Raw genomic sequence first — 57,671 nt, forward strand, 5'->3', positions numbered from 1 at the left:
CACCGACACAAGGCTCCCCGTCGAAGTCAAACAGCAAAACGCCTTCGTCAGAGCTTTTACAAGGTAATCCTGAACGAACTGATCGCATAAAACCATTTGGGTTTTATGACGAAACACGACAATATCCGTTCAGGACTCCCTGACCACTCAGCAAGGATCAGTGATGGGTAGACTGACCTTGTGGCGCAATATTCCCGCATTCGTGGCAGCTACTTGCCTGCTTTGTTCTCCCGTACACGCGCGAAACATCCATGACTGCGTCACCATGAGCGAGGTCCTCCCCTTCCTTAATCCGGCTGGCGCTCCCGTTATTCATGTCCAAATCAACGGCCATGATGTCGGCTCTTTCTTCTCGACATTCACAACGCGGACCAGCGTCTGGGATGCAAAAGGGTTTGATTTTTACCGTCTTGATCCCATCAGAACCATGTCGGTCACTGGAACGGGCGGAAACTATTCCACCACGATCGAAAGCCTCCAGATCGGTCAATCCGTGCTCAAAGACATGACAGCCCTGCTAGTCAATGAGCGGCCCCCAAAAACGCCGGATGGCCTCCTTCTGATGATGGATCTCGGATGGGACATTCTTGGACAATACCATCTGCTTATCGACAGATATTCGCAGAAAATCGGCATTTTTACATACGATACCGCTGCGGATTGCCCTGATATCGGAACCCTTCTGAAAAATACCGGGCCAGTCATTCCTCTGACATCTCTTGATGATGAATCCCCGCAACTCAATCAGGTGACGGCTCTGCTGGATGGTCATAAGGTGGACATGCAGATCAATACCAGCGCCAACCGCTCCATTATCCAGCAATGGGTAGCGCGGAAGATGGGGATTTCACGCCACATCCTCAAACAAGACGACGAAATCCGGGTCGGCGCTGGCGACGTCCTGCTGGGGCACAGGCATCATTTCAGCACGCTGCAAATCGGCTCACACACGCTGCATGACATCACGCTGGATGTCGTCCCCGATGCAGAGTTCAATATTCTTGGGATGGACGTCCTCAAGCACTTCAACGTCCTGATCAATCCCATGGCCGGTAAACTCTGGCTGGAGGACTACGTTCCGCCGCCCGGCCATGTGGAGGAAAAGGCCCTCCCTTGGTCGCCGACCCATGACCGGCTCAGTATCACCCATGCCAGCGAGGAAAGGCAGACCCCACCTCTCCCCGCCGGAAAGCCCTGAGGGTCAGGCTTCTGCCGAACCGCCGTCCACGTCAAACGTCACACCCTGCGCCAGCGGCAGGGTGCGCCCATAATTGATGGCGTTGGTCTGGCGACGCATATAGGCCTTCCATGAATCCGAACCGGACTCACGGCCACCGCCGGTCTCCTTTTCACCGCCGAACGCCCCGCCAATTTCTGCACCGGACGGCCCCATATTCACGTTCGCAATGCCACAATCCGCCCCCCGCGCAGAGAGGAACTGCTCCACTTCCCGGATATCGGTCGCAAAGATCGAAGACGACAGCCCCTGCACCACGTCGTTCTGAAGCGCAATCGCCTCATCCAGCGTGTCGTATTTCATCACATACAGGATCGGCGCGAACGTCTCTTCCAGAACCGGCCCCACCTGAGACGGCATTTCGACCAGTGCCGGGCGCGCATAAAATGATGCCTCCCCGTTCACATCGACGCGGGTTCCGCCATGAACCGTACCGCCCGCATCCGCCGCAGCCTTGAGACTGTCCTGCATCATTCCAAAGGACGCCGCGTCAATCAGAGGGCCGACAAGCGCCGCTCCTTCGATCGGATTACCAACCGAAATGCTTCTGTAGACATTCACCAGTTTGGGCACGAGCGCGTCATAGACGCTGGAATGGACGAACAGACGCCGCAATGTCGTGCAGCGCTGCCCGGCAGTTCCCATCGCGCCGAACGCAACAGCCCGCAGCGTCAGATCCAGATCGGCCGAAGGCGTGACAATGGACGCATTGTTGCCGCCGAGCTCCAAAATGGAACGACCGAAACGACGTGCCACACGCTCACCCACGTCGCGTCCCATTCGGGTCGAACCGGTTGCGGAAATGACCGGTACGCGGCGGTCTTCCACCATCAGTTCGCCAATATCGCGTCCGCCAACCAGCAATGTGCTGAGTGCGGCTGGCGCATCGTTTCCAAAGCGTGCTGCTGCCTTCAGGAACAAAGCCTGCGTGGCGAGCGCGGTCAGCGGCGTCTTTTCCGAAGGCTTCCAGATCACGCTGTCACCGCAGACCAGCGCCAGAGCGGCATTCCACGACCAGACTGCGACCGGGAAGTTGAACGCCGAGATAATGCCAACCGGCCCAACGGGATGCCACTGTTCCGTCAGGCGATGGTCCGGTCGTTCGGAGGGGATCGTCAAACCGTAAAGCTGGCGGGACAGACCGACTGCGAAATCGCAGATGTCGATCATTTCCTGCACTTCGCCCAGACCTTCGGACGGGACTTTCCCGACTTCCAGCGTCACCAACCGACCGAGCGCGTCCTTGTTCGCCCGCAATTCCTCGCCCAGCAGGCGGACCAGTTCGCCACGACGCGGTGCCGGAACCCTGCGCCAGACCTTGAACGCCTCTGCTGCCCGGCCGATCGTCGCTTTCGCATCGTCCGCGCTGATTTCCACAACTTCAGCAATCCGCTCGCCCGTCAGCGGCGATGTGACGGCCAGAGTGCCGCCCGAGTAGAGATCAGCCGACACGCCAAGGCTGTCGAGCAGCATTGTGACTTCGGAGCGGAGAGAGGCAGCCATTGTTCTTCCTGTCTGGGTTGCATAGCAGTGATCCCATTCACAAACCGTTACGACCCCGACGTCAAGATGATCCCGAAGACAGCCTCATGGGACAGCCGCATATTTTCCGCTCTGGGTCAGAACGCAGAAAACCTGTAGGATCATCTCAGGCACAGCCTTGCCGTCACTCTACTCAAGCCGCAACGGCTACGGTGATAACGGTGCAATCAGAAACACCCCCTCTGAAGGCAGAACCCATGCAGAATTTTGAGTTCTACAATCCCACACGCATCATTTTTGGCGAGAACACGATCCCGAAGCTGGCAGATCAGATCCCGGCCGACGCCCGCGTCTTGATCCTGTTTGGCGGTGCAAGTGCGGAGCGCAACGGCACACTTCCGGCCGTACGCGAGGCGCTGGATGGCCGCTTCACCCGGGAATTCGGTGGCATCGAAGCCAATCCGACCTTCGAAACTCTGATGAAAGCGGTCGAGCTGATCCGGAACGAGAAACTGGACTTCCTGCTGGCCGTAGGCGGCGGCTCCGTCATTGACGGCACCAAGTTCGTGGCCGCAGCCGTGGATTTCGAAGGTGATCCGTGGAGCATCCTGACGACGCATGGCGCGAACGTCAAAGCTGCGATGCCGCTGGGAACGGTCCTGACACTGCCTGCGACCGGTTCGGAAATGAACAGCTTCAGCGTCATCACCCGGCATGCCACGCGCGAGAAACTGGCTTTCGGCAGCCCACACGTCTTTCCGCGCTTTTCGGTTCTGGACCCGACCCGCACCTATTCCCTGCCCGTCCGGCAGATTGCAAATGGCGTTGTGGATTCCTTCGTCCACATCATGGAACAGTATCTGACCTATCCGGCGGACGGTCTGGCTCAGGACCGCTTTGCCGAGGGGCTTCTGCTCAGCCTGATCGAAATCGGGCCGAAAGTCGTTGCAGAACCCGAAAATTACACGCTCCGCGCCAATTTCATGTGGATCGCAACACTGGCGCTCAACGGCATCATCGGCGTCGGTATGCCGCAGGACTGGTCCACGCACAGCATCGGCCACGAACTGACGGCGCGTTACGATATCGACCATGCCCGGACGCTGGCCATCGTTCTGCCGTCCATGCTGCGTGTCCGCAAAGACGCCAAGCGCGGCAAACTCCTGCAATATGCGGCTCGTGTCTGGAACCTGCATGAAGGCACGGAAGACGAGCGGATCGAAGCCGCCATCGTACAGACGGAGAAATTCTTCGAAAGTCTCGACATTCCGACCCACCTCTCCGCTTACGAAATCGGCGAAGAGGGCATTGATCCACTGGTCGCACAGCTCGATGCCCATGGCATGACTGCACTAGGGGAACAGTCTGAAGTCACTCTGGATGTCAGCCGACGGGTGCTTGAGCTGAGCCTGTAAGGCAGGGGGCGGCTCAGGCCGCCCCTCCTTTCAAAACGCCGTCCCGATCACGTCTTTCAGATGCTGGTGATAGGCCGCGAGCGTCGCATCCACATTTGGTGCCTTCATCACATCCGTCGCCAGAAACGTCGGAAGCGCGGACATTCCCAGAAATTCATGAGCCTTGTGAAACGGGAAATAAACCCCGTCCACGCCGCGTCCTTCGAAGAACTGAACCGGGTCCGTAAACGCGTCTTCTGGAGCGTTCCATGTGGCTGACAGCATGTAATGCTTGCCCTGTACCAGACCACCTGAGCCATATTTACGCTCCGGATGCGCACGGCTGCGACCATCATTGGCATACAGCTTCCCATGACCAGCCGTCATGATTTCGTCCATGTATTTCTTGACGATCCAGGGCACGCCCATCCACCAGCCGGGGCACTGATAGATAATCAGATCAGCCCACAAGAAGTTCCCGACTTCCTGCTCCACATCGTATCCGTCATCGATTTTTGTCTGGCGGATTTCGTGCCCGCTTTTGGACAGGATGTCGGCGGCAAAGGCCTGAAGCGTATCGTTCAGACGACCGTGAGAATGAGCGAAGACCTTGCCGCCATTCAGAAGAAGAATTTTTGTCATGATTGCATATCCATTATTGCCCCAGATCGGAGCTGTCGGGCCATCATGAACTCCTGAACCCCACTTGATAATCGCCACGATCTCCACAAAATCTGTGAAGCAGTTTCACAGGTCGGGTAGAAAATGGATAACCGTTTTGGCGAGATGAAAGTCTTCCTTCTGATTGTGGAGAGCGGTAGTTTTTCCGAAGCGGCCCGCCGCTCCATGATGACGCCATCCACAATCAGCAAGCTGATCGGGCGCGTGGAGAACCGCCTCGGGGTTAAGCTCGTGGATCGCTCGACCCGAAAACTTTCCATCACGCCCGAGGGTCTTACCTATTACGAACGGGCTCAGGCTTTGATTGCCGAGCTTGAAGATATGGAAGGGTGTTTATCCAGAAAAACCGTCCAGTTGACAGGGATCATACGGATCAGCGCGTCCGTAGCGTTCGGGGCTTTAGTACTGGAACCAGTGTTGCCAGAATTCTGGGCAACATATCCGGATATCGTCGTGGATCTGTCACTGTCTGACGAGATGGCAGACCTGTATCTGGACCGGACGGATGTTGCGTTTCGAGTAGGAAAACTTCAGGATTCCAGCCTGATGGCCCGACATCTGGGAACCGTACCGCGGCTGATCGTCGGTGCGCCGGAGTATCTGGAACGCTTCGGACGGCCTGAGAGCGTGGACGATCTGGAGCGTCATCGGTGTCTGGGTTTTAATTTCCAGCGCGCGGCTCCGGTCTGGCCATTGCAGGAGCGCGGACGGGTCGTCGATCGGATTATTCGAGGGCCGCTGCTCGCCAATAATGGTGAGACTGTCCGACGCGCGGCGATCCGGGGCGCTGGGCTGGCACGGCTGGCGGAATATCATGTGCGCGACGACCTGAACACAGGGAGACTGGTGGAGGTTCTGGCAGATCGTGGTACGCGGGACGAAGAAGCCATCCACGCGCTTTATCAGGGCGGAAAACAGATCCCGCAGCGCATCCGGGCTTTTCTGGACTTTGTGGTTCCACGTCTTCAGATAAAACTCAAACCGGCAATATCTTGTGAAAATCCATGAAGCAAATTCTAGGATCATGGTTCAGACAGGCGTGATGGCGCACTTCTGAAACGGACGAGTTCGCGCCGGATAACCTGAAACACCGTATCACGCAGCCAGCGATGAACGCCATCTGAGTCCACGCGCGGATGCCAGGCCTGAAAAGACGTGACGGGAGGAAGATCGAACGGGAAGTCGAAAGCCTCAAGCTGGATCTTTGAAAGTGGAAGACGGTCGATCACGATATCGGGCAACGGAAGGATCATATCCGTCTCCCGCATGGTCTCGATCATGGAATGGTAAGTCGGCACGACCATGGCGATGGGCCGGGTCAGACCGTAACGCTCTTGAAGAACAGTATCTATCGGGCCGTAAAGGCGACCTTTCCGCGAGACGCTGATGTGATCATATTCCACCAGCGTTTGTGGTGTGATGCCTTGCGCAAAAATAGGGTGCCCTTCGCGCACCATGGCACGAAACGACGTCAGGAAGAGGGTCTGACGCATGATTTCAGGGCGCAGATCGTCCGTAGCGCCAACATAGAGATCAATCTGGCTGCTGCGCAGGGCCTCACTGGCTGGCTCCTCCGTTTCGGGAGCGAACACAACGCTGCAATTTGGACATTCCTGCTTGAGGGCCATCAGGATGACATGCCCGAACGCACTGACGACAAGATCATTGGCGCGGATCGTAAAGCGGGGCGAGAGATGGCGCAGATTGAGCGTTTCGCTGTCATTCACCAGCGCATCGGCCTCGCGCACGATATTCTGGACCCGATCGCGAATGCGGCTGGCGAAGGCTGTGGCCATCATTCGGCGCCCGGACAGAACCAGAATAGGATCTCCGAACACTGTGCGTAGTGTTGCGAGATGGCGGCTCATGGCGGCATCGCTCACTTTCAGCCGGCGCGCTGCCTGCGAGACGCTTTCTTCTTCCACAAGAACCTGAAGATAGCGCAGCAGATCGAGATCGTAGCGTCTGTGACTGTCAGCTCGTTTGGCCATCGCTCTCTCCGTTTCCTAAGGCTTTCCAGTATATTTTCGTGTTTTTAGCCTGAAATGGAAGGGTTTTTCATAACCCTTCCAAAAAGTGGAAACGTCACCTGCTGCAAACGTGGGTTTTCGGACCTGTCCGCTCTGGATAATGGCTGGGGGGCAACGAAAGAGACCCCACAATGCAACCAGCAGCCTCGCCCTTGGCGGGTGCGCCGCCCGCGCAACCGTCTTACATTCCCCCTTTCGGCACGCGGACCATTGTCGGCTGCCTTGGGATGCTGCTGGCCGTGCATGTCGCCGGGTTCAACGAACACATTACCGAAATCGGCCTCGCCGATATCCGCGGCGCAATGCATATCGGGCACGATGAGGGAACGTGGTTCACCTCGATCTATGAGGCCTTCAACATTGCCGCCATGGCGTTCACGCCCTGGTTCTATATGACGTTTTCAATCTACCGGTTTTCGATCTTCATGACGGCCGTGCTCGCCATGCTGTCGATCCCCCTGCCCTTCATGCCGGACATGATCTCGCTGTGCTTTCTTCGCGCAGCTCAGGGTCTGAGTGCAGGCTGTCTGCCACCCGTCCTGATGACGGTCATGCTGAAATACCTGCCGCCGCCCATCAAGGTGTTCGGCATTGGCGGCTATGCGATGAGCGCCACCTTCGGCCCCAATCTGGGTGGACCGCTTGAGGCAATGTGGTTCGAGCATGTGGGCTGGCGCTGGCTGTACTGGGAGGTCATTCCCTTCAGCATCATCGCCATCGCCATGATGGCCTACGGACTGCCGCGCGATCCGGTGCATCTCGAACGGTTCAAAAAGTTCAACTGGCGCGGCTTCTTTATTGGCGTACCATCCATCCTGTGTGTGGTGACAGTGCTTTATCAGGGGGACCGGCTGGACTGGTTCCGCTCGCCGATCATCTCCCATCTGACATTCTGGGGCGGTGCGCTGTTCGTGGGGTTTCTGTTCCACGAATGGCACCATCATAGCCCGTTCTTCCGGCTTCAGTACTGGAAGAACCGGAACATCACGATGGCGCTTCTAACACTCGTTGGCGTGCTGGTCATCTGCGGTCTGATGATGGAAGTCCCGATGACATATTTGGAAGCCGTGCGGGGATACCGGCCGATTCAGGCAGCTCCGGTCGCGCTGACGGTTGCCCTGCCCCAGCTCATCATGCTGCCGCTGACGGCTGCGCTTTGCAATTCCGCACGGGTGGACTGCCGGTATGTTCTGGCGTTCGGCATGTCGTGTCTGGCGCTGGCAGCGTTCCTTGGAACCTGGCTGACGCCGGACTGGGTGCGGGATAATTTTTATCTCCTGCAGGCACTACAGATTCTCGGTCAGCCAATGGTCGTGATCCCGGTTCTGATGCTGGCCACCATGTCTCTGGGGCCAGCGGACGGACCGTTCATCTCGGGCATGGTCAACATGCTCAAAGGCATGGCCAATGCGTTTGCTGCCGCCATTTTTGAAATCCTGCTCCGCCGTCGGGAACAGTATCATTCCACGATGCTGCTGGACCGGGCGGGCAATAACGCCACGGCGCTGTCCGGCATGGGTGATCCCATCCACGGAGCCATCAGCAACAGCTCGCCTGACGGCGATCATGTGGCGCGCAATACGCTTCAGATCTTCCATACCTATCTGCACGAGCAGTCGATCACGCTGGCACTGGTGGACATCTATTTCGTCGTGATGTGCCTCTGCATTGCCTATGTCGCGCTGACCGCCGTGCTGCCTAAACGCGTCTATCCACCCGGCAAGGGGCCTGCTCCGGCCATGCCTGCTGCTGCCCGCGAACCCGCTTCCTCCTCCCTTCCCGCCACCGCGCACTGACGGACCTGCCTCATATGATTTACGGAAAACCCCTTCTTCTGGCCGGATGTGCGGTCGTCTTGCTGACGGGCCTCGCCTGGACGGCGGATCGTTTCTTTGTGGGCGATGGTATCCGTCAGGAAACCAACGATGCCTATGTCACGGCCGATTTCACGACCGTGGCTCCGAAGGTCTCCGGGCGTATCGACCGGGTGCTGGCCGAGGACAATGAATACGTCCATGCCGGGGAAGAACTTGCGCATATCGAGGACGACGATTACCGCGCGGCGCTGGATGCGGCCCATGGCGATACGGCTGCGGCTCAGGGCGATGTGAACAATCTTCAGGCCCTGCTGGACCGCCAGGGTTCTATCGTCGACGCGGCGAAATATACCGTGCAGTCCGACGAGGCCGCGCTTGTCTTTGCGCGGCAGAATGCGGCCCGGTATCGCAATCTGTCAGCAGGGGGCGCGAGCACGATCGAACAGCAGCAGGGCGCGGAAGCCCGGCAGCTTGAAGCGATCGCAGCCCTTGCCCGTGACAAAGCCGGAACCAGTACGGCTGAACAGCAGGTCGCGGTACTGAAGGCGCAGCTTGAAAAGGCTCAGGGTGCGTTACTGAAGGCGAAAAGTGCCGAGCATCAAGCCGAACTGAACCTGTCCTACTGCACCATTCCCGCGCCGGTGGACGGCGTGGTGGGCGAGCGCGGCGTGCGTGTCGGTGCCTATGTCCATCCGGGCACAGGGCTGCTGGCGGTTGTGCCGGTCCGCAAGGCCTATGTGCTGGCGAATTTTCAGGAAACCCAGCTGACGAACGTCCAGACCGGGCAGAGTGCGACGGTCTGGGTTGATACCTTCCCCGGTCATCCGCTCAAGGCGCATGTGGACAGTCTGGCCCCGGCCACAGGCGTAGCTTTCGCTGCGATCCAGCCCGATAACGCAACCGGAAACTTCACGAAAGTGGTCCAGCGCGTCCCCGTCAAACTGACCTTCGATCCCGGCCAGCCTCTGGCGGAAAAAGTGCGCGTCGGTATGTCCGTCGAAGCACGGATCGACACGTCTTCGACGCCCGAGGGTACCCATTCCCATGACGCCCGGTATCTCTGGAAATGAGAGCTCCCATGTTTCCTCCCTCACGCTGCTTTCTTCTGGGGCTCACCGCGCTGTCTGCCTGTACGGTCGGACCAGACTATCATCGGCCTGACCCGCAGGCACCCGCGCACTGGCATCAGAGTCTAGCCCCCGCTGCCAGCCATCCGCAGGAAACATCCATTGTCGATGCACAATGGTGGCGGATCTATCATGACCCCACGCTGACGGCGCTGGAGGAAGACGTAGCACGCAACAATCTCGATCTGCGTGAAGCCGCCCTGCATTTCACGGAAAGTCAGGCTGAACGCCGGATCGCCAGTGCGGCGCAGATGCCACATATGGAAGGTGCTGCGTCCTATGCCCGTGAACGCGCCAGCACGAACGGTATTCTAGGCCTTCTGGGAACGATGCAACAGGCCGGGCCCGGCGAGATCGCCAGCGGCCAACAGGGCTTTGGACCGGCGGCTATGGATGGCGCGAAGGGCAACCCGTCTTTCAACCTACCGCAATACGGGCTGAGTGCGTCATGGGAGGTCGATTTCTGGGGGCATGTGCGCCGTCAGGTCGAGGCAGCTACCGCGGCCATGCATGAGACGGACGAACTGCGCCGCGACTTGCTGGTCTCCCTCATGGCGGAAACCGCGCAGGATTATCTGAGCCTGCGCAATATCCAGACCCAGATCGGCATCACGCAGCAGAGTATTGATATCGCAAAGCATAGCGTGAAACTCACGGAACTTCGGTTCGCGCAGGGCACGGCGACAAAACTCGATGTCGCCTATTCCCGCGGTCAGATGCATGGTTTTGAAGCGCGTCTTCCTGTGCTGAAAAGTCAGGAAGTGCACCTCGTGAATGCCCTGAGCTTCCTGACGGCACAGCAACCGGGCGCGCTGAAAGACACGCTCGGGTCTGTTCAAGCCATCCCGTCCGTCCCTGCTGACATTCCGGTCGGTTTGCCCTCCGAACTGGCCGAGCGCCGTCCCGATGTGCGAGCGGCAGAAGACCATCTCCATGCCGCAACAGCGAGTATCGGTGTTGCCGTCGCAGATTTTTTCCCACGCGTAACGCTGTCTGGCAGTCTGGATATTCAGGCGTTGCAATTCAGCGGATTGGGTTCATGGGCGTCACGGCAGTACGGGTTCGGTCCGACCATGACCCTGCCTCTGTTCGAAGGGGGCCGTTTGACGGGACAGCTCCATCTGCGTCGCGCCCAGCAGAAAGAAGCGGCGATTGCGTTACAGCGCACACTTCTGAAAGCATGGGAAGACGTCGATGATTCCATGGCGGATCTGAGCGCCGCGCAGGAGCGTCGAAACCGACTGGAAGAAACTGTCTCGGAAAACGAGACCGCCGTCCATATCGCGCAGCTTCAATATAGTCAGGGAGCAGGAGACTTCCTCAATGTCCTGACCACGCAGAATGCCCTCCTGGCAAGCCGAAGTGCTCTGGCTGAGTCCAGCGCAAACGTCTCGATCTCCGTCGCCCGTTTGTACCGATCCCTGGGAGGAGGCTGGAGCCAGAAATCCTGACATCCAGCAAATGTCATGTCGTTCTCAGTCGTTGTTCAGGGCGGAATTGAGAACGGCTGCCAGGCGCACACCCGCCTGTTCAAGGCGCAGTTGCATGATCGGCCATGTCAGTTCGGTGTAGGCCTTGCCTACATCGGCGCCCTTGTTCGCCGGCAGCGCACCATAAGCCACGCTCCGAGCTAGAGAATGGCTTTCATCGGCCCAGTTGACGGTGGCGTCGTGAACGTCACCAGACGCCAGATCCTGCACCCAGCATTGCGCCTCATCCGGCGTAATCAGGGCTCCGAGGCGATCGGCTTCCTGCTTCGCACGGGCGGGGTCAATGCTGTAGAACGGGCCAACATGCAGATCCGCTTCATGGTCGATCACCCCTTCATCCCACAAGGAATGCAGGTTCATATGACCATTGGCGTTCTTGCCGAAATAGGTCAGGTGAATTGCGTTCCCGCCCATATCCTTGTTCCGCTCAGCGGCATGCAAGGGTTGGTGGATGTCACCCATCAGATGAACGACCCATTTCAGCGCGATCAGACGGTCCTGAGGCGATGCATGCGTATCGGCAAGGACCCTGATTTCCTCGGGAAGTTTTTCCACAACACAGGCATGATCCGGGCAGTCGCGGGCCTGATCGTAGGCCGGATGGGACACATCAATATCGACATAATGCCATTTCAGAGTCTCAGGGGCTCCACCCTTCTTCTTGGGAACATGGCCGATCGTATCGGGCCAGGACGCAACCTGATCGAGGGTCTGGTGGTTTTCAAGCGCCAGCAGGGCTGTGACGGCCTTCTGGGCCTGCGGCGTCAGGCGTTCCTGTGCGATATCCGCCACGATGGCATGCCCATAAGGCCCCCAGGCAAATGCACTGGAAGAAAAGGCAAGCATACCTGCCCCGATCAGAGACGCACAGAGAACACGAAACTGCATGGAAAACCTGACCGCCCGTTGATGGAGAATGATGCTCCCCTGTTTCTCATCCTTTCGGGAGCATCACAAGGCATTCCAACGCGCTATTATCTCTTGCTCTGGCCTCCCGCGTTCACACGAGAACATCCAAATAAAAATCCCTAAACGACAATGATTTATTTCAAAATCAGAGATAAAATTCGCTCCCGCAGCAAATTGTACCGCTCAATATTTTATTCAAGATCGTTATATTTACTTCATATCATTCCATTTTATTTTCTCATGCGTGATGATTAGAGAAAATTTTCTACATTTCCCCGGAGTTTAAAGCATAAACTTTAGCGGTAAATATTATAACTTACTCCAACCATCAAAAAAATTTATTCTTAGATATCCAACTATCAAAAACAGTATGCCATAAAATTTACCATAACATTCAAAATAACATCATTGCCATTATTGTTTGCAAAAAATACGATCCACTCACAAAGACAAGAAAAAGATATATTTTTCTTAATGTCACTCAGTTTCTACATTGGAGTCTCCAGAATGTCATCCTGGGCACAGGTTTACGATCCAATAGGGAACATCTGGATTTCTGGAGCAATCGCTCTTATTCCAATCCTGTTTTTCTTCTTCGCCCTTCTTTATCTGCATATGAAGGGCCATATCGCCTGCACCATTACTGTGGGAATTACTTTCGCACTGGCCGTGCTGTTTTACGGGATGCCCGTGTTCACGGCTTTCGCCGCCGGTCTGTATGGCTTTGCTTATGGATTATGGCCAATTTCCTGGATCATCATCGGTGCGGTCTTTCTGTACAAGATTTCCGTCCGGACGGGTCAGTTCGACATTATCCGTCATTCCATTTCCACAGTCTCGAAAGATCAGCGCATCCAGCTTCTTCTGGTCGCGTTTGCTTTTGGGGCTTTTCTGGAAGGAGCCGCCGGTTTTGGGGCGCCTGTAGCCATTACAACCGCGCTGCTCGTCGGGCTTGGATTTCCGCCGATCTATGCCGCAGGACTGTGCCTGATCGCCAATGCGGCCCCCGGCGCATTCGGCGCCATGGGCATTCCCGTGATCGTTGGCGCACAGGTGATCGGGGCCGAGCCTTATGCCGTCGGTCGGCTTGTCGTCATGCAGTTGATCCTGATTGGCATCATCATTCCGTTCTGGCTGGTCGCTGTTGTGGACGGGGTGCGCGGCATTCGTGAGACATGGCCTGTCATTCTCTTTACCGGTGTTGTTTTTGCCCTCACACAGTCGCTAACGGCCCTGCTGATCGGGCCGGAACTTCCTGATATCATTGCACCGCTGGTGACAATGGTTGCCATCCCGGTCTTTCTGCGGTTCTGGAAGCCAAGCCGGGTTTTCCGTTTCGACACCGGCGATACACCCGCAGATGCCGTGATTGACAACGTGTCTTACACGTCATCGCAGATCATGCGGGCCTGGTCTCCGTTCATCATTCTCACGGCCTTCGTCGCCATCTGGAGCATCAAGCCCTTCAAGGCGCTGTTTGCCGCTGGTGGTCCGCTGAACTGGACGGTTCTCGTCATCCAGTTTCCGGGGTTGCATAACCTTGTTCTGAAAACGGCTCCAATCGTTCCCAGCCCGACCCCCTACACCGCAATCTTCAAGCTGGATTTCATTTCCTCTGTCGGAACAGCCATTCTGCTGGCCGGTGTGATGACTGTTTTATTCCTGAAAATGCGCCCCACAGACGCCCTCGCGACATTCCGCGACACTTTGCGTGAACTGCGTATTCCCATTTACGCCATCGGCATGGTGCTGGCTTTTGCGTTTCTTGCAAACTACTCCGGCCTTTCCACCACGCTGGCTCTGGTGCTCGCCATGACCAAGGGCGCTTTCACGTTCTTCGCACCGCTGCTGGGCTGGCTCGGGGTGTTCCTCACAGGCTCCGATACGTCTTCCAACGCGCTGTTCGGCGGACTTCAGGCGGCAACCGGACGGCAGATCGGAGTGAGCGGGGAGCTTCTGGTTGCCGCAAATACTGTCGGCGGCGCGGTTGGAAAGATGATTTCTCCGCAATCCATCGCTGTGGCGTCGGCGGCCGTCGGGCTGGTCGGGCGCGAGGGCGAACTGCTTCATTTTACACTGAAATGCAGCATCATTCTGGCCGTTCTGGTTGGGCTCATCACGACAGCACTGGTTTTCATGGGGGTAGGAACCTGACCCTGCGTTGATCTGAGAGCGGACATAACCGGGCGCAGGAACATTTCTGCGCCCGTTTTCTTTTCAGGGCCTGAACAGAATTCCCGTACAAGCCCCCCAAAACGAATTGAGCAGCATTCTTAATAATAACAAACTTTATTGCACGAATATCCCGACAACTACTCGCGTTCCATCGAAGCTTCCTGACAATATAGCATCGTCAAATTCTTCAAGAATTTTTCGGTAACCATAATAAGATAACGATTGTTTTCGCTTTATATACTTTTGACACACCGTCCGAAAACTTTATTTTTCATGGGATTATTTACCGATAATCAGCTCTCCACGGTTGCATAATCACGTGACGTCTGTAGGTTTCGGACCTCTGTAAGGTGACACTGATCACGGTCATGTCATCCGTCTCGAGTGTATGCGAAGAGTGATCCTACATGACGAAAGATCGTCACTGCCCTCTTGTTGACCTCCATACGTCTTCCCCCAATGCCATGCGCCTGAACCCGCTGACGCGGATGTCGCGTCGCGATACGCTGATGACGGGCATGGCGGGCGTGGGCGTTCTGGCGGTTGGAAATGTCGTGACCGCAGAGCCTGCGACTGGCGCCGATCCGGAACTTGAGCGCTTCATGAAGGTGTCAACGCGCCTGACCGATCGCGCCTCTCTTGATCCCCGGATCGGAAAGGCACTGTACGAGCGCAATCTCCAGTCCGCCCCGGAGCGTAAAGCCCAGCTTTCAAAGCTGGCGACGCTTCTGGAAAGCGGGAATTACGAAAACGCCTCAGCCTTCGCCAAAGCCGCCGAACAGGCCGATCCGGCGTTTAAGGACGTCATTCATGACATCATGACCGGCTGGTATCGCGGCGTCGCGGACGGCAAGGTCGTGGTCTATCGCTCCGCCCTAATGTTCGACGTCACCAAGGACGCGATCTACCCCAAGACCTACGCCGCGGGCGGCCCGTTCTACTGGACGACGCAGCCCCCTGAAGTCGACAAGCCGACCGGTGCACCTGCGCTGTCGCCGTCCAAGTTCGACGTGGAACCTACCTGAGAGCAGGAACAGCATCTCTTATGTCTTCTGATCAGAATCTCTCCGCCGATGTCGTGATCGTCGGGTCCCGTGTGGCTGGCAGTTCCATTGCGAACGAACTGGCGCGTGCGGGCATTTCCGCAATCTGGAAAACAAGCAGTCCTACCAGGGCCCCTTCCCGTCCACGCCCTGGGCCGTGCATCCGCCCAACCAGATGACGCCGAACCAGTATCTGCATACGAGCGGCCCGAACGCGGAAGCGTATCAGCAGGTCTATCTGCGGATGATGGGTGGCACCACCTGGCACTGGGCCGGATGTGCGTGGCGTTATCTGCCGTCGGATTTCGAGCTTAAGACCCGCTATGGGCAGGGCCGTGACTGGGCCCTGAAATACGACGATCTCGAGCCGTTTTATTATCAGGCCGAAGTCATGATGGGCGTGTGCGGCCCTGATCCGAAGGTCGAGGATCTGGGCTCCCCTCGTCAGCAGCCCTACCCCATGGAAGCGCTGCCGATTTCCTATGCGGCCCAGCAGTTCCGCAAGCTTATCACGGAAAAGACACCGTATCGCGTCGTGCATGAGCCACAGGCCCGCAATACACGGCCTTATGATGGTCGCCCGACCTGCGAGGGGCACAACAACTGCATGCCGATCTGCCCGATCGGGGCGATGTATAACGGCGGCTATTCCGTCTATCACGCCGAGACTGCCGGGGCGAAATTCGTACCCAATGCGGTCGTTTATAAAATCGAGCGTGACAGCGCGAACAAGAAGGTGACGGCGGTTCACTATTACGATCCGGACAAGGGATCGCACCGTGTCACAGGCAAGTATTTCGTTATCGCGGCGCATTGCATCGAGACGGCCAAGTTACTTCTGGTTTCGGCAGACGAACAGAGCCCCAATGGTATTGCCAACAGTTCGGGCCATGTCGGCCGGAACATGATGGATCATACCGGCGTGCAGGTGACGTTCATCAGCGGCGACAAGGCCCTTTGGCCGGGACGTGGCCCGCTTGAGACCAACGTGATCGACAATTTCCGCGATGGCGACTGGCGTGGCGATCGTGGCGCGTATCTCGTGCACATGGTTGATGACAATCAGGTCGATTTCGCAACGCAGCTTGCAATTTCAAAGGGGTATGTCGGCAAGGATCTGGAAGATCAGATCCGCTATCTGGCCTCTCACACCGTCCGTCTGTTCAGCCATAACGAGGCCCTGCCCGATCCGGACAACCGCCTGACGCTCAGCAAGACACATAAGGATGCGCTCGGCATTCCGCATCCGGATGTCTATTACAAGCTGCCGGATTACACGGTCCGCAGTTGCGAGCATACGCGCGGACTGTTCAAGGATCTCATCGGCCTGATGCATGGCACGGATGAGCAATGGACGCCGGGCTATTTCCCGCAGGATCACCCTTCGGGCAGCACCATCATGGGCGTAGACCCCAAGGACTCCGTGGTGGACGGCCATTGCCGGACGCATGACCACGAGAACCTGTTCATCGCGAGTTCGTCCGTGTTCTCCACGGTCGGGACCGGGAACATCACCCTTACTGTCGCAGCCCTTGCGCTTCGTGTTACCGATACGCTGAAAAAAGAACTGCTCCATGCCTGATTTCAAAACCGTTTTCTGGTCTTTTCTTGTTGGTGGAACGGTTCTGGCTGGACTGTCTTCTTTCGCTGCGCGGGCGGCGGATGTGGATCAGGATGTCATGAACCGTGGCGCCTATCTCGCTACGGCTGCGGACTGCATCGCCTGCCACACCAAGCCGGGCGGTATACCGTTCGCGGGAGGGCTGAAGATTGCAACGCCCATGGGCGACATCATTTCCACGAACATCACGCCCGATGCCGATCATGGGATCGGCAAATACTCGGAACATGATTTCGAGCAGGCCCTCCGCAAAGGCAAGCGCCGTGATGGCGCAAACCTCTACCCGGTCATGCCGTATGTTTCCTATGCGGCCCTGACGGATCAGGATGTTCACGCGCTTTATGTGTGGTTCATGAACGGCGTCAAACCTGTCGCGCAGACGCCGCCCGCCACGCAACTCAGCTTTCCGAGCAATATCCGCCTGACACTCTCAGGCTGGAACATGCTGGCGGGGACCGAGACGCAGGAAACTGGCGATTCTGCGAGTTATGACAAGATGCGGCGTGGCCGGTATCTGGCCATTGCGCTCGAACATTGCGGAACCTGCCACACGCCGCGCAACGTCATGCTGATGGAGAAGTCGGATCAATACCTGGCGGGCAGCCCATTGTCCGGCTGGTACGCACCGAACATCACCCCCAGCAAAACAGGCGGGATCGGTGACTGGAGCGAAGACGATCTCGTCCAGTATCTGCACACTGGTCGGGTCAAGGGCAGAAGTCAGGCGGCCGGACCGATGGGGGAAGCTGTCGAACACAGCACGAGCCATCTGACGGATGCAGATCTGCATGCACTGGCGGCGTTCGTCCTTCAGGTCAAGGCGATCGACGATGCGTCCGACACTCAGCCTCGTGACGGTTTTGGCAAGGCGAACGACATTCCCGACCTGCGGTCAGGCGAACTGACCCGGATTGACAACCTGTCGCAGAAATCTCCGGAAAACCTGTTCGATGCCAACTGTGCCGCTTGTCATGGACAGAACGGTGCGGGGACCGTCGATCAGTATGCGCCGTCGCTCTATAAAAACTCCGTCGTCGGTGCGGGCCGTCCGGACAATCTGATCATGACGATCCTGACGGGCGTGAACCGCAAAACGGCGGACGGTCATGCGAGCATGCCCGCTTTTGGCAGTACTTCGGATGTGCAGCGTCTGGACGATGCGGAAGTCGCGAGTCTTGTGAACTATGTCAGTAAGACCTTCGGCAGCGGCACCTATACCGTGACCGCGGATCAGGTCACAAAGGTTCGCAAGGACCACACTCCGCACTGAGCGCCACCAGTCACGGGCAACGATAAAAAAGGGGAGATGGACCAGATCCACCTCCCTTTTTTTTATCGAAAAACTGCGGGTCAGCCTTCGCTGGAAGGGCGCTTTGTCAGGCGCAGCAGGAAATACGGCACGAAGAAATAGAGCGCGATCACGACCATGAGCGGTTTGAGAAGCCAGTTCATGTTCTGATGCAGCAGCGACTGACTGAGAAGATTGCTCAGACCCATCATGCAGATCACCGAGAAAAGGCAGGCCAGATTGGCAAAAAATCCACGATCGCCGTTGATCTCGCGCAGTTGCTGAAAAAACGACCTGGACTGCGGCGCAACGCTCATGAGGGCATACTTCCTGTTCGTCGGCAGAGCATGGGAAAAGCACGCCACTCGTGGTTCTCATGCTGCCGGGCGGTGGGGAAGGATACTGCCAAGTTCGGCAGGATCAAAGCCTCAACTCGATGAAGCAGAGCTATTGAAAAAAACCGGCGCCTTTATGGGGCGCCGGTTTTCAGAAGTTATTGACCGCTCAAGCAGCCTGACTGGAGACTGCAGCGACTGTCGCAGGCGCGGCCGCAGCAGGAGGCGTCAGCGTGCGACGGACGGCATCATGCCAGCCATCGATCATGATGCGACGCTGTGCCGGGTCCATCTTCGGTGCGAAAACACGCTCCTGCTTCCAGGTCGCCGCAACTTCGTCCAGACTCTTCCACAACCCAACCTGCAATCCGGCGAGGAAGGCTGCCCCAAGAGCCGTGGTCTCGATATTAACCGGACGCTCAACCTCGGCCTTGAGCATCGAGGACAGGAACTGGGCAAACCAATCATTGACCGCCATGCCACCATCAATACGCAGGATGCTCGTACGCATGGCACCGTCTTCACGCATGGCGCGGATCAGGTCATAGGTCTGATAGGCCACGGATTCCAGCATGGCGCGTGCGATATGCGCCTGCGTAGAACCGAGCGTCAGGCCGCAGATCAGGCCGCGCGCATCAGGGTCCCAGTGCGGAGCGCCAAGGCCCACGAAGGCCGGAACCATATACACACCGTGGCTGTCGGGGATACGGGTTGCCATGTCGTCGGTCTGGGAGGCATGCGTGATCAGTTGCAGGCCATCACGCAGCCACTTGATGCCCGCGCCAGCCACGAAAATGGAGCCTTCCAGCGCGTAGAAGGTCTTGCCGCCAATGCGATAAGCGATCGTCGTCAGCAGGCGATTGTTGGACATGATGGGCTTTTCGCCGGTGTTGAGCAGCATGAAGCAGCCCGTACCGTACGTCGCCTTGGCCATGCCTTCATGGAAGCAGGCCTGCCCGATGACAGCAGCGTGCTGGTCACCTGCCATGCCGCCAATAGCAATCTTCTCGCCAAACAGCTTGGCTTCCGTTTCCCCGAAATCGCTGCTGTTGTCGCAGACTTCCGGCAGAAGGGCGCGCGGCACGTTGAAAAGCACCAGAAGTTCATCATCCCACTGCTGGGTATGGATGTTGAACAGAGACGTGCGGCAGGCATTGGTAATGTCGGTCGCGTGCTTACGCCCGCCCGTCAGGCGCCACAGCAGGAAACACTCGATCGTTCCTGCTGCGAGTTCCCCAGCTTCCGCACGGCGGCGCGCGTCAGGAACATGATCGAGAAGCCACGCGATCTTGCTGGCCGAAAAATACGGGTCCAGCAGAAGTCCGGTCTTGTCACGGACGACGGCTTCCTTGCCCTGCTGACGCAGGAGGCTGCATTCATGGGCCGTCCGGCGATCCTGCCAGACGAGCCCACGATGGATGGGGCGGCCCGTCTCGCGATCCCAGATCACGATGGTTTCGCGCTGGTTGGTAATGCCCAGAGCCGCAATCCGCTCCGGCCCACCCACTTCGTCGATGGTCTCCCGCGCCGTGGCGAGCACATCGCGCCAGATGTCCTCGACATCATGCTCCACCCAGCCGGGTTCGGGATAATGCTGCGGAAACTCACGACGGGAGATGGCCAGCGCCTGCGCATCCTTTCCAAAAACGATGCTGCGGGTCGAAGTCGTGCCCTGATCGATGGCGAGGATGCAGTCTTTCTTGTTCATGATGGACACTCCAATAAAGGTTCAAAAAATTTCAGACTGATTTTCAGGACACTCTGTTGACGACCGGGAAAGCAGGATCACCAGGATTGGACACGACCAGAACCGGTTCGGCGGGATTGATCCCCTCGGGGGCCACGATGACCGTCTGTTCCAGATAGCGCGGCATGAACGGACGCAGGCCGAACTGGTAAATGGCAGCACCGATCGGACCACCGATCAGGGGAGCAACGATGGGCACCCAGAAGTAGTTGCCCGGTGCCGGCAGCGCGCTCTGTCCCCAGCCCGCAAAGAAGCAAAACAGGCGCGGGCCGAAGTCACGGGCCGGGTTGATCGCCCAAGCGTCCAGATAGCCACAGGACGCGCCGATGATTGCCACCAGCAGACCGATGATCAACGCGCTCGAATTGGCCTGCGGAGCCTGCGTATTGTACTGACAGGTAATCGCGAAAATCCCGAAAACCAACACAGCCGTCAGAACCAGTTCGTCCCAGAACGCATGCGACACCGTGACGAAATCACCGGGATGGGTGAAGAATACACCCGATGCACCACCGTCGACAGCGCGCGTCAGGTTATGCGCCAGATTGAAATGGTCGATAACCGGCACATAAAGCGAGTAAATCACCGCCGCACCGGCAAAACCGCCCAGAACTTGAGCGCTAATGTACGGAAGCACTTTTTTCCACGAAAAGCCGCGGAACATGGCGAGTGACAGCGTGACAGCCGGATTTGCATGCGTTCCGCTGATCGCGCCGGTGGCATAAATCGCCACCGTCACACCCAGACCCCAGACGATACACACGCCCCAGTAAGCCGTTTTGTACGGACTGGGATCGTAGAGCGAGTACATGGCCGCAACGCCGTCTCCAAAGAGAATGATGATTGCGACTGCGAAAAACTCCGCGAGGAGCTCACCAAGGTAACGTCTGTTTTCTGACATGACTGATATCCGCCATGAAAAATGAAGCAAAAATGGTCAGGCGACGTTCTGGCGCGCGACCGGATCGGGATTGGAAACAGAGGCTGGCAGGCGTTCCTCGACATAGGTCTGAAGGGCCGCACGATCGGAATCGTTGACGAACAGACCAAGCCGTGAGCGACGCCACAGGATGTCCTCGGCGGTGCGGGCCCATTCGTTGTCGATGAGATAGTCCACTTCCCGTGCGCTGAGCGTGTCGCCGAACATCTGACCCATGCCTTCCGCATCGGCAGTGGCGATTTCATAAGCCCGGAGCCCATAATTGCGCACCAGGCGCCACGAACTGCGCTCGGAAAGATGCGGTGCGTATCCACGGAAGCGACGAAGCTGCGCGTCGAAATCCTTCGGCGCGAACTCTCCGCCGGGAAGCGGGGTGCCATCCGTCCAGCCCGGCTTATGCAGGACGGGAAGATGCGGCGCGAGCTTCTCGACGGCATGTTCGGCCAGCTTGCGGAACGTCGTGATCTTTCCACCGAAAACGGACAGGATCGGCGCGGCTGTCGCGTCCACATCCAACACGTAATCACGCGTCACGGCCGAGGCATTGCCCGAATTGTCGTCATAGAGCGGACGTACGCCAGCGTAGGTCCAGACGACATCATCGGGGCTGACGGTTTTTGTGAAATAGCGGTTTACGCTCTCGCACAGATAGCTGATTTCCTCAGGCGAAATATCGACCTTCCCCGGATCCTTCTCCCACGGAACATCCGTGGTGCCGATCAGGGTGAAATCCTGCTCATAGGGAATGGCGAAGACGATCCGCTTGTCCGGGTTCTGAAAGATATAGGCTTGCGAACCCTCAAAGACGCGCGGAACTACGATGTGGCTGCCCTTGACCAGTCGCACCTTGTTGCGGCTTGGCACGTTCAGGCGGTCCTGAAGCAGTTCGGCCACCCAAGGACCGGCAGCGTTTACGAGGGCCTTGGCCTGAACCGTGCGCTGCTCGCCCGTCTGGGTATTTTCGAGCGTAGCTGTCCAGACCTGCGGACCACGGACGGCTTTGACGAGACGTGTGCGTGTCTGGACGTTCGCCCCCACACGCACGGCATCCATGGCATTGAGAACCACGAGCCGACTGTCCTGTACCCAGCCATCCGAATACTCGAAACCGCGCACATACTCCGAACGCAGCGGCTTGCCCGCCGGAGCAGACCGCAGGTTCAGCGCCTTCGTTTTGGGAAGCGTCATGTTTGGGCAAAGATGGTCGTACAGGAACAGCCCCGTACGCAGCAGCCATGCCGGACGCAGCATTTTAGAGTGCGGCAGAACGAAGCGCATCGGCCAGATGATGTGCGGTGCGATCTTCAGCAGACGCTCACGCTCCATCAGGGCCTCACGGACCAGCCGGAACTCGTAATATTCAAGATAGCGCAGACCGCCGTGAATGAGCTTGGTGCTGGCGGACGACGTATGGCTTGCAAGATCATCCTGCTCGACGAGAAGCACACTCGCCCCCCTGCCTGCGGCATCTCTCGCAATTCCGCAGCCATTAATCCCGCCGCCCACAACCAGAAGGTCGTAGGGCGCAGACGGATTGGCCGCAGATGAAACTTCATGAATCGATGACATCATAATCTCCTGTCATCACGCTCCAAAACGAGCGGTCGATGTTCGTTTTGGAGCATGTTGAGCGATAAAGAAAGGGGTTTATGTGATTCGTAACGCAATAGTGTTAGAAGACGCTGCGTTATTCGTTATTTTCAGCCACATGCAGCGTGACACCCGCAGTATCCAGAAGCCGCTGAAAGGAGTCGGAGACCGGACGGTCCGTGATCAGGTCATCGATATCCCGCAGATCCCCTACCCCTACCCAGCGGGTGACGCGTGAACTTCGTATGATCGGCCAACAGCAGAACACGGCGCGAGTTCCGGATAATTGTCCGTGCGCACTGGATTTCCTCCAGATCGAAATCCAGCAAAGTGCCATCTTCCTCAATCCCGCTGATCCCGATCACGCCGAATTCCGTGCGGAACGAGGACAGGGTTTCGATGGCCGTAGCACCGAGAATAGCACCGTCCTGCGGACGTAACTGGCCGCCCGCAATGATGGTATGAAAATCCGCCCGTCCAGAGACAAGCGAGGCCACATGCAGGTTGTTCGTCACAATCCGCAGATCCCTGTGGCCTGTCAGGGATCGTGCAAAGGCCTCCGTTGTGGTGCCGATGTTGATGAATAGAGACGACCGATCGGGGATCAGGGCCGCCGCATAACGTCCGATCGCATCCTTGGCAGAGGAATTGAGGATCTGGCGCGCGTCATAATCCAGATTTTCAACCGTGGAGACTGGCGTTGCGCCCCCGTGATGGCGGCACAGCAGACCAAGTTCCGCAAGATGGGTCACATCCCGGCGAATGGTCTGAACCGCAACGCTGAAATGCTGCGCCATCTCCTCATTGGCCATGTAGCCCTGACTGCGAACCAGACGCACGATCTGGTCCTGTCTTGGGCTGGTGGAAGGTGGATCGTGAGGCATGATGGAATCCGGGCGCGAAATGTAAGAAAACGAACATAAGCGCACATTCTCGCTCACGAGAAGCCCGTGCCACCGCAAGAGCGGTCATTTTTGAAACGACAAAGCAACCTCGAAGCCCCACAGACCGTTACAGATCGAGCCCTAAAAGCCATATTCCGGCCATGTCAGAGGATTTACCTGAGACAGTAAGTGCCCGAAACAGAACGGTCGGGCCTGAAGGTGAGTTATGAAGACAAGATTATTTGCAGGATTGATGGCAGGCTGCCTCCTTGCCTCAGCGCCGCTCGCTTCCGCCGATCCGCGGAATTCCGGCCCTCAGGGTGGGCCCGGATGGCATGGTGGCCCGGGACGAAATGGCGATTATCGCGGCGGCGGCCGGCGCGGTGGGCCTGACCGAGTGTGGCGTCGTGGAGACCGTTATGACGGCCCCCGTGGCAATCGCTGGGCCGTCAATAACTGGCGCAGCTATCGTGGCCTGTATGCTCCCCCACCCGGTTATTACTGGACGCGTTCTGGAAACCAGTTCCTGCTGACAGCTTTGGCGACTGGCCTAATTGCGGGGGTCGTGGGTGCCAACATTGCGGCGCAACCTCCGGGACCGCCCCCACCACCCCCTCCGGGATATGGACCGGGGCCACGCTGAAGGAGTGATCTACTGCTGAAGAAGCGCCGCGACCTCCCTCCATTCCGGTGCGGCGTCTGCGGCGCCACGACGGGTCGTCGCCAAAGCCCCACAGGCTGAGGCGATCCGGGCTGCTTCCGGCAGTTTTTCTCCACGGGCCAGCGCAACGGCAAGTCCTGCATTAAAACAGTCTCCGGCGGCTACAGTATCGATCGGAGTTACCTGAAATGGCGGGATGTGCCCTGATGACGTTCCATCGTGCCAGAACACGCCTTTCGCTCCCATTTTGACCAGAACGGCGCGAACACCTTTCGCCAGCAGAGCTTCTGCGGCCGTTTTTGCCTCTTCAACAGTCGCGGGACGGATGCCAGTGAGACTAAAAGTCTCGCTTTCATTGGGTGTCAGAATGTCGATCTCGCTCCATAAAGCGTCGAGGAGACCATACTCGGGCGCAGGAGCCGGATCGAGTACGACCAACCCTCCCGCCCGCTTTGTCTGACGCGCGGCAGCCAGAACGACTGTCTGTGGGATTTCAAGCTGGAGCAGAAGGACCTTCGCCCTGTCCAGCCAAGGCGATGCAGCCACAACATCCGTTCCATCCACCGCCATATTCGCACCTCCGGCGACGGTGATGCAGTTCTCCGCCGAAGCGTCGATCCCGATCAAGGCAATACCGGTCGGGTGCTCGGGATCATCCCGCAGCGGCGACAGATCCACACCGAATCCCTCAAGACTGGCCCGCGCCTGCGCCCCGAACGCATCGCGCCCCACACGCCCCGCGAGTGCGACATCCACGTTGAACGATCGTGCCAACCTTGCAGCGGCAGCCGCCTGATTGCTGCCCTTCCCGCCCAACCCGATCGCATAACTGTCGGCGTGAACAGTTTCGCCAGGTCGAGGAAGCCGCTGGCTGCGGGCTGTCAGATCAATATTGATACTGCCGAAGGAAAGGATCAGAGGCGTCCGCAAAGTCATGTCCATCAGGCCGAAAGCTGGAGAAAGTGATGATGTCCAAGCCTGCTTATCGGATGGCCCGACGCCCTTCAAGCAGAGCATCATTTCCCGTTCTAAATCCGAATTCGTTTCTTACTCGTGCAACTTTTCACAGAAGCAGCAGTTTTCCATTCTCGACTTCCTTATCGGGTCGACAGGACTGTGTCTTTCGCAAATAATTGTGATAGGCTTCAGCCCTCCTGATGGCCGCGCGAAAGTTTCCTGCCTCCAATGCGACCTGCCCGCCTCCGATCCTGCATTTCCGGCCCCGCTTTTCTCCTGATGGGCGGATGCACTCTTCGCGGCGCTCCGGCCTTTCCGATCATGGGAGCCTATTTCCCGGGCTGGATGGCCTGCGCCCTGATCGGCGTGGCGACGGCTGTGGGCCTGCGCGTCCTCTTTCTGCTGACAGGGCTTGATGCGCTGCTCAGCTTCCGCCTTTTCACCTATGTCGCCCTCGGCGTCATCGCCGCACTCACTGTGTGGACGCTGGTATTCGGACCCTGATCGTGCAGCGCATCCCTGTTTCCAGCAAAAAACCAGTCGGCATCATCATCGCGGTTCTGTGCGTGGGAGCGGCCACCGCTTTCGGCATACATGTCGCCCATGAGGACAGTGCTCATCCCTCCTCCGATAGTGGCATCATTGATGCGGAAGTGGTGCATATCGCTTCGGTTGTGGGAGGGCGCATCAAAACACTGAACGTGTCGGTCAACCAGCGTGTGCACAAAGGCGACGTGCTGTACCAGATTGACCCTGAGCCTTATGAACTGACGCTTCGACAGGCAAAGGCCAATCTAGATCTGGCCAATGCGGAAGTGGAGAACCAGACACGTCTGCTCAGCGTCAAAACCTCCAACGCCGCGACGGCCGGCGATCAGGTTTCACGCGCCCAGACCAACCGGGATCTGGCAGCGCGGACGGTGGAGCGGCTTCAGCCTCTGGCCGGAAAATCCTATATCCCCTGGCAGCAATACGATCAGGCCCGCGTCGCCTTGCACGACGCCGAAATCTCGCTGGCCCAGTCCCGCATTCAGTCCACGGCGGCGACCACTGCAATTGGCGACCTGAAAAGTTCGATCGCAGCGCGTGATGCCAGTCAGGCAGCGTATGACCGCGTCCGATATGAACTGCGACAGACCACGGTCATTGCTCCTGCGGACGGATATGTTACCAGCCTGCGCGTCAAGGTCGGCGAAGTTCTGGCGCCCTCGCAGTCTTTGTTTACGCTGATCGCGGACAATGAATGGTATGCCATGGCCAATATCCGGGAGGGCGATCTTGAAGCCGTCGGGGTTGGAGACTGCGTGACGGTTCATTCCATGATCGATCGGAACACACCGATCCGTGGCCATGTCGAAAGTATCGGCTGGGGCGTTCTCTCGGTTGATTCTTCCGGAATTGCCCGTTCGCTCCCCCTCGTGCCGCGACAGATGGACTGGGTACATGTGGCACAGCGTTTCCCGGTCCGCATCCAGTTGGAGAAGACGAACCCGCTGCTGCTACGGCTCGGCGCCACCGCGACGGTCGAGGTCCGGCATGGCGCTGCCTGTCCCTGACACCTCCCCTTCCCCGGACGCTTCGGATCGGGACGTGATCCAGTCCGCATCGCCCCTTCGCACCCTTGGGCTGGCGCGGATCTGGCACCTGATATGGGACCCTGCGCCAGGACGTATGGGCTATGCGCTGCGCATGGCGGCGGGTTGCACAACCACCGTTCTGGTCGGGGAAATCTGGCAAGTTCCCGATCTGGGCGTTCCGGCACTCGTGACAATGGCACTTTGGCAAAAAGACCGCGTTACCAATGCTCTCGTCGGGGTTCTGGTGAACATCGTGGTGGTGTTCCTGCTCCTGCTGATCTATGGCCTGATCAAGATCACGCTGGATCACGCGATGGAACTGGTGATCGTGATCGCCCTCCTGTCATTCGGGTTTTTCTTTTTGGGTTCGGCCAGTAAACTCAAACCCGTGGCCTATATGTTCGGCCTGATTATCGTGTTTGGACTGGTCGTGATTGATCAGGTTCCGGTCGGGGAAGTCATTACAAGAGCTATTCTTTATACGGATCTGTTTCTGGCTGTGCCCGGAGCGGTCATGATCGTGCTCGGTATGCTGATCTGCCCGTCTCCGCGCAGGGTTCTGACCGACGATATTGCAGCCCGTCTTCTTATGGCGTGTCGCCTGCTACGCGGCGCTGATGACCGTACCCGCGAACAAGCGACGGACATGCTGCGCATCGGCACGACAGACATGATGAAGTCTGCGAAAATGGCCGGGCTGGAAAAAATCTGGGCGGCCAAGGATCTGGCCTGCCTCAAACAGTCTGCAAGCAGCAGCGTAGCTGTCCTCGCGCTCGCCGATGAGGCAAACCGAAATGGACTATCGGCAGAAGACGCGGCCTGTCTGATAGCAACCCTTGAAAAAATGGCCGCCATTTTCGCAGCCGGGGACTATCCCGCCGACATCGAGCGCCCCACTGTCAGCGCCGCATCTCCAGCAGCCTGCGCCATGGCAGACATGCTGCCCGAGTTTACCACGCCTCCTGCGGAAAGCACGAAAGCTGCCCCCCCGGAGAAAAAATCCGGCTTCTTCGCGGACGACGCGTTCAACAATCCCGAACATGTCCGTTTTGCGGTCAAGGGCACAGCAGGGGTTATGCTCAGCTATCTGGCCTTTATGGTGCTGGACTGGCCGGGCATCCACACCTGCATCATCACCTGCTTCATCGTCGCGCTGCCAACCATGGGGGAAATGGTTTCCAAACTGACCCTGCGTATCTCCGGGGCGCTTGTAGGGGGCACGATTGGCATTGGCTCCATCATTTTCGTCATGCCCCATCTAGATGGAATCACCGGTTTTCTGGTTCTGATTTTCGTGGTGTCCCTGCTTGCGGCATGGGTCAAAACCGGCGACGAGCGTATTGCCTACGCGGGATTTCAGATCGGTCTGGCCTTTTATCTATCGGATCTGAAAGGCTTCGGCCCCACCAGCGACATGGAAACCGCGCGGGACCGTATCATCGGAATCATGCTGGGCAATTTCATCACTTATGCCATGTTCACGAGCTTCTGGCCCGCGACCGCCCGAGACAGAATTGGAGAAGGTCTGCGCAAACTGGCGGAAGCTCTGAAACTCCAGTCTCAGGCCTTGACGCCGCAAGCCCGCGCAGAAGCGATTGCCAGCACCCAGTCCGCCCTTTCGGAAAGCGAGCGCACTCTGGAATATGTCATGGCAGAACCCATCAACACCCGCGTTGATCTTCCCCGTCTGAGGGAGACAAAACAGGCGCTTGATGATGCTGGCTGCCTCTCGGAAGACCTGCTCGTCACACCCGAGAGAGCAGATCTGACCAATCACACCGCACGCCTGGAACGACTTGCAGGGTAATGAACCTTGACGTTTCTGAGGGATTTTCTCTCCACTTGCGAGAAAATCCCTCTCAGAGAGCGAAAACTAGGCGTCCAGAAGCTCTTTTGAAAGCTCCACATGCTTTTGGGCATATGCCACGGAATTAATGGCATTTTTCACCCGCTCCTGAGCAGCTTCGGTTCTTTGCAAAGCGCCAGACGGATCGGTACGCACCGCAGAAATCGCCTCCGCAAGCGCCGCCGGGTTTCGTTCTGGCACATAGAGTACAGAATCTGACCCAAAATAATCTGTCAGACCACCACAGTCTGAAGAAATGACCGGAACCCCAAGGATAATGGCTTCTTCAACGACAGTAATACCAGAAGCATGTCGATTGGCCTGAAGGGGAACTACAACGATATCAGCGTCAGAATAAAGACCGATCAGCTCAGCATTATTTTTTGCCCGCACAAGTGTGACATTAGGGACATTCTTTGCTGCTTCAAATGCAGCAGGCGAACTGCTTGCGATGCTGAATTCCACATCAGACAATACACTTGCCGCAGCGCAGAAGGTCTTCCAGTCTCTGTGCTCGTCGTTACCAAGCGAAAGGACCTTGAGTTTTTCCCCTTGGCAGGTTCTGCGAGCGGGCTTCATATCATCTGCCCGGATCCCGAAATGCACCCGCTCAACGCGCAGACCCGGAAACATGCGCCGACCGTCATCCCGGTTGCAAACCGAGAGGACGGTCAGCAGATCCAGATTCTTTATAAGCGACCGAAAAAACCACCGTCTCCAGAAAGGCTGCTTACGCCACCGATCCACCAACCAGACGACCTGCCCGAGAATTTTCGGCCTGCGTGCAGGCTTCAGAATTCGGAAAAGCAGGAGAACTGCCAGAGTCTGCGATTCTGTATGTGTCCACACCACATCGGACGCAAGCATTTGCTTACGGTTCCGCCATGCATGGATGAAGTCGAAACCAAGCACGAGACGCGCACCGTAACGTAGTGCTTTCTGGAACGGATTTTCGTGCTGGTCTTCCGAATAAACGATTTTTATGTCGTCTGAGGCAGCTCGGGAGTAGCCATAAGCCTGCTCCTCATTCAATCCCAATATTTGGCCCGCCTTCCAGCGTTCCCGCCAGGTTTTACTGCCAAAACCGTGTGCAAGCTGCACAAAAACTTTCATCACACAACACCCAGAAATAATAGTTAATAAATACTTAAATCTCACCCATGAATCAACGATGAATGAACTAAAACGGAATGAAATGCTTTGACTTTATTTTTACGATTCAGATCGGCAGCTCCACTCATCTTTATGCTCGAACAGAGCGTTCGTATCTGTGTCTTTCGGGGAACAGTCATGGGAAAACGCGCTGCATATCAGCGCTAAAACAAACGAATCATTTTGACACTCAGTGCCATAATGTGGACAGGAGACTTCAGCCCACCCATACCGACTGATCAGGACCGCTCATGAAATCCGCACGCCTGCTGCTTTGCCTTCTTTCCGGATCTGTCCTGAGCAGTATGCCCGCTTTCGCAGCGGAGACACAACCCGCTTCCAAGACCCAAACAGCCGTCCCCGCACCGTCATCTCATGCCAGACTACAAACACCCAAAGCAGAGACCATCACGGTTCGCAGTCGCAACGGCTCTGGAACCGCTGCGGATTATCTGAACAAAGACGTGGCTTTGGGGCCGCTCGGCACGCGCTCTGTGCTCGATACGCCGATGTCCATCATGGTTGTTCCGCATGATGTTCTGGTGAACCAGCAGAGCCGCAATATTAACGATCTCGTGGCGTATGTGCCGTCCGCACAGCTTGAAATGCGCGGCGATCCGAACACCAGCCGGCCGCAGTCTCGTGGTTTTGAAGGCGATGTGATTGCCAACACCCGCATGGACGGGCTGAACATGGTCATCACCACGCCCTATGCCGCCGAACAGTTCGATAGCCTTCAGGTGCTGAACGGTCTGGCAGGCGCGCTTTACGGACCGCAGAACCCGGCGGGCACGTTCGACTTCACGCTCAAGCGCCCGACGGACCGTATGACCGAACGCTTTGTCGTGGGGACGGATTCCATCGGTTCTCCTCTGGAGAGCGCGGATGTTTCGGGGCGCGTGGGGAAAAACAAATGGTTCGGCTACCGGTTGAACCTGCTGAACCAGAACGGCGAAGGCTATGTGGAGGGCTCGCATCTGCGGCGTGATCTCGTCAGCGGCGATTTCGACATTCACCTCTCGGACAAAACCGTCATCCAGATCGATGCCAGCCAGTACACCTATGCCGAGCGCGGCTATCCGGGCGGTTTCGCCTACAGCACCGCAATCCAGCTCCCCCAGGCACCGGACCTGAGCCAGAAGGGTTATGGTCAGCCTCAGGCGGGCTACAACATGGAAACCGATACGGCTCTGGCCAAGATCATCCATAATTTCAACGACAACTGGAGCCTCAAGCTGGGCGGTCTGTGGCAGAATGCGGCGCGCAATGTCTTCAGCACGTCCAACCAGCTGCTGAATTCCTCGGGCCTGTACCGCCAGACGATTTCCGCGGCCCTCACGGCCAATGATTTCGTTGCAGGGAGCAACATGGCTTACCTGAACGGCAAATTCCGCACCGGTCCACTGCGGCACCAGATCGAACTCGGCACGAACGGTTATATGATGGGGAACTACAACCCCACCTCCTCCACCGGAACCATCACTCTTGGGGAAGCCACGATCGGCCACCCCAAGAGCTTCTCAAGTGTGCAGCCCTATTATTCCGGCCGCTATAAATCCGCTGATACGATGAACCAGTCGCTGCTGGCAGGCGACACAATTTCGCTGGGCAAACACTGGTCGATTATGGGGTCCCTCGCCTGGAGTTGGCTGAGCACCAACAACTACGCCAAGAGCGGTTCCAAAACATCCAGCTACGATCGCGCGGCCGCTTTCAGCCCGATGACGAGCCTGATGTACAAGCCGACGGACAGCCAGACGCTGTATTTCACATGGGGGCGTTCACTTCAGGCGGGAACCACCGCCCCGGTAGGATCGGTCAACGTGAATGACGTCACGGCCCCACTGCGGTCCGAAGAATATGAAGTCGGCTATAAGATCCTGATCGCCAAGCGCATGCAGGTCAATATTGCGGGCTTCCGCATGTCACGTCCTTTCGGGTTCACGGACCCTGTGACGCATGTTTATGCGAATTACGGCACGCAGCGGAACTATGGCGTCGAGTTTCAGGCATCGGGCAATATCACCGATAACCTGACATTTCTCGGTGGCATGACATGGCTGGATGCCCAGATGCTTGGCACAGGATCGTCGCTGACGGCCAACAAGCAGGTTGTGGGCGTCCCGCCACTGATGGCGAATGCACTGCTGGATTATCGCCTGCCGTTTCTCAAAGGCGCGGCCGTCAACGCGAATGTTCATTATATGGGCCGTCGTGCTGCCAATGTTTACAACACGACCTTTGCGCCGTCTTACGTCACACTGGATCTGGGCGCACGGTATGCGACCCATGCCTATGGCCAGCCGCTGGTGTTCCGCTTTGGTGTGAACAACGTGACGAACCAGAGCTACTGGGCCTCCGTCTATCCATCCAGCATCAATGGCGTCAGCAACGCCACCAACTCTGCCGTGGCCGGTCTGCCGCGGACGTACCATTTCAGCATCGAGCTGGACCTCTGAGCGAGGTTCAGCCTGAACTCATCGGGAAATCGTTCTGCCACAGCAGGGGCTGAAGCGTGAAGGTCCGGCGCAGGATGGTTTCAAGATCCGACCGGCCTTCGGTCTTGACCCATTCGTCCAGAGCCGTCCGGAACGTCGCAATCGCCGTCCGGGCCAACAAACGGGCCACGAGGGACGGCATTTCGGTGGCGGGCAAGCGGGCGATCAGGGTGGAAGCAAGCGTCTCTTCCCATTCGGAATACCGGCGCAAAGCCATGTCACGCAGCGCGGGCGTCTGTTCCACCAGCCTGACGACCGCATAGGCATCCATCCGGTCGGACGAATAACAGGCGACGACCGGCACCAGCCCCGCCAGCACAGCGTCTTGTAGCGGAACGTCCAGCGGCACGGCGCGAATGGCATCGGTCAGGATCGTTGTGACGCCGTTGGTCCAGGCGAGAATGATATCGGCCTTGCCCGGAAAATAACGAAAGAGCGTCCGACGCGAAATCTGCGCGGCTTCTGCGATTTCATCGACGGATGTTTCTTCATAACCATACGTCGAAAACAGGCGCATGGCCTCGCGCACCAGCGCGGCATGGGTGCGGTCCTTCTTGCGTTGCCGCAGCGGTCCGTCCTGTTCGCCATCCTGTTGTGCGTCTGTCGTCATGCCGTCCAGTTATCCCGAAGTCCGCAACCAGCATAGACCCGATCTGCTGAAGCGTTCCAGCAGGCAGAAACCACCGGCTTCAGAACACGAGCCGGTAACGCGCTCGGACCAGTACGTCATTTTCAAGCTGCTGCCGGAGCGCCGACATCTCCTGCGACACAACCAGAACCGCCACCTCGTGAAAAAACGGACGCCTGCCCGTCACGCGCTCCTGAAAAACCTGTGCCAGAACCATGACCACCGGATCTCGGCTGCAACACAGACATCCCGTGATGTGACGGTTCCTGAACGGCGACGGTGCTGGAATGGCGGCGACGTCGCCCCACACCTCGTCAGGCCGTGCGTTGCCGATGAGCAGCGCATGACGTCTACGCTCTTCCGGCCACGAAGACTCTCCGGACAGAAAGCTCAAAGGGATCAGGGACGTGCGTGACGATATCATTGCATCCTCTCTAGCAGGCGCGGCACATTCAGACAGCATTTTCGTATCCCCAACTCTTTGCCGCTATGCAGGCGTTTTGCTACACCGTTCGGGCCTCTGACCGTATATGGAGGCCCTGTCCCGATCGCGGGTTCCCGAACCCGTCTCCCGTCCTTTCCAGTTACAGAGCCTTCTGCCCATGTCCTCACGCCCCCATCTGCTTGACGCCCTCGCCGATCAGGTCCTGCTCTGTGATGGCGGTATGGGGTCCCGGGTGCAGATGCTGGACCTCGAAGTCGAGCGCGATTACTGGGGACAAGAAAACTGCACGGAAATCCTGAACCTCTCGCGTCCGGAACTCGTGCGTGAAATCCATCGCGGCTATTTCGAGGCCGGGGCGGATATGGTGGAGACGAACACGTTCGGCGGCTCTATCGTTACGCTGGCGGAGTTCGGGCTGCAGGACCGCACACGGGAAATCAACCGCACGGCGGCCACTCTGGCCCGTGAGGCGGCTGAAACGTTCTCCGACGGACGGCACCGCTACGTCATGGGCTCCATCGGTCCGGGCACAAAGCTGCCGACGCTGGGCAACATTGCTTATGACGATCTGGAAGCCGGTCTGGTCGAACAGTGCCGTGGCCTGATCGATGGCGGCGTGGACGGGTTCCTGATCGAGACGTGTCAGGACACGCTTCAGATCAAAGCGGCCGTAAATGCTGCCAAGATTGCCCGGATCGAACTGGGTTCGGATGCGCCAATCTTCGTGCAGGTCACGGTCGAGACCACCGGCACGCTGCTGGTCGGCCCAGATATCGCTGCCGCCGCCACGACCGTTCAGGCGCTGGACGTGCCCTCGCTCGGTCTGAACTGCGCCACCGGCCCGCAGGAAATGGGCGAGCATGTCCGCTGGCTGTCAGAAAACTGGCCCGGCCTCATTTCCATGCAGCCCAACGCAGGCCTGCCCGAGCTTGTGGATGGCAAGACCGTCTACCCGCTCAGCCCCGAGGAAATGGCCGTCTGGATGGAGCGCTTCGTTCAGGAAGACGGGCTGAACCTGATCGGCGGCTGCTGTGGCACATCCACCCCGCATATTCAGGCGCTGGACGAGATGCTGCGTCGTCTTGGTGGCACGAAACTGCGTCCTGCCCCGGTCAAGCGCAGTACGATCTGGATGCCGTCGGTCTCCAGCCTCTATACGCAAACGCCGCTGCGTCAGGAGAACAGCTATTTCTCCATTGGCGAACGCTGCAACGCCAATGGCTCCAAGAAATGGCGCGAGCTTCAGGAAGCCAATGACTGGGATGGCTGCGTCGCCATCGGGCGCGAACAGGCCGCTGAGGGTTCCAACGCGCTCGATATCTGCACAGCGTTCGTGGGACGTGATGAAGTCCGCGAAATGAACGAGGTCGTCACGCGTTTCACGTCGTCCGTGAATGCGCCACTGGTGATTGACTCGACTGAGACCCCCGTCATTGAAGCCGCGCTCAAGCTGCATGGCGGCAAGCCGATCATCAACTCGATCAATTTTGAGGATGGTGAAGAACAGGCGCATGCCCGCATGAAGCTGGCCCGCAAGTTCGGCGCGGCGATGATTGCGCTCACGATCGACGAAGTTGGCATGGCGAAGGAGCCGCAGGACAAGCTGCGCATTGCCGAGCGACTGGTTGATTTCGCCTGCACCCAGTACGGGCTGCCGCAGTCTGACCTGATGATCGACCCGCTGACCTTCACCATCGCGACGGGCGTGGAAGATGACCGCAAGCTCGGGCAGTGGACGCTTGAGGGCATCAAGCTGATCCGCGACAAGTTCCCCGACATCCAGATCATTCTCGGCCTGTCGAATATTTCCTTCGGCTTGAATCCGGCCGCGCGTGCTGTGCTGAATTCGGTGTTCCTCGACCATGCGGTCAAGGCGGGCATGACGGGCGCGATCGTGCATGTCTCCAAGATCCGTCCGTTGCATCTGATCGCGCCTGAAGAGGTCAAGGTCGCAGAAGACCTGATCTTCGACCGTCGCACCGAAGACTACGATCCGCTTCAGAAACTTCTGGAACTGTTTGCGGGCCGAAAAGCCGCTGATGCCGTCAAGAAGCGTCGTGCGGAAACGCCAGCAGAACGTCTGAAAGACCGGATCGTGGACGGTGACCGCAAGGGCATCGAGGACGATCTGGCAGCCGCAATGACGGAAATGCCGCCGCTCGATATCATCAACAATGTTCTGCTGGACGGTATGAAGGTTGTGGGCGAGCTGTTCGGTTCGGGCAAGATGCAGCTTCCGTTCGTGCTGCAGTCCGCCGAGACGATGAAGACCGCCGTCGCCTGGCTTGAGCCGCATATGGAGCGCACGGAAGGCCAGCATCGCGGCACGATGGTGCTCGCGACCGTCAAAGGTGACGTCCACGATATCGGCAAGAACCTCGTGGACATCATCCTGACCAATAACGGCTACCGGGTCATTAATCTGGGCATCAAGGTGCCGCTCGCGGACATGATTGCGGCCGTGAAGGAACATAACGCCGATGCACTGGGCATGTCCGGGCTTCTGGTGAAGTCCACGGTTATCATGCGCGAAAACCTTGTGGAAATGCACCGTCAGGGCTTTGACCTTCCGGTCATTCTTGGCGGCGCGGCCCTGACGCGCAATTACGTCGAGGAAGAATGCGCCCGCTCTTATGGCGCTGGTGAACCGGGGCGTGTGGCCTATGCGCGCGATGCGTTCGACGGTCTGGGCCTGATGGACAAGATCGCCAATAACGACCTCGACTCCTATCTGGGCGCCATTCAGACACGCCGCGCCAGCCAAGCGAGCCGAAAAACGGAACGCGCACCGGAAATCGCGGAAACGCGGGGCTTTGGTGAGGTGGATCGCGAGGCCGCAAAGGCTAGGCGTGAGCGCATTTCAGGCTCCGAGCCCGTTATTACACCGCCCTTCTGGGGCGCGCGCGTTCTGGAAGCGACGCCGAACGCAGTTCTGCCGTTTCTCAATGAGCGGTCGCTGTACCAGTTTCAGTGGGGCTTCCGGAAACAGGGCCGCTCGCTCGACGAATTCATGGAATATGCCAAGATCGAGCTCCGCCCCGTTCTCAAGCGGATGCTGGCGCTGAGTGCGGAGCAGGACATCATCCGTCCACAGGCAATCTATGGCTACTGGAAAGCAGCGGGAGACGGGAACGATCTCGTGCTGTTCGAAGAAGACGGTAAAACGGAAGCCGCACGCTTCACCATGCCCCGCCAGCCCAAGGACGACGGCGAGTGCATCGCCGATTTCGTGCGCGATATCAGCGACGATGTCCGTGACGTGGTTGGGCTTCAGGTCGTCACCGTCGGGCAGAAGGCATCCGATCTCGCGCGGGTGTGGTTCGAGGACAACCGCTATCAGGACTATCTGTATCTGCATGGCCTGTCGGTCGAGATGGCGGAAGCCATGGCGGAATACACCCACAAGCGCATCCGCGCCGAACTGGGCTTCGCAGGCGAGGACAACCGCGACATGGAAAAGCTGCTCTCACAGTCCTATCGCGGCTCGCGCTATTCCTTCGGTTATCCCGCCTGTCCGCGGCTTGAGGATCAGGAACTGATCCTGAAAATGCTGGATGCCGAACGCATCGGCGTGTCGCTTTCAGACGGCTATCAGCTTCACCCCGAGCAGTCGACATCCGCACTCGTAATGCTGAATCCGCGTGCAAAATATTTCACCGTCTAAGGACGGCAGATTTTTAAAAAAGACGAGAAAAGATCTTCCATGACGGCCCCTCCAGTTTCGCAGACGACCTATGTCCTGACACTTTCCTGCCCCAACCGCCCGGGTATCGTGGCCGCCATCAGCGGGAAGCTGGCGGAACTGGATGCCAACATCACAGAAGCACAGCAGTTCGATGACCGGGACAGCACGGTCTTCTTCATGCGGATCGTCTTTGAAGTCGCACAAGACCGGACCAGCGCCCAACAGCTGCGCGAGGCGCTGGCCGTTCTGGGAAACAATTTCAGCATGGAGTGGGCCCTGCATGACCGCAGCGTGAGGCCGAAGGTTCTGCTGATGGTCTCACGCTTCGATCACTGTCTGGTCGATCTGCTCTATCGCTGGCGCATCGGGGAACTTCCAATCGAGCCGGTTGGCATCGTGTCGAACCATCCGCGCGACGTGTTCGCGGATCTGGATTTCTACGGCATTCCGTTCCATCATGTGCCCGTCACGAAAGAAACGAAGCCCGCGCAGGAAGCTCATGTGCTGGACCTGCTGGCATCGAGCGGTGCCGAGCTGGTCATTCTCGCGCGTTATATGCAGGTTCTGTCCAACGAGATGGCCGCCAGCCTGTCCGGTCGCTGTATCAATATTCACCACTCCTTCCTCCCCGGCTTCAAGGGCGCGCGCCCCTACCATCAGGCCTTTGCCCGCGGCGTGAAGCTGATCGGCGCGACGGCCCATTATGTCACGCTGGACCTGGATGAGGGGCCGATCATCGAGCAGGATGTGGAGCGCATCTCCCACGCCGACACACCCGAAGACCTGATCCGCAAAGGACGCGATATCGAACGTCGCGTTCTGGCACGTGCCGTCCGGTATCACATTGAACGCCGAACCATCATCAACGGTAGCCGCACAGTCGTCTTTGCGACCTGAACGAGGCTTTTCTTCGACGGGACATATAAATTTCGCACGACACCCGGAATATTCTCTCCTAGGGTCGATCCAGTATTTCACAGTCGGTAGCACTCGTCAGATGACCGTCCGTAACGCTCTTTTTTCACTTACCCTCCTCATCGGCCAGACGGCCTGTTCAGGAGACTGGGTTCTCGAAAAAAGACTGACACCAGCGGATACACTGAGGGAAACATCAAACCGCACTGTGGTTCCCGGCACGTTCGTCATGACCGTTAAAAGCGTGAACGTTTTCAACAAGATGGTCTTCCTCAACTCGGAAGATACCTATCTGGACCGCGCCAATGTCGCCGTGCAGATCACATCTTCGGTCGCCTATAATGCCGACATCCGGTTTGGCGGTGATTTCCGGAACATGGTGCTGAACAAAAAAATTCTGGTGATCGGATCGGCCATGAAAGTCGGTGCGGATCTCGAACAGGGGATCATCGTCAACACCAAGGGGGACGAGCGGACCTATATTTTCGTCAGCCGGGCGAGCAATATTTTCTTCGAATAAGCCCGTTGCTCTGCCCCAACAGAACCTGATCTTGCAATGCAGATCCATTTTTAGACAGATTATTTCATTCTATATCCCCATATCGGCCTGAAGATATTTCCCAACCCAACAATCCGCCCTATGAAGAGCGTCCTTTTCTTCATGCCGGACCCAGTCATGACCGTCTCTTCCACTTCTGCTCAGGACCGCTTACAGGCCGTTCTCAAGGCCCTTCAGCCCGTCATGGGAGAGCAGATCAGCACGGCACTCTCCGTCCGCGAAGAACACAGCCACGGCGAGGCCATGAATGCTTCCCGGCTGCCCGAGGCGGTGGTCTTCGCGGAAAGCACGCAGGATATCGCAACCGTTCTGCGCCATTGTCATGAATGGCGGGTTCCAGTTGTGGCATTCGGAGCGGGCACCTCGGTCGAAGGGCATGTCGTACCGCCCGAGCAGGCCATCAGCCTCGACCTGTCGCGCATGACCGACATCGTGGAACTGAACGCCGAAGATCTGGACTGCCGGGTTCAGGCTGGGATCACGCGCCAGACGCTGAATGTGGAAATCCGTGACACCGGCCTTTTCTTTCCGGTCGATCCGGGTGGAGAAGCGACGATCGGCGGCATGTGCGCCACCCGGGCCTCAGGCACAGCGGCCGTGCGTTATGGCACAATGAAGGAAAACGTGCTCGGTCTGACCGTTGTGCTCGCGACCGGCGAAATCATCCGCACGGGCGGCCGCGTCCGTAAATCCTCCACCGGCTATGACCTGACATCCCTGTTCGTTGGCTCGGAAGGCACGCTGGGGATCATCACGGAAGCCCAGCTTCGTCTGCATGGACGCGCCGAGACCGTATCCGCGGCCATCTGCCAGTTTGAGAGCCTGCATGACGCAATCCGGACCGCCATGGAAATCATCCAGTGCGGTATTCCCATCACCCGCGTGGAACTGATGGACAGCATGCAGATGGCGGCCTCCATCCAGTATTCCGGCCTTACGGAATATCAGCCGCTGACCACGCTGTTCTTCGAATTCACCGGCTCACCTGCGGCCGTGCGCGAACAGGTCGAGACAACGGAAGCCATTGCGTCGGGCAATAACGGGCTGGGTTTTGCCTGGGCCGAGAGTGCGGAAGACCGGACCCGTCTGTGGAAGGCGCGGCATGACGCCTACTGGGCGGCAAAGGCCATTGTTCCGGGCGCGCGGGTCATTTCCACGGACTGTATCGTTCCGATTTCGCGTCTGGGCGAGTTGATCGAAGGCGTGCATCGTGACATCGAAGCGTCCGGCCTACGCGCGCCGCTGCTGGGCCATGTTGGGGACGGCAATTTCCATACGCTCATCATTACGGACGACACACCCGAAGGGCATGACCGCGCCCTCGATCTGGACCGGAAAATCGTTGCCCGCGCCCTGTCGCTGAATGGTTCGTGCAGCGGCGAACATGGTGTCGGCATGGGCAAGCTGGAGTTTCTGGAAACCGAGCATGGGGCTGGAAGTCTGAGCGTGATGCGGGCGCTGAAAAATACGATGGACCCGCATCATATCCTCAATCCCGGCAAGCTCCTGCCTACAGGCCCGGTTTACACGGGCTGAACTTTCAGGGATCTTTCGCTCTCTTTTCTTTCCAGCCCTTGCCGGATTTCAGCCTCATGCCGTCAGTTTCCAGCCTCTGCCCCGACGTCGTTCTGATCGGTGCGGGGATCATGAGTTCCACACTTGCGGCCCTGCTGCGCGAACTCGATCCGTCGCTGTCGATGATGATGTTCGAAACGTTGCCGGATTGCGGACAGGAAAGTTCCTATGCCTGGAACAATGCCGGGACCGGACATGCCGGGAACTGCGAACTGAATTACACGCCCCAGCGCGCGGATGGCAGCATCGACATCTCCAAGGCGCTGGCGATCAACACGGAATTCGACCTCTCAAGGCAGCTCTGGACGCACTGGGTCCGCGAAGGTCGCATTGCCGATCCGGCAGCTTTCGTGCAGCCCTGCCCCCATATCAGTCTGGTTTGGGGAGCGGAGAACGTCGCCTTTCTCAAGGCCCGTTACGAGGCGATGGTCGCCCATCACTGCTTTGCGGATATGGAATACACGTCCGATCCGGCGCTTATCGCGCAATGGGCCCCCCTTGCAATGGCAGGACGCGATACGTCCCAACCCGTTGCGGCCACGCGTATCAAAGAGGGCACGGACGTCAATTTCGGCGCCCTGACCCACGCGCTGACGGATTCTCTCAAGTCAGACCGCAACATTGCCATCCACTACAATCATCGCGTCACCGGCCTGACACGCACCACGGACGGACGCTGGCGCGTGACGGCCACCGATACCGAAAGCGGCCACACGACCACGGTTCTGACGCGGTTTGTTTTTATCGGCGCGGGGGGCAATGCGCTGCCTCTGCTTCAGGCCTCCGGCATTCCCGAAGCAGCACATTACGCCGGTTTCCCCGTCAGCGGCCTGTGGCTGCGCTGCATGGACCCGTCCATTACGGGGCAACACCACGCCAAGGTCTACGGCAAGGCCCCTGTCGGCTCCCCCCCCATGTCGGTCCCGCATCTCGATACGCGCGTCATCCACGGCAAATCCTGCCTGCTGTTCGGACCTTATGCGGGATTTTCCACGAAATTCCTCAAAAGCGGTTCATGGACGGATTATTTCCGCTCTCTGACGCCCCAAAATATCATTCCCGCCCTGACAGCCGGGAAAGACAACCTCGGACTACTGGACTATCTCGTGCGTCAGGTTCTTCAGACGAACGAGGACCGCTTCAAAGCCCTTCAGGATTTCTACCCGACAGCCAGACCAGAAGACTGGACGAAAGGCGTTGCCGGACAGCGCGTGCAGATTATCCGTCCGGACAAGGGGCTGCACGGAACACTGCGCTTTGGGACCGAGCTTGTGAAAAGCGCCGACCGCTCCCTCATGGCCATCCTCGGCGCATCGCCCGGAGCGTCCGTTGCCGCTTCCGTGGCGCTTCAGGTCGTCCAACACGTCTTTCCCGAACGGCTGACAGAAACCGACTGGCTGCCCCGTCTGCGTCAGGTGTTTCCAGCCTACGGGATCGATCTGACCAAAGACGCCCAAGCCTGCGCAACACTTCGGGAAGAAACTGCCCGTGTTCTGAAGATCACGGCAAAAGCGTAATAGTCACCTTTTTAGGGCCGGATTTCGCTCAACGGACGTTACACGTCCATTCGGCTCTGATATCGTATGTGTGATTTTACACTTGTCTGTTTGCTTTCACGCTCAGGAATCGATTTGACACATGACTGATGGTTCGGGCTCCGTGATCACCACCGCCTCGCCGCAGAGTTCGAAAAGGCGGGATAATTCGGCCCGGCAGAAACAGATCCTCGACGTCCTTCTCGAAACCGGAAGCGCCACCATCGAAGGTCTGGCAGAGCGTTTCGGGGTGAGTCGCATGACGATTCACCGTGACTCCCATGCCCTCGTGCAGCAGGGTCTGATCGACAAGCTGCATGGCAGCATCGTCCTGCGCAACAAAGTCACGACCCAGAAAACGGTCAATTTCCGACGCTCACGGGCGACAGATCTCAAGGACGCGATTATCCAGCGGGCCGTCTCGCTGATCCAGCCCGAGCAGGTTCTGGTCCTTGATGACTCCACCACCGTCGCGGCCATGCTGCCGCTGCTGCCTGCTCTTGCGCCCCTGACGATCATTACCAACGCCGTGGGTGTCATTCAGGCACTCTCGCCCTACCCCAACCTGAAACTGATCTGCCTTGGCGGCGACTATAATCCGCCGCGCAATGCGTTTTTCGGGCTGGTCTGCGAACAGGCCGCGCAGTCCCTGCGGGCGAACATGATGTTTCTCTCGACCTCCATTATCCATAACGCCACCGCGTTCCAGAACGATCAGGATGTGGTCAAGGTCAAGCGGATCATGATGGATATGGCGGACCAGTGTGTTCTGCTGGTGGACAGCACGAAGTTCCGCAAAGGCGGCCTGCACCGTCTGGCGTCCCTGTCGGAATTCGACCACGTCCTGACAGATTCCCATCTCAAGCCGTCCATCGCGAAGGCTCTGGCGCAGGAAGACGTCAATCTCGAAATCTGCACCTGAGCGCAGATTTCGGACCCGGACTATCAGGCGTCCGGTAAGTTTTGCATGAACTGTTGCAGATTGCCCCGGATCGCCTTTTCAAACAGCGTTAGAGTCTCGCTCCCGACGTAATGCTCCACCCCTTCGGAATCGACGCGGGCATTTTCCTCGCTGACGCCGAGCGCCAACAGAAATGCTTCCACGATCCGGTGCCGGTGCCGTGCCTTGTCCGCCATTTCCTGTCCCGCGGGCGTCAGAAATACCCCTCTGTAGGGTTTCTGCGTGACGTAACCTTCCGTTGCGAGACGGGCGAGCATTTTTGCCACGGTCGGCTGTGACACGCCCAGACGCCCGGCGATATCGACCTGTCGCGCTTCCTGCCCTTCCGACAGCAGGTCCGAAATCAGTTCGACATAGTCTTCCACCAGCACATTGCGCCGCGCCTCACGATTGGCGCGGAAGCCCTCGGAATGGGTTTCGACATCAGGCAGCGTCTCCTTGGGCGCGGTGTCCTTCAGCCGTTTTTTCCGTTCCATTCCCGTCCTGTGCCTCTATCCAGAAAACATTATTCACGGCGGAATAAAACATTCCCGATCGCTTTGCCAGTCCGGGCAATCACGATTTTCAGATATTCCGTGTTTTTCATGAGGCTCATCAATATAGCATATTGAATATAAATCACGGATGGGATTGAATATGTCCCCGATGCCAGACGCCAACGCCCCCCGCACACCCTCTCCGGCCCTCCGCCCGAGCCTGCCCGATGTGTTCTCCAGCATCCGTGTTCCGGGTGCGGAAGCGTCGTGGTTCAGTCGCTTCATGGCGTTTGTCGGGCCGGGATTCATGGTCTCGGTCGGCTATATGGACCCCGGAAACTGGGCCACCGACCTTCAGGGCGGCGCGCGATATGGCTATACGCTGCTCTGCGTCATCATGCTGTCGAACCTCATGGCAATCCTGCTTCAGGCACTCTCCGCCCGCCTCGGGATTGCGACGGGACAGGATCTCGCTCAGGCCTGCCGGAACCATTTTTCCCCGCGCGTGAACATCGTTCTGTGGCTGGCCTGTGAACTGGCCATCATTGCCTGCGATTTGGCGGAAGTCATCGGCACGGCCGTGGCGCTCCAGCTCCTGTTCGGCCTGCCCCTCCTCGGCGGGGCCCTGCTGTCCATTCTGGACGCGTTGATCGTGCTGATGCTGATGAACCGGGGCTTCCGATATCTGGAGGCGTTCGTGATCGCGCTGTTGGGGATCATCGCCCTGTGCTTCGGGATCCAGCTCGTCGCGGCAGCCCCGCCCGTCCACAGCGTTCTGGCTGGACTTCTACCCGACCCGAAAATCGTGACGACGCCGGGGATGCTCTACATCGCCATCGGCATCATTGGCGCCACGGTCATGCCGCATAATCTGTATCTGCATTCCTCGATCGTTCAGACCCGCGCCTATGAACGCACCCCGGCCGGACGGCGTGACGCCATCCGTTGGACGACGTGGGACAGCACGATCGCCCTGACGCTGGCGCTGTTCATCAATGCGGCCATCCTGATCGTGGCGGCAGCGGCGTTCCACAACTCCGGCCATCAGGATGTGGCGGAAATTCAGGATGCCTACAGGCTACTCTCCCCGATCCTCGGGCTGGGCATCGCCTCCACGCTGTTTGCGCTGGCACTTCTGGCAGCGGGCACGAACTCCACGATCACCGGCACGCTGGCCGGACAGATCATCATGGAAGGCTTCCTGCACCTTCGCATCCCGCACTGGGCGCGGCGGCTGCTGACACGCGGGCTGGCGATTATTCCCGTGGCGATCGTCACGTTGATCTATGGCAATCGGGGCGTAAGTGATTTGCTGATGGCCAGTCAGGTCATCCTGTCGCTGCAACTGCCTTTTGCCGTCATTCCGCTCGTCATGTTCGTCTCGGACCGGCGCAAGATGGGCGAGTTCGTGATTTCCATGCCCATCCGTATCCTGTCATGGGGCGTGGCGGGGCTGATCCTGCTGCTGAATTTCAAGCTGCTTTACGACACTCTGGCGGGCTGAGAATCAGGTTGGATTGACAACCCACGGGCTGGCGCGAAACACCGACCATCCTGTGTGCTGCACAAGCCGCTCCAGCGCGCGGGTTCCCAGAAGGGAATTACCCTGTGCGTTCAGCCCCGGCGACCACACCGCGATGGATGCCACGCCCGGCGCAATCGCAAGGATGCCGCCCCCGACACCGGATTTACCCGGAAGACCCACGCGGATGGCAAATGCCCCCGAGCCGTCATAATGGCCGCACATCATCATCAACGCGAGGATCGTCTGAGCATTGCGCTCTGACATGACGCGTTCGCCGGTCAGCGGGTTCAGGCCGCCCGTCATGAGATAGGTTCCGACCTGCGCAAGCTGCTGGCAGTTCATGGTCAGCGCGCATTGATGGAAATAGAAATCCAGCGTGTCCTCAACCACGTTGCGGATATTGCCGAAAGTCCGCATGTAGTTCGCGAGCGCCATGTTGCGAAAGCCGGTCTCGCGTTCCTGCCGCGCGACATCCGTGTCGATGTCGATCGAGGCCGGATCATCCACCAGCGGACGCAGGAAATCCAGCAGGCGCGTCCGGGCGTTCTCACGACCATAGCGGGACACCAGAATATCAGCGATGACGATGGCACCCGCATTGATGAACGGATTACGCGGAATACCGTGCTCGTTTTCAAGCTGGATGATGGAGTTGAACGCGCTGCCCGAAGGTTCCTGACGCACGCGCCCCCAAAGCTCCTCGCCCATCGCATTGAGCGCCATGCTGAGGCTGAACACCTTGGAGACGCTCTGAACAGAAAACGGAACTGCCGCGTCTCCAACAGTGTGTGTCTCACCATCCATCCCCACGACGGCCATGCCGAAACGATTGAGGTCCACCCGTGCGAGCGGAGGAATGTAATTGGCAACAGCACCCCGTTCTGAGGCCGTCCTCATTTCCTCTGCGATCGAGACGATAATGGACGCAAGTGTGGTCATGGGGCCTCGGTGGGTGGAACGCGATGTAACTGAAAGAACATGAGTTTCACAGGCTGCCGGACTTCCGGGCAACCCGCACGGGCGTGAAGAGGGATATGCATTTACAACATAGCTGAAAGAACCTGTCTTCTTCCCATGCAGATCAGGGAGAAACCACCCGATGCCGCACCACCTGCCCCACGATCACCAGCGCGGGCGATTTCACCTGTGCTTCCGCCGCCTGAAGGGCGATGTTCGATAGCGTCCCGGTCAGCACGCGCTGGGACGGCTGCGTACCCCGCTCCACAATCGCCACCGGCCAGTCAGCCGGTAGTCCTTTTCCCAGAAGTCCGGCGGCAAGCTGCGGCAGGGTTGAAATCCCCATATAGATCACGACCGTCTGGCGGCGATCGGCCATGTCCTCCCAAGGCAGATCCAGAACTCCGTCGGCCTTCGCATGGCCTGTCACGAACAGACAGGCCTGCGCACAGTCCCGATGCGTCAGGGGAATGCCGGAATAAGCAGCGCATCCATTCGCCGCGGAAATGCCCGGAACCAGCCGAAAAGCGACCCCGGCCTCGACCAGCGCTTCGATTTCCTCTCCGCCACGACCGAAAATGAACGGGTCGCCGCCCTTGAGACGCAGAACGCGCTCTCCCGCCTGTGCGCGGCGGATCATTTCACGGTTGATGTCGTCCTGCGGCAGGGCATGTCTGTCACGCTGTTTGCCCACGAATACGAGTTCAGCATCCCGGCGGACCATGTCTAGCAATGCCGGAGACAGGAGATTGTCGTAGAGGACGCAATCCGCATTCTGCATCAGACGCAGCGCCTTGAGGGTCAGCAGATCCGGATCGCCGGGCCCTGCTCCAACCAGCCAGACCTCACCCGGTTTACGATCCGCGTCCAGAAGCGCGTTCAGTCGCACATCCGCGCGGACGTCGTCGCCGTTTCGAGCCTCCTCCGCACCCGGACCATCGAGAAAATCCTCCCAGATGCGCTTGCGGTCCTGTACCTGCGGATAGCGCTCCGAAACCTGCGACCTGCGGGACTGCATATAGGCCGCCAGCCGCCCCGTCCCTTCGGGCAGAAGCGCCTCGATCTGCTCTCGCAGACGACGCGCCAGAACAGGAGCCGCACCTCCTGTTGAAACAGCAACGCGCACTGCACCCCGGCGAACCTGCGCAGGCGTGATGAAGCTCGACGGCTGCGGATCATCCACCGCGCAGACTGGTATATTCAGCGCATCTGCCAAAGCCGCCACCTGACGGTTGACGTCCCGATCATCAGTTGCGGCATAGACCAGGCGGCACCCCGGAAGATGCTCCTTAAGGGCGCTCTCATCTGCTCGCCCCGCAACATGGCGCACCCTGCCGCTCTCAACCCAGCCCTGCACAACCGGATGGAGGGCCTCAGCTAGCACATCAATCCGCGCACCATGATCGAGCAAAAGCCGCCCCTTGTTCACCGCGATTTCCCCGCCGCCCACCAGCAGAACGCGCGCGCCTGCGAGCCTGAGAGAGACCGGGAACCAGCCTGCCTGCGGATCAGAGTGGGCGCTGCCCTCTAGATAAGAACTGGAACTGGTGGATGGCGTATTCATCGAAATGTGGTTTTCCAGATCGGGGAGCGTGACAGGCGAAAGTCATGTATTGAGCGACAGGCAGACTATGACGTCAAACCAGGAATTGCACCGGCAAGCGTGACGCCTCATTTTGTGCCCTGACAGCGCATAAAAAAATCCAAACAGAACAGCTGATTAAAATGCTATGATTTTGAATGATCAGGGAGCACTCTGCTGCCCTTCTCAGATTGCAGGCCCTGTTAAGGAAGAATGCCTCATGGCTGGATTGATGGTCAAAATCTTCAGATCTCTTCAACAGGGTCCCGGCTTTCTCATCCTGCTCGTGCTGCTGGCCGTTGCCTGCTTTGTGGGGTATGCAGTCCTGTACGCGCTTGTCAGGTAAGGCGTTCACCACAGACTGGACTTTGCTTCATGACGAAAGGCGATCTTGAAAAGCGCCTCGATTTTCTCCGGGAAGCCTCCCGGCTGAAGGATATTCTCAGACGGACCTATACCCACGGTGGGCAGACCGAAAGCACGGCGGAACATACCTGGGCGCTCTGCCTGCTGGTCATGACGTTCGCCGACCAGCTTGAGGGCATCGACCTTCTGAAGCTCCTCAAAATCTGCATTCTTCATGATCTGGGCGAAGCCATTCATGGCGACGTCCCCGCAATCTCCGCTCATGCCTCCGCCAACAAGGCAGCGCAGGAGCGCGAAGACTTGCTGACGATCATGGCCCCTCTGCCTGCCGACCTGCAGGCAGAGTTTCTGGAGCTGTGGGACGAATATGAAAACGCAGCGTCCCCCGAAGCACGGCTGGCCAAAGCGTTCGATAAGATCGAAACCATCAGCCAGCACAATGCAGGCCTTAACCCGGACGATTTCGACCATACATTCAATCTGACCTATGGCCGAAAATATACCGATGCGACCGAACTGACACGCGGGATCCGCGATATTCTGGACGAGGAAACGCGCCGCAATATGATGCGAAGCCGGAACATGGTCGTAGGCTGAGCGGCCGTTTCTGCTCGACATCTGAAAGCAAATCCGTCAAAACCGGCTTCAAATGGCCTTCCGCTGTTACGAAATCTTTGCAGATTCGTGACAATCTGTATCCGATATGGACGTTCTGGCCCACATGGAATGCAGAAGGACGCAGACAAGCGCATGGCAGATCATGACCTGAAAACTGGCATCCTTCCTCCTATAGGTCGTCCTTTGCTGTGTCCGGCGCTTGGGCTGGTCTGTGGCCTCGGCAGCCTGCTGGTCAGCGCATCCGCACAGACGACTACAGCATCTGTCACGACACAGCCCGCAGCACAGAACAGCGGCACAAGTGTTACGACCTCCACCACATCCGTAAACGGTGGCGAAAAAATCGTCGTCAAGGGACACAAACCCGCCGGAGCCGTTCTGGGTGACGCCAAGGCGATCATGCAGATCCAGTCTGATGAAATCCGCTCCTATGGCGTCGATACTGCGGCAGATCTCCTGACGGCCATTGCCCCCGAAACCCGCTCTGGCCGGGGCGCTACGGGGAATACGCCGGTTGTATTGCTCAACGGTAAGCGCATTTCGGGGATGCAGGAGGTGAACGACCTGCCCTTCGAAGCCATTGCCCGGGTCGAAATCTTCACTGAAGAAGAAGCCTTGCGCTACGGCTATCCAGCTGATGAGCGCGTGGTGAACATCATTACGGTAAAAAATTTCCGCGCTGTCCGGATGCGTGCCTATGGCAGTACTTCCACCGATGGTGGCGGAGACGATGGTGTTCTGGGCGCGAGTTTTACGAAACTCTCACGCGAACGGCGGATCAATCTGAGCGCGCGTTATGAGGCGCAGGCCCGTCTGCTCGACAGTGATCGCGGTGTGACGCCCCCTTCTGCAAGCGGGCTGTATTCCAACGCGGGCAATGTCACGTCCGTCAGTGGCGGCAGCCTCGATCCGGCTCTGGATGCACTTGTCGGACAGAGCGTCACATCCGCAGGCGTACCGTCACTGGCAGCAGGACAGATTCCGACACTTCAGGATTTCACGGCCTATGCCAATGCGCCTCATGTCAGTTCAAACGCCTCTGATTACAGCCTGCAGCCCAGAACGCATGAACTGAAGCTGAACGGCGTTTATGCCGATCAGATCTTCAAGACCGTGTCGGCGTCGTTCAATGCCAGTTACACCCACAGCAATTCCGAAAGCCTTCAGGGACCGGCACGCGGCATCCTCACCCTTCCGGCTGACAGCCTTTACTCGCCGTTTTCTCAGGACACGCTGCTCTACCGGAACTACACCGCCGTTCCCGCCCTGCAGCACACGGCGCATACGGACACCGTTCATGCCGGGCTGAATTTCAACGGCGATGTCGGAGACTGGAAGTGGAACAGCACAGAAAGTTTCGACCGCTCCACCTCGTCCACCAACAGCCAGACCGGCCTCGACCTGAGTGCCGCCCAGACAGCCCTGACCAGCGGCCTCAGCAGTTTCGATCCATTCTCCGAAGTGGACCGCAACTGGCTGAACAACCGCCTGATTAATCGCGGCCACACCACCGGCACGAGCGGCGAAATCAAGGGCCTGCTGTCAGGCTCGCTCTTTTCCCTGCCCGCGGGTGATGTCTCCACCAGCATCGCGCCGACCGGCACCTTAACGGAGCAAAACGCCACCTCGCTCAGTCAGGGAAAGCTGCAACGCACCCATATCAGCCGCGACGTCGGCACGCTTCAGATCGACGGTGATATCCCCATCGCCAATGCGCGCAAGCATGTCCTGTCGTTTCTGGGCAAGCTTGATGCGAACATCAATGGCGCCATCAGTCAGGTGTCCCATTTCGGAACGCTGGGAACAATCGGCGGCGGCGTGACGTGGGAGCCTGAGCCTTGGGTCCAGTTCCCGTTCTCCGTCACCGACCGCACCGAGGCTCCGGGCGCCACGGACCTCATTGCTCCCCGGATCGAAACGCCCAACGTTACAACCTATGATTACGTCACCGGACGTTCAGTACAGGTGACGACGATTTCGGGTGGCAACCGCAACCTTCAAGCCGCAGACCGGCACGAAATCAGCATCGGAACGATCATTTCCCCGAGCTTTCTCGACGGCGCTCGTCTGCATGTGAACTACGTCCGGGACCGCAACCACAACCCAGTCATGAGCTTGCCGACCGCGACCGCCGCCATCGAAGACGCATTTCCAGACCGCTACCAGCGCAATTCGGACGGCATTCTCGATGTCGTCGATATTCGTCCAGTCAATGCGCTGATGGAAAAGCGCAACGAGTGGAACGCGACATTCTCTTTTTCCAGACCGCTTGGAAAAAAGCCGGAAGGAAAAGGCGAAAAACATGCTGCGGGAGGACGGTATTACATTGTTCTGACGCAGGTCTGGCGCCTTAAGGATACCGTGCAGCTTCGCTCAGGCCTCCCCCCTATCGACCTACTCAACGGCGGAACCATCGGCGGAACAGGCGGCCAGCCACGGCATGAAGTCGAACTTCAGGGCGGCGTTTTCAAAAACGGGTTCGGCTTCCGTCTCGTAACCAAATGGCAGTCCGCAACCTCCACACTCGCCAGCACCCATGCCAGCAGCCTGTTCTTCAGCGATCTGGCCACAGTGGATACGACGGCTTTTGCCGATCTGGGGGAAATTCCGCGCTGGCAGAAGCGCCGCTGGGCCAAGAATTTCCGGGTCATGATGTCGGTCAGCAACCTGTTCAACAGCCGCATCCGCGCCCGCAACGGCCTCGGCGTGACACCGGCAGGCTATGAACCCGCTTTTCTGGACCCGCTGGGCCGGACTGTCTCCATCTCGATCCGCAAATCGGTCTGAGACAGGTTAGCCCTCCGGCACATAAACCCGATGAAAGCGGCTTCCGAGTGAGGTCAGAACTTCATATCCGATCGTCCCCGCGGACCGTGCCAGCGCGTCCACATCCTGCTGCGGCCCAAGAACTGAGAGGACATCCCCTGCTTTCAGGTCAGCAGGCGCATCGGTCAGATCGACGGAAATGCTGTCCATCGAGACGCGCCCGATAACCGGAAGACGCGTCTGACCATGCCAGACACTCGCCTGCCCCGCCTGAGCGCGGAAGAAGCCATCCGCATATCCGAGACCAAGCGTGCCAATGCGCGTTGGTTTCGAAGCCGTCCAACTCAGGCCATACCCCACCCTGTCTCCGGGCTGGATCGTGCGGATTTGAGCGATGCGTGCATCGAGCGAAACGACCGGCGCAAGAACACGATGCCCTTCGGAAGGCGCAATCCCATAAAGGGCCGCGCCCGGTCGGATCAGTTCAAAATGATAGTCCGGCCCCAGAAAAATCCCGGATGACGCCGCCAGAGAGCGGGGAACACCGGGAAAAGCCGCCGCCATCGTCACGAAACGCTGTCGCTGCATCTCGTTGGCAGGGCTGTCGGGCATATCCGCACAGGCCAGATGACTCATGACGAGTTGCAGGTTCAGCCCCTCGAAAAGGTTCCGCTCCGCCAGATCCTCAACGCTCAGACCAAAACGCGACATTCCGCTATCAAACTGGAGCGCCGCCGGGAAAGCCTGCCCCGCCCGCTCACACAACTGCTTCCAGCTCCGCACCTGATCGAGGCTGTTCAGAACGGGCATAAGACCATGAGCCTGCATCCTGCTCTCACAGTCTGGCATGAAGCCATGCAGCACGAAAATCCGTGCGTGGGGCAGTGTCTCCCGTAACGTCATGCCTTCATCGAGATGCGCTACGAAAAACGTCTCAGCACCTCTCGCGGCCAGAGCCTGTGCGACCTGCACCGCCCCCAGCCCATAAGCATCCGCCTTGACCACCGCCGCGCACTCTGCCCCCGCGCCTAGTCCGGCGGCAAGATCATAATTATCGGCAATGGCCTTCAGATTGACGGTAAGCCACGCGCCCGCTCTGGCGGATGCGTCGTCCTGAGAGAATATGTGCATGGGACCGTCCGCAAGGATGCAATGCACCTTTATGGCACGCCCGCCATACGACGCAACGGTCGCAACCCTCTTTTCAGATCGAACATTCTGCGCAACAAGACGCTCTGATCCGTATATGAACGCAATTTTTCGTCACAAAAAGTGAGTTCAGATTTTCAGGGAAACGCCTATTTCTGTTCGCCACTGACGTTAACGACAAGACAGTTACGAAAGTTTCCATAAACTGATGTCAGACGACTCATCGTCTTCTCAGGCAGCGAGGCCCGGCGGTATCCAGCGCGTCATGAGCAATCTGGGTGTCCTTCTCGGGGGACGTGCCGTGAATGCTCCGCTGAGCCTTCTTCATATCTGGCTCGCGACCCATCTGCTGGGAAGCTACGGCTTCGGGCTCGTTGCGATGATGTATGCCTTCGCCCGAACGATGGGGGATATCGTCGACTTTCAGTCCTGGCAGACCGTTCTACACTACGGCCTTAAACCCCTAACGCAGGGAAATCGTCGCAGTTTCCAGAAAATCGTGTCTTTCAGCCTTCTGCTGGACATTTCGGGAGGATTGCTGGGCTTCGGTGGCGGCGTCCTCATCAGTCTTCTGGCCATGAATTTTCTGGGATGGCCACCTCAGATCCATATCATCGGCGTCGTCTACTGCGTTTCCATTCTCTTTATGGCGTCCGCGACCGCGACCGGCCTGCTGCGAGTGTTCGACCGCTATGACCTGCTGGCCGTACAGGGGACCATTGCCACCATCGTCCGGGTCATCGGAACGGCCTCGATGGCTCTGGGCTGGGCTTCTGTGGCAGCCCTTGCCAGCGTCTGGATTGCCGCGGAAGCCGCTGCGTGGGGCACGATCTTCTTCATGGCAGCCCGCGAAATGTATCGCCGCGACCTGATCCGCGGACTGTTTCAGGAAATGCGCGGGATTATCCCCGAACTTCTGAACGGACAGTTTTTTCGCGCCTATCCAGGGATCTGGCGCTTTGCACTGAATACGAATCTCAACTCCACGCTGGCCCTCGCTTTCGGTCATATCGGCACGCTCGTGGTCGGCGCATTCGTCGGCCCAACGAGCGCGGGCTATTACCGGATTGCCAGCCAGATCGCGGCAGGAATCGCCAAACCCGCCACCCTGATCCAGACGACCGTTTATCCGGAAATGGCCCGGCTATGGCGTGATCGGGCCATGAACCGGCTGTATCGCATGACAGGACAGATCGCCCTGATGGCCGGAGGGATCGGAACGGCCCTGCTCCTGCTGACACTGTTCGCAGGACGCCCGCTCCTTCAGCTTTACATCGGACACACAGGCGCTACGGAAGCGCTGCCCGTCACGCTGTGGCTGCTGGCTGCCGAAGTCGTAACCGTCTGGGGTCTGCCGCTGGAGCCGCTGCTGTTCACGACAAATCGCTCAGGTGCTGCAATCGGCGCACGCATTCTCGAATGTCTGTTCTTTCTCCCGGCGCTTGTGGTGATGGTCCGGCAGTATGGGTTGAGCGGTGTGGGCCCGGCCACGTTCTGCGGCGTAACCCTCCTTATCATGACCCAGCTTGTTCTCGTGATCCGCGCGGCCCGTAGTCCCGATGGTCTTGCAGCATGAAGGTGGCTTTCCCCCTTATCGGCCAGCGTCATCAGACCCTTCACGCCCTGCCCGTCGCGCTGGAGATTTCCGCCCGCCATCCGGACGTGGCTGTGCATGTCTCGTGCCTGACCGTCAGCCATCTGGAACTGGCCCGTTCCCTCGCAACCCTCTATCCCGAGGCCCGCGTCCAGTTCGACCTTCTTCCCATTTCCCAGAGACTTCGCCGCCGTATCGAAAAACATGGACTGCGGGTGGTAGACCGGCTGATCGGCCTCTTCGCATCCCGACATTATTTCCGGGGTTTCGACGCCATCATCGTGCCAGAAGCGACATCTCTACAGCTTCGCCGCATGGGCGTAAGACGTCCGAAAATGATCTGGACCGGACATGGCGCCGGAGATCGGGCCATCGGATTTGCCCGCCACCTCGGAAAATTCGACTTTCTGCTGATTCCCGGACGCAAGGTGGAACAGCGCATGCTGGAAAAAGGCATCATTCGTCCCGACGCCTATCATCGCGGCACCTATGCCAAGTTTGATCTCGTGCGGCGCATGGATGCGAAGCGGCCGAAGCTTTTTAATAACAACCGGCCCACGATCCTGTATAATCCACACTTCGTCCGCCGCCTGTCTTCCTGGCCCGAAATGGGGCATCAGATCCTGAAATTCTTTGCCGGACAGGACCGCTATAATCTTGTTTTCGCGCCTCATTTCCGTCTTTTCGACAACCGTCGCGAAGAAGGCGAAGCGTTGAAACGTCAGTATGGGCATCTCCCGCACATGCTGATCGACCCCGGAAGCCACCGAAGTATCGATATGACCTATACGATGGGTGCAGACCTCTATCTGGGGGATGTCAGCAGTCAGGTGGCGGAATTCATGATCCGTCCCCGCCCTTGTCTCTTTCTCAACGCCCACCATGTGAAATGGCGTGGAGATCCGGATTATCAGTTCTGGACGCTGGGTCCGGTAACGGAAAATGTGTTGGATCTGGGCGACAAGATCGAGAATGCCTTCAAAACGCATCCTCGTTTTCTTGAGGCGCAGCGCCAATATGTATTAGAGACATTCGAAACGCTGGGTGATGAACCCACTGCTCCCGCTGCGGCGGACGCAATTGTCGATTTTCTGAAAAGGGCAGCCTGATGTCAGGCAACCCAAACGGAGCTAGTCCAGGTTTGACCGAGGCCAACCAGAACCCAACCGCCAATCCCGTTCCGACACCAAGCCGATCCGGCCTGAAACGACGCTACGGAGATTTCCCCAGCTTTGCAGCCGCACTCGACTACGCGGCGCAGGGTGAGAGCGGATTCAACATCTATTCCGGTCGCGGACAGCTTCTTGAAGCTCTGCCCTACCGCCTGCTTCGTGAACAGGCCCGCTCCATGGCCTGCCGTCTGCTGGGTCTTGGCCTCACACCCGGCGACCGTGTTGCAATCGTCGCGGAAAGCGACGGCGATTTCGCCCGAATTTTCTTCGGCTGCCAGTATGCCGGCCTTGTTCCCGCGCCGCTTCCCCTCCCCGTCGCGTTCGGCGGCAAGGACGGGTATGTGGCAACACTGCGTGGCATGATCCAGAGCGCCGCCGCCCGTGCCGTCGTGGTGCCCGACGTGATCGGAAGCTGGACCGGCGATATCGTCGAGGGTCTGGATTTGGTCTTCGGCGGTTCTCCTGCCGATCTCAACCGCCATGCCGAAGCGCGCGTCGAGCTGCCGGAAATTGCCCCGACAGCGCTGTCTTATCTCCAGTTTTCCTCGGGCAGCACCCGCTTTCCGATGGGCGTTTCGGTTACGCAGGCGGCTGGCATGGCCAACGCCCGTGCAATCGCCCGCGACGGCCTGCACGTCCACCCAGCCGAAGACCCGCGCGATGACCGCTGCGTGTCGTGGCTGCCGCTCTATCACGATATGGGCCTCGTCGGCTTCTTCCTGACACCCCTGACCTGCCAGCTTTCCGTTGACCTGCTGCCGACCCGCGAATTTGCGCGCCGTCCGCATGTCTGGCTGGACCTGATTTCGCGCAATCGCGGCACGATCGCTTACAGCCCGTCTTTCGGTTACGAACTCTGCTCTCGACGTAGCGGTCAGGCTGACCTGGACCTGTCTTGCTGGCGGATTGCAGGGATTGGTGGCGACATGATCCGCCATCACATCCTCGAAGGCTTTGCTGAACGGTTTGCGTCCAACGGTTTCCGCGCCAGCGCTTTTGTCGCGAGCTACGGCATGGCAGAAGCAACCCTCGCGATCAGCTTTGCTCCGCTCGACACAGGCATCCAGACCGACACGATCGATCTGCGCCGCCTTGAAAAAGATGGTATCGCGGAGCCTTCCAACAACCCGTCTCACCCGCTGCGCACTTTCGTGCTGTGCGGTGCAGCGTTGCCTGACCACCAGATCGAAGTCCGGGATGCGGCTGGCCGTGACTTGGCAGACCGGCAGGTCGGAACCGTCTATGTGCGCGGGCCGAGCCTCATGTGCGGTTATTTCCGGCGCCCTGACGAGACCGAAGAGGTTCTCGATGCAGATGGCTGGCTGAACACAGGCGATCTTGGTTATCACCTCAACGGTCAGATCGTCGTCACAGGACGCGCCAAGGACCTAATCATCATCAACGGTCGCAATATCTGGCCGCAGGATCTGGAATGGTCCGCCGAAAGCGAGATCCCGGCCCTGCGTTCGCGCGACGTCGCAGTATTCTCCGTGGATGGCGAGGAAGGCGAAAAGATCGTGGCCCTCGTCCAGTGCCGTGCGAGCGAGGATGCGAGCCGCAACCAGCTTCGTGATGAGGTCACGAATCTGTTCCGTCGCCAGCACGGGGTGGATGTCGACGTCATCCTCGTCCCGCCTCGCACGCTGCCTCAGACATCCTCTGGCAAGCTGACCCGCGCCAGAGCCAAGACCATGCTGCTCTCCGGGCAATTTGAACAGCAACCCGAAGCCACGTCTTCAGCTGCCTGAGCCTCAGCTCCCGTTCGCCAAACTTCTTGATCAAAACAGAGGGCTGGCGAACGCGACGGGTTTGGAGCATAAGGCTTGCCCAAGATTGCATATATTCAAGCATGCACAGACATTGAGAGTTGAAGTCCATGACTGACAGCATCACCGACATTTCCGCGATGATCATTGAAAAACTGCTTGCCAACCCGAAAGTTCCCCGGGACATCGATGGCAACAGCAAGATTGTCGAAGACCTTGCCTTTGACAGTCTGGCCGTCATGAATTTCGTCATGGAAATCGAAGATGAGCTCGACGTTTCCGTACCCCTCGACAAGCTGGCTGATATCCGGACCATCAACGATCTGGCCGCCTGCCTGCTGACACTGAAGGCCGCTCAGGCGTGATCGATATTTTTGCCAAACATGCAGGACTGCGCGAGTCTTATGACGGTCTGACGGCAACGTCTCCGCGCAATCCGTTCGAAGTTGTGATTGAACGCCCGGTTTCCGCCAGCGTCGGCATTATTGAAGGCCGTGAAACGCTCCTGTTCGGGACCAACAACTACCTCGGTCTGAGTCAGTCTAAAAAAGCCATCGAAGCCGCTGTGGAAACAGCAGAAACGATGGGCGTCGGCACGACGGGTTCGCGTATCGCCAATGGTACTTTCGGCTTGCATCGCAAGCTGGAAACCCGTCTGGCTGAATTCTTCCGGCGCAAGCACTGCATGGTGTTTTCTACCGGGTATCAGGCTAACCTGGGTACGATTTCAGCACTCGTAAACAAAGACGATGTCCTTCTGCTTGATGCGGACAGCCATGCCAGCATCTATGACGGTGCCAAACTGTCCGGTGCGCAGGTCATCCGCTTCCGCCACAATGATCCGGTCGATCTGGAAAAGCGCCTTGCGCGTCTCAAGGATCATCCCGGCGCGAAGCTGATTGTCGCCGAGGGCATC

The 57,671-nt window shown here is 58.3% G+C and carries 44 protein-coding genes and 2 pseudogenes (1 of these 46 running past the window's edge); 29 read left to right on the top strand and 17 right to left on the bottom strand.

The genetic code is table 11. From position 1 onward, the window contains the following. Nucleotides 1-265 precede the first annotated feature (265 nt). On the top strand, nucleotides 266-1,198 hold the full coding sequence (locus GKO01_RS00005) for a retroviral-like aspartic protease family protein (RefSeq protein WP_167383399.1): 933 nt from the start codon (nucleotides 266-268) through the stop codon (nucleotides 1,196-1,198). Nucleotides 1,199-1,201: 3 nt separating this feature from the next. Here GKO01_RS00005 and amaB read toward each other — a convergent pair whose 3' ends face one another. Next, on the bottom strand, nucleotides 1,202-2,740 hold the full coding sequence (gene amaB, locus GKO01_RS00010; protein WP_099284958.1) for an L-piperidine-6-carboxylate dehydrogenase: 1,539 nt from the start codon (nucleotides 2,738-2,740) through the stop codon (nucleotides 1,202-1,204). 236 nt (nucleotides 2,741-2,976) lie between these two features. Here amaB and GKO01_RS00015 point away from each other — a divergent pair, with 236 nt between their 5' ends. Next, nucleotides 2,977-4,134, top strand: coding sequence for an iron-containing alcohol dehydrogenase (locus GKO01_RS00015; RefSeq protein ID WP_099284961.1), 1,158 nt, complete (start codon nucleotides 2,977-2,979; stop codon nucleotides 4,132-4,134). 30 nt (nucleotides 4,135-4,164) lie between these two features. On the opposite strand, the gene GKO01_RS00020 is transcribed toward GKO01_RS00015, so the two are convergent. Next, nucleotides 4,165-4,755 carry an NAD(P)H-dependent oxidoreductase gene (locus tag GKO01_RS00020; protein WP_099285522.1) on the bottom strand — a complete coding sequence of 197 codons (591 nt, stop codon included), beginning with the start codon at nucleotides 4,753-4,755 and terminating at the stop codon, nucleotides 4,165-4,167. A 123-nt stretch (nucleotides 4,756-4,878) separates the two neighbouring features. Here GKO01_RS00020 and GKO01_RS00025 point away from each other — a divergent pair, with 123 nt between their 5' ends. Beyond that, complete coding sequence (locus tag GKO01_RS00025; RefSeq protein WP_099284963.1) at nucleotides 4,879-5,802, top strand: LysR family transcriptional regulator; 924 nt, start codon at nucleotides 4,879-4,881, stop codon at nucleotides 5,800-5,802. Nucleotides 5,803-5,816: 14 nt separating this feature from the next. Here GKO01_RS00025 and GKO01_RS00030 read toward each other — a convergent pair whose 3' ends face one another. Next, nucleotides 5,817-6,785, bottom strand: a complete 969-nt coding sequence (locus GKO01_RS00030; protein ID WP_099284966.1) for a LysR family transcriptional regulator — start codon at nucleotides 6,783-6,785, stop codon at nucleotides 5,817-5,819. Nucleotides 6,786-6,955: 170 nt separating this feature from the next. Between GKO01_RS00030 and GKO01_RS00035 the strand changes: the two genes are divergently transcribed. Genes GKO01_RS00035 through GKO01_RS00045 form a run of 3 tightly spaced genes read left to right on the top strand, consistent with a single transcriptional unit; the run spans nucleotide 6,956 to nucleotide 11,219 of the window. Next, nucleotides 6,956-8,620, top strand: coding sequence for an MFS transporter (locus GKO01_RS00035; protein WP_099284968.1), 1,665 nt, complete (start codon nucleotides 6,956-6,958; stop codon nucleotides 8,618-8,620). Between the two features lie 14 nt (nucleotides 8,621-8,634). Further along, on the top strand, nucleotides 8,635-9,711 hold the full coding sequence (locus GKO01_RS00040; RefSeq protein WP_099284970.1) for an HlyD family secretion protein: 1,077 nt from the start codon (nucleotides 8,635-8,637) through the stop codon (nucleotides 9,709-9,711). Between the two features lie 8 nt (nucleotides 9,712-9,719). Continuing rightward, nucleotides 9,720-11,219 (top strand): efflux transporter outer membrane subunit, encoded by a 1,500-nt coding sequence (locus GKO01_RS00045; RefSeq protein WP_373319072.1) that lies wholly within the window; start codon nucleotides 9,720-9,722, stop codon nucleotides 11,217-11,219. 24 nt (nucleotides 11,220-11,243) lie between these two features. Here the strand turns inward: GKO01_RS00045 and GKO01_RS00050 are convergent, their stop codons facing one another. Continuing rightward, on the bottom strand, nucleotides 11,244-12,146 hold the full coding sequence (locus tag GKO01_RS00050) for a S1/P1 nuclease (protein ID WP_174694190.1): 903 nt from the start codon (nucleotides 12,144-12,146) through the stop codon (nucleotides 11,244-11,246). A gap of 528 nt (nucleotides 12,147-12,674) precedes the next feature. Between GKO01_RS00050 and GKO01_RS00055 the strand changes: the two genes are divergently transcribed. The 4 genes and pseudogenes from GKO01_RS00055 (at nucleotide 12,675) to GKO01_RS00070 (ending at nucleotide 18,276) form a co-directional block, all read left to right on the top strand. Beyond that, entirely contained in the window at nucleotides 12,675-14,321 is a 1,647-nt protein-coding gene (locus tag GKO01_RS00055) for a lactate permease LctP family transporter (RefSeq protein ID WP_099284975.1), read from the top strand. Nucleotides 14,322-14,749: 428 nt separating this feature from the next. Continuing rightward, nucleotides 14,750-15,367, top strand: coding sequence for a sorbitol dehydrogenase family protein (locus GKO01_RS00060; protein ID WP_099284978.1), 618 nt, complete (start codon nucleotides 14,750-14,752; stop codon nucleotides 15,365-15,367). A gap of 20 nt (nucleotides 15,368-15,387) precedes the next feature. Further along, nucleotides 15,388-16,967, top strand: a pseudogene (locus GKO01_RS00065) (GMC family oxidoreductase). Further along, nucleotides 16,960-18,276, top strand: coding sequence for a c-type cytochrome (locus GKO01_RS00070; protein WP_099284981.1), 1,317 nt, complete (start codon nucleotides 16,960-16,962; stop codon nucleotides 18,274-18,276). Before GKO01_RS00065 ends, GKO01_RS00070 begins: the two are co-directional and overlap by 8 nt. A gap of 80 nt (nucleotides 18,277-18,356) precedes the next feature. On the opposite strand, the gene GKO01_RS00075 is transcribed toward GKO01_RS00070, so the two are convergent. The 5 genes and pseudogenes from GKO01_RS00075 to GKO01_RS00095 all read right to left on the bottom strand — a co-directional run bounded on the left by GKO01_RS00075 (nucleotide 18,357) and on the right by GKO01_RS00095 (nucleotide 23,790). Beyond that, entirely contained in the window at nucleotides 18,357-18,611 is a 255-nt protein-coding gene (locus tag GKO01_RS00075) for a hypothetical protein (RefSeq protein ID WP_062027483.1), read from the bottom strand. A 187-nt stretch (nucleotides 18,612-18,798) separates the two neighbouring features. After that, entirely contained in the window at nucleotides 18,799-20,337 is a 1,539-nt protein-coding gene (gene glpK / locus GKO01_RS00080; protein WP_099285524.1) for a glycerol kinase GlpK, read from the bottom strand. A gap of 43 nt (nucleotides 20,338-20,380) precedes the next feature. After that, complete coding sequence (locus GKO01_RS00085) at nucleotides 20,381-21,277, bottom strand: MIP/aquaporin family protein (protein ID WP_099284983.1); 897 nt, start codon at nucleotides 21,275-21,277, stop codon at nucleotides 20,381-20,383. A 36-nt stretch (nucleotides 21,278-21,313) separates the two neighbouring features. After that, nucleotides 21,314-22,885, bottom strand: coding sequence for a glycerol-3-phosphate dehydrogenase (gene glpD / locus GKO01_RS00090; protein WP_099284986.1), 1,572 nt, complete (start codon nucleotides 22,883-22,885; stop codon nucleotides 21,314-21,316). Between the two features lie 118 nt (nucleotides 22,886-23,003). Further along, nucleotides 23,004-23,790, bottom strand: a pseudogene (locus GKO01_RS00095) (DeoR/GlpR family DNA-binding transcription regulator). 226 nt (nucleotides 23,791-24,016) lie between these two features. On the opposite strand from GKO01_RS00095, the gene GKO01_RS00100 reads away from it, so the two are divergent. Next, the gene (locus GKO01_RS00100; RefSeq protein WP_099284989.1) at nucleotides 24,017-24,433 is read left to right on the top strand and encodes an RcnB family protein; all 417 of its coding nucleotides are present in this window, start codon (nucleotides 24,017-24,019) and stop codon (nucleotides 24,431-24,433) included. A gap of 9 nt (nucleotides 24,434-24,442) precedes the next feature. On the opposite strand, the gene GKO01_RS00105 is transcribed toward GKO01_RS00100, so the two are convergent. Next, nucleotides 24,443-25,387, bottom strand: coding sequence for a ribokinase (locus GKO01_RS00105; RefSeq protein WP_099285525.1), 945 nt, complete (start codon nucleotides 25,385-25,387; stop codon nucleotides 24,443-24,445). Nucleotides 25,388-25,729: 342 nt separating this feature from the next. Between GKO01_RS00105 and GKO01_RS00110 the strand changes: the two genes are divergently transcribed. The 3 genes from GKO01_RS00110 to GKO01_RS00120 are packed head-to-tail and all read left to right on the top strand — an operon-like array spanning nucleotide 25,730 to nucleotide 28,792. Next, on the top strand, nucleotides 25,730-25,912 hold the full coding sequence (locus GKO01_RS00110; protein WP_235993225.1) for a hypothetical protein: 183 nt from the start codon (nucleotides 25,730-25,732) through the stop codon (nucleotides 25,910-25,912). A 2-nt stretch (nucleotides 25,913-25,914) separates the two neighbouring features. Beyond that, on the top strand, nucleotides 25,915-26,964 hold the full coding sequence (gene mdtN / locus GKO01_RS00115; protein WP_099284994.1) for a multidrug transporter subunit MdtN: 1,050 nt from the start codon (nucleotides 25,915-25,917) through the stop codon (nucleotides 26,962-26,964). Then, a complete protein-coding gene (locus GKO01_RS00120) occupies nucleotides 26,945-28,792 on the top strand; it encodes an FUSC family protein (RefSeq protein WP_167383400.1) in 1,848 nt (615 codons plus the stop codon). Before mdtN ends, GKO01_RS00120 begins: the two co-directional genes overlap by 20 nt. A gap of 66 nt (nucleotides 28,793-28,858) precedes the next feature. Here the strand turns inward: GKO01_RS00120 and GKO01_RS00125 are convergent, their stop codons facing one another. Continuing rightward, nucleotides 28,859-29,932 carry a glycosyltransferase family 4 protein gene (locus GKO01_RS00125; RefSeq protein ID WP_244901261.1) on the bottom strand — a complete coding sequence of 358 codons (1,074 nt, stop codon included), beginning with the start codon at nucleotides 29,930-29,932 and terminating at the stop codon, nucleotides 28,859-28,861. A gap of 302 nt (nucleotides 29,933-30,234) precedes the next feature. Here GKO01_RS00125 and GKO01_RS00130 point away from each other — a divergent pair, with 302 nt between their 5' ends. Beyond that, nucleotides 30,235-32,442, top strand: coding sequence for a TonB-dependent receptor (locus GKO01_RS00130; RefSeq protein WP_099284999.1), 2,208 nt, complete (start codon nucleotides 30,235-30,237; stop codon nucleotides 32,440-32,442). Between the two features lie 7 nt (nucleotides 32,443-32,449). Here the strand turns inward: GKO01_RS00130 and GKO01_RS00135 are convergent, their stop codons facing one another. Together GKO01_RS00135 and GKO01_RS00140 are read right to left on the bottom strand one after the other, a co-directional pair. Next, nucleotides 32,450-33,091 (bottom strand): TetR family transcriptional regulator, encoded by a 642-nt coding sequence (locus GKO01_RS00135; protein WP_099285002.1) that lies wholly within the window; start codon nucleotides 33,089-33,091, stop codon nucleotides 32,450-32,452. A 79-nt stretch (nucleotides 33,092-33,170) separates the two neighbouring features. Continuing rightward, a complete protein-coding gene (locus GKO01_RS00140) occupies nucleotides 33,171-33,533 on the bottom strand; it encodes a hypothetical protein (protein WP_099285004.1) in 363 nt (120 codons plus the stop codon). Between the two features lie 178 nt (nucleotides 33,534-33,711). Between GKO01_RS00140 and metH the strand changes: the two genes are divergently transcribed. The 6 genes from metH (at nucleotide 33,712) to GKO01_RS00170 (ending at nucleotide 42,745) form a co-directional block, all read left to right on the top strand. Continuing rightward, a complete protein-coding gene (gene metH, locus GKO01_RS00145; protein WP_099285007.1) occupies nucleotides 33,712-37,218 on the top strand; it encodes a methionine synthase in 3,507 nt (1,168 codons plus the stop codon). A 39-nt stretch (nucleotides 37,219-37,257) separates the two neighbouring features. After that, a complete protein-coding gene (gene purU / locus GKO01_RS00150) occupies nucleotides 37,258-38,136 on the top strand; it encodes a formyltetrahydrofolate deformylase (RefSeq protein WP_099285009.1) in 879 nt (292 codons plus the stop codon). A gap of 100 nt (nucleotides 38,137-38,236) precedes the next feature. Further along, entirely contained in the window at nucleotides 38,237-38,674 is a 438-nt protein-coding gene (locus GKO01_RS00155; protein ID WP_099285010.1) for a hypothetical protein, read from the top strand. A 156-nt stretch (nucleotides 38,675-38,830) separates the two neighbouring features. Further along, nucleotides 38,831-40,249 carry an FAD-binding oxidoreductase gene (locus tag GKO01_RS00160; protein WP_099285527.1) on the top strand — a complete coding sequence of 473 codons (1,419 nt, stop codon included), beginning with the start codon at nucleotides 38,831-38,833 and terminating at the stop codon, nucleotides 40,247-40,249. A 56-nt stretch (nucleotides 40,250-40,305) separates the two neighbouring features. After that, the gene (mqo, locus tag GKO01_RS00165) at nucleotides 40,306-41,805 is read left to right on the top strand and encodes a malate dehydrogenase (quinone) (RefSeq protein ID WP_099285013.1); all 1,500 of its coding nucleotides are present in this window, start codon (nucleotides 40,306-40,308) and stop codon (nucleotides 41,803-41,805) included. 121 nt (nucleotides 41,806-41,926) lie between these two features. Then, nucleotides 41,927-42,745 (top strand): DeoR/GlpR family DNA-binding transcription regulator, encoded by an 819-nt coding sequence (locus tag GKO01_RS00170; protein WP_099285016.1) that lies wholly within the window; start codon nucleotides 41,927-41,929, stop codon nucleotides 42,743-42,745. A 23-nt stretch (nucleotides 42,746-42,768) separates the two neighbouring features. On the opposite strand, the gene mntR is transcribed toward GKO01_RS00170, so the two are convergent. Next, nucleotides 42,769-43,260: a manganese-binding transcriptional regulator MntR gene (gene mntR, locus GKO01_RS00175; RefSeq protein ID WP_099285018.1), complete on the bottom strand. Its 492-nt coding sequence runs from the start codon at nucleotides 43,258-43,260 to the stop codon at nucleotides 42,769-42,771. Nucleotides 43,261-43,420: 160 nt separating this feature from the next. Here mntR and GKO01_RS00180 point away from each other — a divergent pair, with 160 nt between their 5' ends. After that, nucleotides 43,421-44,764, top strand: a complete 1,344-nt coding sequence (locus GKO01_RS00180; protein ID WP_099285020.1) for an Nramp family divalent metal transporter — start codon at nucleotides 43,421-43,423, stop codon at nucleotides 44,762-44,764. Between the two features lie 3 nt (nucleotides 44,765-44,767). On the opposite strand, the gene GKO01_RS00185 is transcribed toward GKO01_RS00180, so the two are convergent. Both GKO01_RS00185 and cysG read right to left on the bottom strand, forming a co-directional pair. Next, nucleotides 44,768-45,724 (bottom strand): glutaminase, encoded by a 957-nt coding sequence (locus GKO01_RS00185; protein WP_099285023.1) that lies wholly within the window; start codon nucleotides 45,722-45,724, stop codon nucleotides 44,768-44,770. 142 nt (nucleotides 45,725-45,866) lie between these two features. Beyond that, nucleotides 45,867-47,306: a siroheme synthase CysG gene (gene cysG / locus GKO01_RS00190; protein WP_099285026.1), complete on the bottom strand. Its 1,440-nt coding sequence runs from the start codon at nucleotides 47,304-47,306 to the stop codon at nucleotides 45,867-45,869. Nucleotides 47,307-47,699: 393 nt separating this feature from the next. Here cysG and GKO01_RS00195 point away from each other — a divergent pair, with 393 nt between their 5' ends. Together GKO01_RS00195 and GKO01_RS00200 are read left to right on the top strand one after the other, a co-directional pair. Continuing rightward, entirely contained in the window at nucleotides 47,700-48,287 is a 588-nt protein-coding gene (locus GKO01_RS00195; protein ID WP_099285029.1) for an HD domain-containing protein, read from the top strand. 153 nt (nucleotides 48,288-48,440) lie between these two features. Then, the gene (locus GKO01_RS00200; RefSeq protein WP_099285528.1) at nucleotides 48,441-51,095 is read left to right on the top strand and encodes a TonB-dependent receptor; all 2,655 of its coding nucleotides are present in this window, start codon (nucleotides 48,441-48,443) and stop codon (nucleotides 51,093-51,095) included. A gap of 6 nt (nucleotides 51,096-51,101) precedes the next feature. Here the strand turns inward: GKO01_RS00200 and alr are convergent, their stop codons facing one another. After that, nucleotides 51,102-52,205 carry an alanine racemase gene (alr, locus tag GKO01_RS00205; RefSeq protein ID WP_099285030.1) on the bottom strand — a complete coding sequence of 368 codons (1,104 nt, stop codon included), beginning with the start codon at nucleotides 52,203-52,205 and terminating at the stop codon, nucleotides 51,102-51,104. A gap of 226 nt (nucleotides 52,206-52,431) precedes the next feature. Here alr and GKO01_RS00210 point away from each other — a divergent pair, with 226 nt between their 5' ends. The 5 genes from GKO01_RS00210 to spt form a co-directional block, all read left to right on the top strand. After that, complete coding sequence (locus GKO01_RS00210; RefSeq protein ID WP_099285033.1) at nucleotides 52,432-53,799, top strand: lipopolysaccharide biosynthesis protein; 1,368 nt, start codon at nucleotides 52,432-52,434, stop codon at nucleotides 53,797-53,799. Then, nucleotides 53,796-54,926: a hypothetical protein gene (locus GKO01_RS00215; RefSeq protein WP_099285035.1), complete on the top strand. Its 1,131-nt coding sequence runs from the start codon at nucleotides 53,796-53,798 to the stop codon at nucleotides 54,924-54,926. The genes GKO01_RS00210 and GKO01_RS00215 overlap by 4 nt, the downstream gene beginning before the upstream one ends. After that, on the top strand, nucleotides 54,926-56,737 hold the full coding sequence (locus GKO01_RS00220; protein ID WP_174694191.1) for a fatty acyl-AMP ligase: 1,812 nt from the start codon (nucleotides 54,926-54,928) through the stop codon (nucleotides 56,735-56,737). Before GKO01_RS00215 ends, GKO01_RS00220 begins: the two co-directional genes overlap by 1 nt. 128 nt (nucleotides 56,738-56,865) lie before the next feature. Beyond that, nucleotides 56,866-57,120, top strand: a complete 255-nt coding sequence (locus GKO01_RS00225; RefSeq protein WP_099285040.1) for an acyl carrier protein — start codon at nucleotides 56,866-56,868, stop codon at nucleotides 57,118-57,120. Continuing rightward, nucleotides 57,117-57,671: the 5' end (the start) of a serine palmitoyltransferase gene (gene spt, locus GKO01_RS00230; RefSeq protein WP_099285043.1), read on the top strand. The gene runs 639 nt beyond the window's last position; only the first 555 of its 1,194 coding nucleotides appear in the window; the start codon lies at nucleotides 57,117-57,119; its stop codon lies off the right edge, out of view. The genes GKO01_RS00225 and spt overlap by 4 nt, the downstream gene beginning before the upstream one ends.

The organism is Gluconobacter kondonii (assembly GCF_002723995.1).
GTDB lineage: Bacteria > Pseudomonadota > Alphaproteobacteria > Acetobacterales > Acetobacteraceae > Gluconobacter > Gluconobacter kondonii.

Excerpts from the sequence above, each read along its gene's own strand:
- GKO01_RS00005 (WP_167383399.1), top strand. The coding sequence starts at position 266 with ATGAGCGAGGTCCTCCCCTTCCTTAATCCGGCTGGCGCTCCCGTTATT.
- amaB (WP_099284958.1), bottom strand. The coding sequence starts at position 2,740 with ATGGCTGCCTCTCTCCGCTCCGAAGTCACAATGCTGCTCGACAGCCTT.
- GKO01_RS00015 (WP_099284961.1), top strand. The coding sequence starts at position 2,977 with ATGCAGAATTTTGAGTTCTACAATCCCACACGCATCATTTTTGGCGAG.
- GKO01_RS00020 (WP_099285522.1), bottom strand. The coding sequence starts at position 4,755 with ATGACAAAAATTCTTCTTCTGAATGGCGGCAAGGTCTTCGCTCATTCT.
- GKO01_RS00025 (WP_099284963.1), top strand. The coding sequence starts at position 4,879 with ATGGATAACCGTTTTGGCGAGATGAAAGTCTTCCTTCTGATTGTGGAG.
- GKO01_RS00030 (WP_099284966.1), bottom strand. The coding sequence starts at position 6,785 with ATGGCCAAACGAGCTGACAGTCACAGACGCTACGATCTCGATCTGCTG.
- GKO01_RS00035 (WP_099284968.1), top strand. The coding sequence starts at position 6,956 with ATGCAACCAGCAGCCTCGCCCTTGGCGGGTGCGCCGCCCGCGCAACCG.
- GKO01_RS00040 (WP_099284970.1), top strand. The coding sequence starts at position 8,635 with ATGATTTACGGAAAACCCCTTCTTCTGGCCGGATGTGCGGTCGTCTTG.
- GKO01_RS00045 (WP_373319072.1), top strand. The coding sequence starts at position 9,720 with ATGTTTCCTCCCTCACGCTGCTTTCTTCTGGGGCTCACCGCGCTGTCT.
- GKO01_RS00050 (WP_174694190.1), bottom strand. The coding sequence starts at position 12,146 with ATGCAGTTTCGTGTTCTCTGTGCGTCTCTGATCGGGGCAGGTATGCTT.
- GKO01_RS00055 (WP_099284975.1), top strand. The coding sequence starts at position 12,675 with ATGTCATCCTGGGCACAGGTTTACGATCCAATAGGGAACATCTGGATT.
- GKO01_RS00060 (WP_099284978.1), top strand. The coding sequence starts at position 14,750 with ATGACGAAAGATCGTCACTGCCCTCTTGTTGACCTCCATACGTCTTCC.
- GKO01_RS00070 (WP_099284981.1), top strand. The coding sequence starts at position 16,960 with ATGCCTGATTTCAAAACCGTTTTCTGGTCTTTTCTTGTTGGTGGAACG.
- GKO01_RS00075 (WP_062027483.1), bottom strand. The coding sequence starts at position 18,611 with ATGAGCGTTGCGCCGCAGTCCAGGTCGTTTTTTCAGCAACTGCGCGAG.
- glpK (WP_099285524.1), bottom strand. The coding sequence starts at position 20,337 with ATGAACAAGAAAGACTGCATCCTCGCCATCGATCAGGGCACGACTTCG.
- GKO01_RS00085 (WP_099284983.1), bottom strand. The coding sequence starts at position 21,277 with ATGTCAGAAAACAGACGTTACCTTGGTGAGCTCCTCGCGGAGTTTTTC.
- glpD (WP_099284986.1), bottom strand. The coding sequence starts at position 22,885 with ATGTCATCGATTCATGAAGTTTCATCTGCGGCCAATCCGTCTGCGCCC.
- GKO01_RS00100 (WP_099284989.1), top strand. The coding sequence starts at position 24,017 with ATGAAGACAAGATTATTTGCAGGATTGATGGCAGGCTGCCTCCTTGCC.
- GKO01_RS00105 (WP_099285525.1), bottom strand. The coding sequence starts at position 25,387 with ATGACTTTGCGGACGCCTCTGATCCTTTCCTTCGGCAGTATCAATATT.
- GKO01_RS00110 (WP_235993225.1), top strand. The coding sequence starts at position 25,730 with ATGGGAGCCTATTTCCCGGGCTGGATGGCCTGCGCCCTGATCGGCGTG.
- GKO01_RS00120 (WP_167383400.1), top strand. The coding sequence starts at position 26,945 with ATGGCGCTGCCTGTCCCTGACACCTCCCCTTCCCCGGACGCTTCGGAT.
- GKO01_RS00130 (WP_099284999.1), top strand. The coding sequence starts at position 30,235 with ATGAAATCCGCACGCCTGCTGCTTTGCCTTCTTTCCGGATCTGTCCTG.
- GKO01_RS00135 (WP_099285002.1), bottom strand. The coding sequence starts at position 33,091 with ATGACGACAGACGCACAACAGGATGGCGAACAGGACGGACCGCTGCGG.
- GKO01_RS00140 (WP_099285004.1), bottom strand. The coding sequence starts at position 33,533 with ATGATATCGTCACGCACGTCCCTGATCCCTTTGAGCTTTCTGTCCGGA.
- metH (WP_099285007.1), top strand. The coding sequence starts at position 33,712 with ATGTCCTCACGCCCCCATCTGCTTGACGCCCTCGCCGATCAGGTCCTG.
- purU (WP_099285009.1), top strand. The coding sequence starts at position 37,258 with ATGACGGCCCCTCCAGTTTCGCAGACGACCTATGTCCTGACACTTTCC.
- GKO01_RS00155 (WP_099285010.1), top strand. The coding sequence starts at position 38,237 with ATGACCGTCCGTAACGCTCTTTTTTCACTTACCCTCCTCATCGGCCAG.
- GKO01_RS00160 (WP_099285527.1), top strand. The coding sequence starts at position 38,831 with ATGACCGTCTCTTCCACTTCTGCTCAGGACCGCTTACAGGCCGTTCTC.
- mqo (WP_099285013.1), top strand. The coding sequence starts at position 40,306 with ATGCCGTCAGTTTCCAGCCTCTGCCCCGACGTCGTTCTGATCGGTGCG.
- GKO01_RS00170 (WP_099285016.1), top strand. The coding sequence starts at position 41,927 with ATGACTGATGGTTCGGGCTCCGTGATCACCACCGCCTCGCCGCAGAGT.
- mntR (WP_099285018.1), bottom strand. The coding sequence starts at position 43,260 with ATGGAACGGAAAAAACGGCTGAAGGACACCGCGCCCAAGGAGACGCTG.
- GKO01_RS00180 (WP_099285020.1), top strand. The coding sequence starts at position 43,421 with ATGTCCCCGATGCCAGACGCCAACGCCCCCCGCACACCCTCTCCGGCC.
- GKO01_RS00185 (WP_099285023.1), bottom strand. The coding sequence starts at position 45,724 with ATGACCACACTTGCGTCCATTATCGTCTCGATCGCAGAGGAAATGAGG.
- cysG (WP_099285026.1), bottom strand. The coding sequence starts at position 47,306 with ATGAATACGCCATCCACCAGTTCCAGTTCTTATCTAGAGGGCAGCGCC.
- GKO01_RS00195 (WP_099285029.1), top strand. The coding sequence starts at position 47,700 with ATGACGAAAGGCGATCTTGAAAAGCGCCTCGATTTTCTCCGGGAAGCC.
- GKO01_RS00200 (WP_099285528.1), top strand. The coding sequence starts at position 48,441 with ATGGCAGATCATGACCTGAAAACTGGCATCCTTCCTCCTATAGGTCGT.
- alr (WP_099285030.1), bottom strand. The coding sequence starts at position 52,205 with ATGCACATATTCTCTCAGGACGACGCATCCGCCAGAGCGGGCGCGTGG.
- GKO01_RS00210 (WP_099285033.1), top strand. The coding sequence starts at position 52,432 with ATGTCAGACGACTCATCGTCTTCTCAGGCAGCGAGGCCCGGCGGTATC.
- GKO01_RS00215 (WP_099285035.1), top strand. The coding sequence starts at position 53,796 with ATGAAGGTGGCTTTCCCCCTTATCGGCCAGCGTCATCAGACCCTTCAC.
- GKO01_RS00220 (WP_174694191.1), top strand. The coding sequence starts at position 54,926 with ATGTCAGGCAACCCAAACGGAGCTAGTCCAGGTTTGACCGAGGCCAAC.
- GKO01_RS00225 (WP_099285040.1), top strand. The coding sequence starts at position 56,866 with ATGACTGACAGCATCACCGACATTTCCGCGATGATCATTGAAAAACTG.